The sequence below is a fragment of the Enterococcus sp. LX10 genome (genome assembly GCF_023539285.1).
Taxonomy (GTDB): domain Bacteria; phylum Bacillota; class Bacilli; order Lactobacillales; family Enterococcaceae; genus Enterococcus; species Enterococcus faecalis.
Genome location: NZ_CP092784.1, coordinates 2,687,501 through 2,737,931, shown reverse-complemented (window position 1 = coordinate 2,737,931; position 50,431 = coordinate 2,687,501). Strand labels below are relative to the sequence as shown.

42 protein-coding genes, 2 rRNA genes and 1 other annotated feature (1 of these 45 only partly in view) are annotated in these 50,431 nt (G+C 39.9%); of the genes, 39 read left to right on the top strand and 5 right to left on the bottom strand.

Going from position 1 to position 50,431, the window contains the following annotated elements:
- Positions 1 to 522: 522 nt before the first annotated feature.
- The 5 genes from rpmH to MKZ30_RS12815 all read left to right on the top strand — a co-directional run bounded on the left by rpmH (position 523) and on the right by MKZ30_RS12815 (position 3,967).
- Complete coding sequence (gene rpmH / locus MKZ30_RS12835; protein ID WP_002356012.1) at positions 523 to 657, top strand: 50S ribosomal protein L34; 135 nt, start codon at positions 523 to 525, stop codon at positions 655 to 657.
- A gap of 203 nt (positions 658 to 860) precedes the next feature.
- On the top strand, positions 861 to 1,217 hold the full coding sequence (gene rnpA, locus MKZ30_RS12830; protein WP_002356011.1) for a ribonuclease P protein component: 357 nt from the start codon (positions 861 to 863) through the stop codon (positions 1,215 to 1,217).
- Positions 1,217 to 2,044: a YidC/Oxa1 family membrane protein insertase gene (locus MKZ30_RS12825; RefSeq protein WP_002356010.1), complete on the top strand. Its 828-nt coding sequence runs from the start codon at positions 1,217 to 1,219 to the stop codon at positions 2,042 to 2,044. The genes rnpA and MKZ30_RS12825 overlap by 1 nt, the downstream gene beginning before the upstream one ends.
- Before the next feature lie 14 nt (positions 2,045 to 2,058).
- A complete protein-coding gene (jag, locus tag MKZ30_RS12820) occupies positions 2,059 to 2,835 on the top strand; it encodes an RNA-binding cell elongation regulator Jag/EloR (protein ID WP_016614462.1) in 777 nt (258 codons plus the stop codon).
- 409 nt (positions 2,836 to 3,244) lie between these two features.
- Positions 3,245 to 3,967, top strand: coding sequence for a response regulator transcription factor (locus MKZ30_RS12815; RefSeq protein ID WP_002363545.1), 723 nt, complete (start codon positions 3,245 to 3,247; stop codon positions 3,965 to 3,967).
- Between the two features lie 42 nt (positions 3,968 to 4,009).
- Here the strand turns inward: MKZ30_RS12815 and MKZ30_RS12810 are convergent, their stop codons facing one another.
- Together MKZ30_RS12810 and MKZ30_RS12805 are read right to left on the bottom strand one after the other, a co-directional pair.
- Positions 4,010 to 4,705: a GntR family transcriptional regulator gene (locus MKZ30_RS12810; protein WP_002356006.1), complete on the bottom strand. Its 696-nt coding sequence runs from the start codon at positions 4,703 to 4,705 to the stop codon at positions 4,010 to 4,012.
- Positions 4,706 to 4,838: 133 nt separating this feature from the next.
- Positions 4,839 to 6,236 carry a CitMHS family transporter gene (locus MKZ30_RS12805; protein WP_002356005.1) on the bottom strand — a complete coding sequence of 466 codons (1,398 nt, stop codon included), beginning with the start codon at positions 6,234 to 6,236 and terminating at the stop codon, positions 4,839 to 4,841.
- Between the two features lie 403 nt (positions 6,237 to 6,639).
- Here MKZ30_RS12805 and MKZ30_RS12800 point away from each other — a divergent pair, with 403 nt between their 5' ends.
- The 32 genes from MKZ30_RS12800 (at position 6,640) to guaB (ending at position 43,518) form a co-directional block, all read left to right on the top strand.
- Positions 6,640 to 7,002 (top strand): hypothetical protein, encoded by a 363-nt coding sequence (locus tag MKZ30_RS12800; RefSeq protein WP_002356004.1) that lies wholly within the window; start codon positions 6,640 to 6,642, stop codon positions 7,000 to 7,002.
- A complete protein-coding gene (locus MKZ30_RS12795; protein ID WP_002363547.1) occupies positions 6,986 to 7,387 on the top strand; it encodes an acetyl-CoA carboxylase biotin carboxyl carrier protein subunit in 402 nt (133 codons plus the stop codon). Before MKZ30_RS12800 ends, MKZ30_RS12795 begins: the two co-directional genes overlap by 17 nt.
- A gap of 29 nt (positions 7,388 to 7,416) precedes the next feature.
- On the top strand, positions 7,417 to 8,532 hold the full coding sequence (locus MKZ30_RS12790; RefSeq protein WP_002383526.1) for a sodium ion-translocating decarboxylase subunit beta: 1,116 nt from the start codon (positions 7,417 to 7,419) through the stop codon (positions 8,530 to 8,532).
- Positions 8,533 to 8,553: 21 nt separating this feature from the next.
- Positions 8,554 to 8,688 carry an OadG-related small transporter subunit gene (locus tag MKZ30_RS13330; RefSeq protein WP_002356001.1) on the top strand — a complete coding sequence of 45 codons (135 nt, stop codon included), beginning with the start codon at positions 8,554 to 8,556 and terminating at the stop codon, positions 8,686 to 8,688.
- Between the two features lie 32 nt (positions 8,689 to 8,720).
- Positions 8,721 to 9,713 carry a [citrate (pro-3S)-lyase] ligase gene (citC, locus tag MKZ30_RS12785; RefSeq protein WP_002419345.1) on the top strand — a complete coding sequence of 331 codons (993 nt, stop codon included), beginning with the start codon at positions 8,721 to 8,723 and terminating at the stop codon, positions 9,711 to 9,713.
- A gap of 5 nt (positions 9,714 to 9,718) precedes the next feature.
- Positions 9,719 to 10,027 carry a citrate lyase acyl carrier protein gene (gene citD, locus MKZ30_RS12780; protein ID WP_002355999.1) on the top strand — a complete coding sequence of 103 codons (309 nt, stop codon included), beginning with the start codon at positions 9,719 to 9,721 and terminating at the stop codon, positions 10,025 to 10,027.
- Complete coding sequence (citE, locus tag MKZ30_RS12775) at positions 10,015 to 10,902, top strand: citrate (pro-3S)-lyase subunit beta (RefSeq protein ID WP_002355998.1); 888 nt, start codon at positions 10,015 to 10,017, stop codon at positions 10,900 to 10,902. The genes citD and citE overlap by 13 nt, the downstream gene beginning before the upstream one ends.
- 2 nt (positions 10,903 to 10,904) lie before the next feature.
- Positions 10,905 to 12,437, top strand: a complete 1,533-nt coding sequence (citF, locus tag MKZ30_RS12770) for a citrate lyase subunit alpha (RefSeq protein ID WP_002355996.1) — start codon at positions 10,905 to 10,907, stop codon at positions 12,435 to 12,437.
- The gene (citX, locus tag MKZ30_RS12765; protein WP_002383528.1) at positions 12,430 to 12,966 is read left to right on the top strand and encodes a citrate lyase holo-[acyl-carrier protein] synthase; all 537 of its coding nucleotides are present in this window, start codon (positions 12,430 to 12,432) and stop codon (positions 12,964 to 12,966) included. The genes citF and citX overlap by 8 nt, the downstream gene beginning before the upstream one ends.
- Positions 12,959 to 14,356: an oxaloacetate decarboxylase subunit alpha gene (locus MKZ30_RS12760; protein WP_002355994.1), complete on the top strand. Its 1,398-nt coding sequence runs from the start codon at positions 12,959 to 12,961 to the stop codon at positions 14,354 to 14,356. Before citX ends, MKZ30_RS12760 begins: the two co-directional genes overlap by 8 nt.
- Before the next feature lie 117 nt (positions 14,357 to 14,473).
- Positions 14,474 to 15,646 (top strand): NAD(P)-dependent malic enzyme, encoded by a 1,173-nt coding sequence (locus MKZ30_RS12755; protein WP_010714967.1) that lies wholly within the window; start codon positions 14,474 to 14,476, stop codon positions 15,644 to 15,646.
- A gap of 6 nt (positions 15,647 to 15,652) precedes the next feature.
- A complete protein-coding gene (gene citG / locus MKZ30_RS12750) occupies positions 15,653 to 16,522 on the top strand; it encodes a triphosphoribosyl-dephospho-CoA synthase CitG (RefSeq protein WP_002355991.1) in 870 nt (289 codons plus the stop codon).
- A gap of 741 nt (positions 16,523 to 17,263) precedes the next feature.
- Positions 17,264 to 22,228 carry an Ig-like domain-containing protein gene (locus MKZ30_RS12745; RefSeq protein ID WP_202566661.1) on the top strand — a complete coding sequence of 1,655 codons (4,965 nt, stop codon included), beginning with the start codon at positions 17,264 to 17,266 and terminating at the stop codon, positions 22,226 to 22,228.
- A 232-nt stretch (positions 22,229 to 22,460) separates the two neighbouring features.
- Entirely contained in the window at positions 22,461 to 23,858 is a 1,398-nt protein-coding gene (mnmE, locus tag MKZ30_RS12740; RefSeq protein ID WP_002355989.1) for a tRNA uridine-5-carboxymethylaminomethyl(34) synthesis GTPase MnmE, read from the top strand.
- Positions 23,859 to 23,877: 19 nt separating this feature from the next.
- On the top strand, positions 23,878 to 25,776 hold the full coding sequence (gene mnmG, locus MKZ30_RS12735; protein ID WP_002355988.1) for a tRNA uridine-5-carboxymethylaminomethyl(34) synthesis enzyme MnmG: 1,899 nt from the start codon (positions 23,878 to 23,880) through the stop codon (positions 25,774 to 25,776).
- Positions 25,777 to 25,947: 171 nt separating this feature from the next.
- Positions 25,948 to 26,748 carry an SDR family oxidoreductase gene (locus MKZ30_RS12730; RefSeq protein WP_033601319.1) on the top strand — a complete coding sequence of 267 codons (801 nt, stop codon included), beginning with the start codon at positions 25,948 to 25,950 and terminating at the stop codon, positions 26,746 to 26,748.
- 15 nt (positions 26,749 to 26,763) lie between these two features.
- On the top strand, positions 26,764 to 28,626 hold the full coding sequence (locus MKZ30_RS12725; RefSeq protein WP_033601318.1) for a BglG family transcription antiterminator: 1,863 nt from the start codon (positions 26,764 to 26,766) through the stop codon (positions 28,624 to 28,626).
- Complete coding sequence (locus tag MKZ30_RS12720; protein WP_249958772.1) at positions 28,623 to 29,108, top strand: transcriptional regulator GutM; 486 nt, start codon at positions 28,623 to 28,625, stop codon at positions 29,106 to 29,108. The genes MKZ30_RS12725 and MKZ30_RS12720 overlap by 4 nt, the downstream gene beginning before the upstream one ends.
- Entirely contained in the window at positions 29,108 to 29,662 is a 555-nt protein-coding gene (gene srlA / locus MKZ30_RS12715) for a PTS glucitol/sorbitol transporter subunit IIC (RefSeq protein WP_002355983.1), read from the top strand. Before MKZ30_RS12720 ends, srlA begins: the two co-directional genes overlap by 1 nt.
- Before the next feature lie 16 nt (positions 29,663 to 29,678).
- Positions 29,679 to 30,674, top strand: a complete 996-nt coding sequence (srlE, locus tag MKZ30_RS12710; protein ID WP_002355982.1) for a PTS glucitol/sorbitol transporter subunit IIB — start codon at positions 29,679 to 29,681, stop codon at positions 30,672 to 30,674.
- A 23-nt stretch (positions 30,675 to 30,697) separates the two neighbouring features.
- Positions 30,698 to 31,054 (top strand): PTS glucitol/sorbitol transporter subunit IIA, encoded by a 357-nt coding sequence (locus MKZ30_RS12705; RefSeq protein WP_002355981.1) that lies wholly within the window; start codon positions 30,698 to 30,700, stop codon positions 31,052 to 31,054.
- 27 nt (positions 31,055 to 31,081) lie between these two features.
- Complete coding sequence (locus MKZ30_RS12700; RefSeq protein WP_002408131.1) at positions 31,082 to 31,759, top strand: fructose-6-phosphate aldolase; 678 nt, start codon at positions 31,082 to 31,084, stop codon at positions 31,757 to 31,759.
- A 200-nt stretch (positions 31,760 to 31,959) separates the two neighbouring features.
- The gene (locus MKZ30_RS12695) at positions 31,960 to 33,732 is read left to right on the top strand and encodes an oleate hydratase (protein WP_002361446.1); all 1,773 of its coding nucleotides are present in this window, start codon (positions 31,960 to 31,962) and stop codon (positions 33,730 to 33,732) included.
- A gap of 410 nt (positions 33,733 to 34,142) precedes the next feature.
- Complete coding sequence (locus MKZ30_RS12690) at positions 34,143 to 35,129, top strand: DUF3114 domain-containing protein (protein ID WP_202566659.1); 987 nt, start codon at positions 34,143 to 34,145, stop codon at positions 35,127 to 35,129.
- A gap of 247 nt (positions 35,130 to 35,376) precedes the next feature.
- A complete protein-coding gene (rsmG, locus tag MKZ30_RS12685; RefSeq protein ID WP_010777313.1) occupies positions 35,377 to 36,093 on the top strand; it encodes a 16S rRNA (guanine(527)-N(7))-methyltransferase RsmG in 717 nt (238 codons plus the stop codon).
- A 15-nt stretch (positions 36,094 to 36,108) separates the two neighbouring features.
- Positions 36,109 to 36,870, top strand: a complete 762-nt coding sequence (locus MKZ30_RS12680; RefSeq protein WP_002355976.1) for a ParA family protein — start codon at positions 36,109 to 36,111, stop codon at positions 36,868 to 36,870.
- Complete coding sequence (locus MKZ30_RS12675) at positions 36,863 to 37,753, top strand: ParB/RepB/Spo0J family partition protein (RefSeq protein ID WP_002355975.1); 891 nt, start codon at positions 36,863 to 36,865, stop codon at positions 37,751 to 37,753. The genes MKZ30_RS12680 and MKZ30_RS12675 overlap by 8 nt, the downstream gene beginning before the upstream one ends.
- A gap of 117 nt (positions 37,754 to 37,870) precedes the next feature.
- Positions 37,871 to 38,056 carry a DUF951 domain-containing protein gene (locus tag MKZ30_RS12670; protein WP_002355974.1) on the top strand — a complete coding sequence of 62 codons (186 nt, stop codon included), beginning with the start codon at positions 37,871 to 37,873 and terminating at the stop codon, positions 38,054 to 38,056.
- A 56-nt stretch (positions 38,057 to 38,112) separates the two neighbouring features.
- The gene (ychF, locus tag MKZ30_RS12665; RefSeq protein ID WP_002355971.1) at positions 38,113 to 39,228 is read left to right on the top strand and encodes a redox-regulated ATPase YchF; all 1,116 of its coding nucleotides are present in this window, start codon (positions 38,113 to 38,115) and stop codon (positions 39,226 to 39,228) included.
- Between the two features lie 112 nt (positions 39,229 to 39,340).
- Positions 39,341 to 40,030, top strand: coding sequence for a DUF1129 domain-containing protein (locus MKZ30_RS12660; RefSeq protein WP_002363563.1), 690 nt, complete (start codon positions 39,341 to 39,343; stop codon positions 40,028 to 40,030).
- Between the two features lie 166 nt (positions 40,031 to 40,196).
- Complete coding sequence (locus MKZ30_RS12655; protein WP_033601316.1) at positions 40,197 to 41,879, top strand: 6-pyruvoyl-tetrahydropterin synthase-related protein; 1,683 nt, start codon at positions 40,197 to 40,199, stop codon at positions 41,877 to 41,879.
- 157 nt (positions 41,880 to 42,036) lie between these two features.
- Positions 42,037 to 43,518, top strand: a complete 1,482-nt coding sequence (gene guaB, locus MKZ30_RS12650) for an IMP dehydrogenase (RefSeq protein ID WP_002355966.1) — start codon at positions 42,037 to 42,039, stop codon at positions 43,516 to 43,518.
- 211 nt (positions 43,519 to 43,729) lie between these two features.
- On the opposite strand, the gene serS is transcribed toward guaB, so the two are convergent.
- The 3 genes from serS to croR form a co-directional block, all read right to left on the bottom strand.
- Positions 43,730 to 45,001 (bottom strand): serine--tRNA ligase, encoded by a 1,272-nt coding sequence (serS, locus tag MKZ30_RS12645; protein ID WP_002373670.1) that lies wholly within the window; start codon positions 44,999 to 45,001, stop codon positions 43,730 to 43,732.
- An 87-nt stretch (positions 45,002 to 45,088) separates the two neighbouring features.
- Positions 45,089 to 45,295 (bottom strand) — a binding site (T-box leader).
- 40 nt (positions 45,296 to 45,335) lie between these two features.
- Positions 45,336 to 46,517, bottom strand: coding sequence for a sensor histidine kinase CroS (gene croS, locus MKZ30_RS12640; RefSeq protein ID WP_002363566.1), 1,182 nt, complete (start codon positions 46,515 to 46,517; stop codon positions 45,336 to 45,338).
- On the bottom strand, positions 46,507 to 47,196 hold the full coding sequence (gene croR, locus MKZ30_RS12635) for a response regulator transcription factor CroR (RefSeq protein ID WP_002355963.1): 690 nt from the start codon (positions 47,194 to 47,196) through the stop codon (positions 46,507 to 46,509). Before croR ends, croS begins: the two co-directional genes overlap by 11 nt.
- 667 nt (positions 47,197 to 47,863) lie before the next feature.
- Here croR and MKZ30_RS12630 point away from each other — a divergent pair.
- Together MKZ30_RS12630 and MKZ30_RS12625 are read left to right on the top strand one after the other, a co-directional pair.
- Positions 47,864 to 49,424: ribosomal RNA gene (locus MKZ30_RS12630) — 16S ribosomal RNA — on the top strand.
- A 226-nt stretch (positions 49,425 to 49,650) separates the two neighbouring features.
- A 23S ribosomal RNA gene (locus tag MKZ30_RS12625) occupies positions 49,651 to 50,431 on the top strand; it runs 2,132 nt beyond the window's last position.
- Together the 16S and 23S rRNA genes form the textbook arrangement of a ribosomal RNA operon.

Below are 50,431 nucleotides of genomic sequence, written 5' to 3'. Positions count from 1 at the left end.
ACAGTGACCTCCTATATGTTTAAATTTTGGTTATCTAAAAAATGTGGATAACTTAAAAGAATGAGCATAGTCGATTTTAGCATTTTTTTAAAACTTTTTCCACAAGCAATTGTTCAATGTGGAAAAAAAGTACACAAGGGTGAAAAAAGTTTTCCACAGGGTGTCGACACTTGCGGAAGGAAGTGGTTGTTGAATGAGTTATCCACAAAAAGTTGAGAATAATTAAGCTTGGCACAATCATGTTTCAAGAACTTATCAACAGATAAAAAAACACCTGTGCAAAACTTTTTAACAGGCTGTTTTTTTGTGTAAAACTAGTGGAAAAATGGCTGTGAACAGAAAAAAATGTGGAAAACTATCCACAAGCTACTCACAGGAAAATTTAATTTGTGGATAATTGAAACGAATCTTTCTCAGGAAATATTTCTTAAATTTTATTGACAAAAGACCCTATTACTCGTTATACTATCAAAGTATGTCTATATATTGATGGATAGTTACAATTTCAGGAGGTGTAATTGCATGAAAAGAACGTATCAACCAAACAAACGTAAACGCCAAAAAGTTCACGGATTCCGTAAACGTATGAGCACTAAAAATGGCCGTCGCGTATTAGCAAGCCGTCGTCGTAAAGGTAGAAAAGTTATTTCTGCTTAATGATGGTCTGGTCTTTTAAACAGTCAATTTCTAAGAACCCTTAGTTATCTCCATAATTTTTTGGAAGATGTGAAGATAACTAAGGGTTCTTTTTCTGTTTTCAATAAAAGAAAGCAGGATTCTATAGAAAAGGCTACTAAAAAAGAGCGGAAATATGCTATTATTATTAAGAAGTAAAAAAATATAGAAACAAAGGGATGCCGATGAAAAAGTCCTACCGTGTCAAGAAAGAAAAAGAATTTCAACAGGTGTTTAATAAAAAACAATCTTGTGCAAATCGTCGTTTCGTGGTGTACGTTTTAGAGAAACCACAACAAGCCCATTTTCGAGTGGGGATTTCTGTTGGGAAGAAAATTGGAAACGCGGTCACAAGAAATGCTGTGAAGCGGAAAATCCGCGCGAGTTTATTTCAATTAAAAGACCGTATCTCTCCAGAAATTGATTTTATCGTGATTGCACGTCCAGGATTGGAAAAGTTATCGTCTGAAGAAGTGAAAGCTAATTTAACACATGTGTTAAATTTAGCTAAAATATTAGATGTAAGAGAGGGAATTGAGTAGTGAAGAAGTATAAGCGCTTATTATTAATGGCTGGGTTAGTGACCTTAGTCTTTGTTTTATCCGCCTGCGGAACCGCGCCCGTAAGTGAAAGTAGTACAGGAATTTGGGATCGATACATTGTTTATTATTTTGCCCAAGCGATTAAGTTCCTATCATTAGGCGGCAGTGTCGGAATTGGGATTATCCTATTTACGTTAGTCATCCGGATTATTTTATTGCCGTTGATGCATTTCCAAACGAAGAGTATGCGTAAAACACAAGAGTTGCAACCGCAATTAAAGGCCTTGCAACAAAAATATTCTTCAAAAGATCCTGAAACACAACGCTTATTCCGAGAAGAACAGCAACGTTTGTATGCAGAGAATAATGTGAATCCTTACATTGGCTGTTTACCATTGTTGGTTCAACTACCAATCATGATGGCTTTGTATCAAGCCATTTCACGCGTGCCTGAGTTAAAAGAAGGAACGTTCTTGTGGTTAAGCCTCGATAAGCCGGATCCGTATTTAATTTTACCGATTTTAGCGGCTGTCTTTACGTTTGCTAGTACGTATCTTTCAAGTATGAGCCAACTAGAAACAAATGCCTCACTGAAAATTATGAATTACGTTATGCCAGCGATGATCTTCTTTATGGGGATTTCATTAGCCAGCAGTTTATCTCTTTACTGGGTGGTCTCAAATGCCTTCCAAACAGGGCAAACATTGTTATTAAACAATCCATTCAAAATCCGTAAAGAGCGGGAGGAAGCAGCACGTCAAGCCAAAGCACGGGAGCGAGCGCTTGAACGAGCAAAAAGTCCTAAGAAAAAAGGGAAGAAAAAATAAAGGAGGTCGTTCAGATGCCGATTTATGAAGGAAATACAATCGAAGAAGCAACGCAGAAAGGCTTACAAGCACTTGGTTTAACCAAAGAGGATGTTACAATTGATGTGTTAGACGAAGGAAAAAAAGGATTTTTAGGTCTAGGAAAAAAACTTGCCCAAATTTCAATGGAACCAACGATTAGTGAGCAAGTCACAGAAGCGGTCGAAGAAACAGTGGAAGATATTGTTGTTGCCGATGAAGCAACAGCAGTGGAAGAAGCAGTTGAGGAATTAACCGAAGCAATTCCTAGTCTCTCAGAGGAATCAACACATTCTTTAGAAAATCTGGAAGACGAAGCTGCTATTACTGAATTAGCGATGTATTTAACGAATATTTCAAATGAACTGAACGCCCCTGCCATGGTTCGCATAGCGCGCGATAATGGCAATATTATCTTCCATTTAGAAACAGAAAAACAAGGTATCTTAATTGGAAAACACGGAAAAGTGTTAAATGCGTTACAGTATTTAGCGCAAGTCTTTATTCACCGCATTGCAAGCAATAAGCTATCGATTGTTGTGAATGTCGGAAATTATCGCGAAAAACGTCATGAAATTTTGGAACGTTTAGCGAAACGCACCGCGGAAAAAGCCAAACGCACTGGGCGGCCAGTCTTCTTGGAACCAATGCCGGCTTTTGAAAGAAAACAAATCCATCACACGCTAAGTAAAGATGAGCAAATCAAAACCCATTCTGAAGGGGATGAACCTTATCGGTATTTAGTGGTTGAACCAGTTAAGAAGTATTTTTAAACAGAGGTCGGGACGGAACCGTTTAGCTCCGAGAAATAAGAAGGAATTTCCGAAAATTGCTTTTTAATTTTTGGAGACCAAGTAGGTATTGTTCATCATCGAATCACTACGTTCTTCGTGATTCTCAACAATTTCGGCTTATTTCCGAAGGACCTTCAACTCTTAGAGCTTTAGCTCTTAGAAGTTGTTGAGATCGGAGCAACGCGTAGTATTGGTTCTGTTCCCGCCGTTTATCAGGTTTTGAGCCTGGGACAAAAATCACTTTGGATTTTTGTCCCAGGCTCTTTCCCAGTTAAATGATTTTTTAGCCGTCTCCGTTTCTTTTTTTATGTTATGATAATCAGTAATTACTCCAGTAGTAAATTCAAATGAAAAAGTTTTGTAAAGAGACGTAGGGGGAACAACAGGTATGCGTACGGAGAAAATACTGGTTGTAGATGATGATGCAGCAGTTCGTCGCTTGATTTGGAAAGCATTACAATCAACAGGTATTCTTATTTACCAAAGTGAATCAATTGAAAAAACAAAAGATATCGTGTCCAGAGTTACCTTTGATTTGTTCATTTTAGATGATAACTTGGAACATGACAGCGATGGTTACTACTTAGTCCAAATGATTAGAGAGAAATATCCACTGGTGCCAATTATCTTTTTTAGTAGCAAAAAAGAAGAAGAGGATATTATTGCAGCCTTGGAAATGGGCGTGGATAGTTATATAACGAAACCTTTTTCCTTGAATGTTTTTAAGGCTCAGGTGATTGCTTCGTTGAATCGAGCTCGAATGATTCGAAAACAATTGAATGTTTATAAAAAAGAAGAGCTACAGGTAGGCGATTTCCGTTTTGATTATGGTCGTTATCAACTATTTAAAAAGGATTTACCTATTTCATTGTCTTCGAAAGAAGTTCAATTAATTCAATTTTTTCTGGAGAATCCCGAGCAAGTATTCTCTAAAGAACAAATTTACAGCAGTGTTTGGGGTACTGGGGATGTCGATGCGAATACGATTATGGTTTTTATTAATCGTTTACGAAGTAAATTAGAAGAAAACCCGAAAGAACCTTGTTACCTGCGGACCGTTTGGGGCATTGGTTATACCTTTACGCCAGATGGTTGCGTACAAAAAAAATGAAAAAAGGCCCGCAGTTGCACGAGCGACTGCGGGCCTTTTTGCTTATTCAATTTGCCGACGTTCCATTTCTTTCAAAATAAATTGAAGCGAACGATTTAGATGTTCATGGGTTAAAAGTGTGATCTGGTCAATATTCTTTGTTTTCATTCCGCGGAAAATTAACCAATGTTCTTCTAGGGCAATACTACGACGTTCTGAGGCACGAATTGCAATATCTCTGAAATAGATTAAGTAAGCATGGAGATCAGTCACAATTTTTTTTAAACGTAGCATCTGACTCTTAGTATAAATAAAGGAATTAAAATCTGAAAAGTTCTGTAGTAAGTCATCTACTTGGTTATTTTTATTGTATTGTTCTCCTTCGAGAAGTAAGGCTTCCAATTCATCAAAATCTTCTGGTGTCATGAGTTCCATGGCTTTAATGGTTGCTAAAGTGTCCAAAGATTTACGAATATCATAAATTTCATAAGCATCTTTCATACTAATCCCTTTAACCACGATACCCACCATAGGTATATGTTCCACCAATTGTTCTTTGACCAATTCTTGTAAAGCAAAGCGAATGGGCGTCCGACTAATGTTTAATTGCTCGGAAAATTCTTTTTCATTAATCCGTTCACCTGCAGGAATATCCCCTAAAATAATGGTTTTCTTAAAGGCTTCATAGGTACAAATTTTTAGAGGTTTACTGCTAGTTAAATCTAAGTTCCGTTTTACTGCTTCAACCGTTGGATTCATATGAGGCACCTCCCTATAGGTTATTTTTATAGATAATAAATATAATATTAAAAATGAAAATATAACGCAAGAAAAGACAAAATGAAAAGAAAACCGAGGAGAAAAGGTACTCCTACGGTTTCAGCGACGACGTTTAATTTTGTGGAATAAATAAAGGCATGTGACCTAAAGCAACAATTGTAACAACGAAAATAACGAAAATTCCTAAGGCATATTTTGCCGATTCTTTTTGCCATTGGCCCATATCTAAACCAGTTAAACGTAATAGCAAGTAAATAAACGCCACTAATGGACTTAATAAGTGGAACGCTTGCCCCATTAAGGAAGCTAAAGCCATAGACATATTGTCAAATCCATAAGAACGTCCAGCTTCTGCTAGGACTGGTAAGACACCGAAATAGAAACCATCGTTTGAAATAAAGAATGTTCCTGGTGCTGAAATGAACGCAATCACTAAGCCCCAAGCGCCGGCTAATTGTTTTGGAATAATATTAACAAAGCTATTTGCTAAGGCATTGGCCATACCAGAACCTTGGAATAAGCCCATGAAGACGCCAGCAGCAAAAACTAAGATAACTACTTGCACAGCATCACCAGCATTTGCACTGATACGGCTGCTTTGATCTTTTAATTTTGGATAGTTGATCATTAAAGCGATACAAGTACCAACTAGGAATAATAATAACGGTGGCATTTCAATCCACGAAGGCAAACCTAATTGACCAACGAATGAACTTAGGACTAACCAACCGATTAAGACAATCGTTAAAATACCATTGAATGCAAAATTCTTTGGACGACGAATTTCTAATAACTCAGGATCGTTAACAATAGTCATTTCTTCCAATTCTTTATCAGTAAGCGTTGTCACGCCTAAGCGAGCACGTTCTTTTTTCCCCATGCGATAAGCAACAAAGAAGATAACATACAATACAGATAAAATCATACCAGGTGCTAAATAAGAAAGAATGTCGGCATCAACTTCTAGTACGGCCATGGCACGAGCTGTTGGACCGCCCCAAGGTAATAAGTTCATAATGGTGTTTTGTAAGATAACAAGCACACCTAAATTCATCAATTTCATATTAAGTTTTTTGTAGATGGGAATAAACGCAGAACAGCAAATCAAGGTCGTAGTTGTTCCATCTCCGTTTAAGGAAACAGCAGCAGCAACTACCGCAGTAGCCATCAAGACTTTCATTGGATCGCCTTTAGCAAAGTAAATCATTTTTTTAGTGATTGGGTCAAACAAACCAGCATCCAACATAATAGAGAAGTAAAGAATTGCAAATAATAACATAATACCAGTTTTTGAAGTAGTTGAAATCCCATCTAAGACGAAATTCCCAATGTTGACTTCAGGGACAACACCGTCAGCACCAGGTGGCGGACTCGCTACTCCAGTTGCAATTGCAATCAAAGTAAAAATAAGAGGAATAATTACTAAAGATGTAAACGGTGACAATTTCTTTTTCATGATTACATACATAAAGATGATAATCATACCATAAGCTAAAATAGTGAGTAACATGTTTTTCTTCCTTTCTTTTTTAGAACTTTTTTGTAAGCGTTAACAACCGGTGCTAATAAAAAAGAATAGCCATGAGAAATGTTTCACAGTATTCTGGTTTACAACAAAAAATATTTTTTGTGTTTGTCTATAGTGTGAGAATATACAAACTTTCGCAGAGAATAAATAGCCTAAAACAAAAAGAACATCAAAAAAACAATTCAACAATCAAATTCTTATTAATAACTTAATATAATATTAATAGAATCTTAACGGTTGATAAATGCTTATATACCAATGTTTACAGAGTTTTTTTCACAAAATAAACAATAAAAGAACAATCTGAGCTAGTGTTTTCACTAGGTTTTTTAATGGTTTTTTCTATAATGAACGTATACCAAGAATTAGTGAAAGGAGAGACAATATGGGCCTATTTAAGTCCTTATTCAAGAAAGAGCAACACACGCAGGATACCGAGATTAATGAAAGCGTTATCCAACGTGAAGCGGATAACTTGGAAAAGCGATGGATAGATATACCAGCATATATTCCTGCTGAGCCAAAAGAATATCAATTGGTAAGTATTGTGGCCACTGCCATCGCAGCAGGAGAGTTTCCAGAAAGTCGTTTTGTTATCAAAAAAATCGCAAAACGAAATCCAGAAGCAAAAGAAGTTGCCATTATTGCAGCCAGTATAGCTGCAGAGCTTTCAGAAGAGTCTCAGCTAGTTGTCAAAAGAATTTCAAAACAAAACCTTGAGGAGGATCATTATGTTACGCAAATTTAAAATTTCAATTGATGGGAAAGAATATTTAGTCGAGATGGAAGAAATCGGTGGCGTCCCACAACCAGCACCTGTTGCGCCACAACCAACAGCGCCAGTTGCTACGACAGAAACACCAGCCCCTGCTGTTGAAGAAGCCCCAGCGCCAGCAGCACAGCCAGCCGCCCCAGCAGGAGCAGATGCAATGCCTGCGCCAATGCCAGGAACTGTGTTAAAAGTATTAGTCAATGTTGGTGATACGGTGTCCGAGAACCAACCATTGTTAATTTTAGAAGCAATGAAGATGGAAAATGAAATCGTTGCAGGAAAAGCAGGTACGGTAACAGGAATTCATGTTACCCAAGGCCAAATTGTGAACCCAGGGGAACCATTAATAACAATTAACTAGAATTAATTTAAGAAGAGGAAGTGATTTGTGTGGAGACACTGATTCAAGGTGTTATAGGAATGGGCCAAGAACCAGGACGCATTGTGATGATGCTGATTGGTGGACTATTAATGTATTTAGGAATAAAAAAAGAGTATGAACCAACACTTTTAGTGCCGATGGGTTTAGGAACGATTTTAGTGAACTTTCCTAATTCCGGCGTATTGAGCGCTGGCGGCGAGCCAGGTCCGTTTAATGTTCTTTTTGATTTTGGAATAAAAACAGAGTTATTCCCGTTATTATTATTTATTGGGATTGGGGCAATGATTGATTTCGGTCCATTGTTACAAAATCCGTTTATGTTGATGTTTGGTGCCGCTGCACAGTTTGGGATTTTCTTTACAGTTATTATGGCTGTTTTATTAGGTTTTGATTTAAACGATGCTGCTTCGATCGGGATTATTGGTGCCGCTGATGGCCCAACGTCTATTTTCGTAGCAAATACCTTACATTCAAAATACATGGGGGCCATAATGGTTGCCGCTTACTCCTACATGGCGTTAGTTCCGATTATTCAACCAGTAGCGATTAAAGCAGTGACGACGAAAGCCGAACGTCGGATCCGTATGACTTATCGGGCCGGTGAAGTTTCTCAAACAGCGAAAATTCTTTTCCCGGTTGTTATTACGATTGTCGCAGGGTTAATTGCGCCGGTGTCATTACCATTAGTTGGTTTCTTAATGTTTGGGAACTTATTAAGAGAATGTGGCGTTTTGGATCGTTTATCCATTACAGCTCAAAATGAATTGGTGAATATTATTAGTATCTTGCTAGGACTATCTATTTCCGTTAGCATGAACTATGCAGAGTTCTTAAAAGTCGATACGTTGATGGTTATTGGCTTAGGGTTAGTCGCCTTTATTATGGACTCAGTCGGCGGCGTGCTTTTTGCTAAATTCTTGAATTTATTTAGAAAAGAAAAAATCAATCCAATGATTGGTGCTGCGGGTATTTCCGCTTTCCCAATGTCTAGTCGGGTCATTCAAAAAATGGCTACAGATGAAGACCCACAAAACTTTATTTTAATGCATGCTGCTGGTGCCAACGTTTCAGGACAAATCGCTTCTGTAATTGCTGGTGGCTTACTATTAGCCTTTTTAACATAGGACGGAAAGGAGAACGAATACATGTCTGTTAACATGGAAGATTTAAAAATTGCTTTTGAACTGTTAGGTTTTGGTTGGGGCGGCGTTTTCGTTGTTTTATTTATCATTTATCTAGCGTCTAAATTACTAACAAAATTATTTCCAATTAAAAAATAAAGGAGGTTATTGCTGTGAGCAGCGTATATACAATGAAAAGAATCTGGTTGCAAAAAGATAAAAAAGCTTATCAAGCTTGGCGCGAATTAATGGAAAAAGCCGAATTGCAAACGACAGAAGCACTTGATTACACCGTTGGCATATATGATGACACAGCATTAATCGCCTCTGGCTCGCTTTCAGGCAAAACGATTAAGTGCGTGGCCGTTTGTAAAAAATATCAATCTGAAAATTTGTTAACCCAATTGGTGGTTCATCTACTTGAAAAACTGAGAGAAGAAAACCAATTACACAGTTTTTTGTATACAAAACCAAAAAATGAACAAATTTTTCAGTCGCTAGGCTTTCAAAAAGTGGTTGCGAATCAAGAGGTGCTATTTATGGAGCAAGGCAAACCAGATTTTGCCGATTATCTTGGTTACCTGACACAGCATAAAAAAGCAGGGCCAGCCAGTAGCATTGTCATGAATGCAAATCCTTTTACGAAAGGCCATCAGTACTTAGTCGAAAAAGCAGCCAAAGAAAGTCCGCACGTTTATGTGTTTGTTTTATCTGAAGATAAATCGCTGTTTTCAAAAGAAGCACGTTTCGCAATGGTGCAAAAAGGGGTAGCCCATTTACCCAATGTGACAGTCCTATCTACAGAAGATTACTTAGTTTCGTCTGCGACTTTTCCTACCTATTTTTTGAAAGAAAAAGCGCCATTAGAGGTAGCTGCAATTCAAGCAACGCTTGATGCAACGTTATTTAAAGAAAGAATTGCGCCAATACTTGAAATTCAACAACGTTATGTGGGAGAAGAGCCTTATTCAGAAGTGACCGATGTCTACAATCAAGCAATGCAACAAGTTTTCGGACAAACGATAACGCTAACCATTGTCCCGCGATTAGCGAGTGATGGAGAGCTGATTAGTGCGACGAAAGTTCGCAAAGCGATGGCTGAAGGCGACAAAGAGACACTCAAGAAGTTTTTACCAGCAACAAGTTATCAATACTTAGTAGAACACAAGAAACTAATGAGGTGAAGAAAGTGAAGATTATCAAAAATGCTACTGCAGGAACAGTAGAATCAAGTGATATTATGATTACCGTCCAACCCATTGAATCAACAGAAAATACCATTGAATTAGAAAGTAGTGTCGAAAAACAATTTGGCAATCAAATTCGTCAGGTGATTACGACAACTTTGGAACATTTAGATGTCCAAGGCGTTGCGGTCAAGGCGATTGATAAAGGGGCATTAGATTGTACAATCAAAGCTCGGATGATTACAGTTTTACATCGAGGCGCTGAAAAAGAAACGTATGATTGGAAGGAGTTGGACTCATGGAACGTTTAAGAAGAACAATGATGTTTGTCCCTGGAGCGAACGCAGCAATGCTAAGAGATGCACCATTGTATGGGGCAGATTCAATCATGTTTGATTTAGAAGATGCAGTTTCATTAAAAGAAAAAGACTCTGCCCGTGTTTTAGTCCATTCTGCTTTGAAAACTTTCGATTATGGCAATATTGAAATTGTTGTTCGGATCAATGCTTTAGATGCCGGTGGCGCAGAAGATATTGAAGCAATGGTCTTAGCTGGTGTCGATGTGATTCGTTTACCAAAAACAGAAACAGCCCAAGATATCATTGATGTCGAGGCAGTCATTACAGAAGTAGAACAGCAAAATGACATTCCCGTAGGAACAACGAAAATGATGGCTGCTATCGAATCGGCCGAAGGTGTTCTAAATGCGCCCGCGATTGCCAAAAGTTCAACTCGATTGATTGGCATCGCGTTAGGCGCCGAAGACTATGTTACCAATATGAAAACACGCCGCCATCCAGATGGCCAAGAACTATTCTTTGCTCGTAGCATGATTTTACATGCCGCTCGAGCAGCTGGGATTGCAGCTATTGATACGGTCTATTCAGATGTAGACAATACGGAAGGCTTTGAAGCCGAAGTTCGTTTGATTAAACAGCTAGGTTTCGATGGGAAATCGGTGATTAACCCTCGTCAAATCCCATTGGTTAATACTATTTATGCGCCGACAGAAAAAGAAATCCAGAATGCTAAGGAAGTAATCTGGGGCATTCGGGAAGCCGAAGCTAAAGGCTCCGGTGTTATCTCCGTAAATGGAAAAATGGTTGATAAACCAATTGTTGAACGAGCTGAACGGGTCATTGCGTTAGCATTGGCGGCTAAATTAATTACCGAGGAGGAAATATAGACATGGTAGTAAATAAAGTAGGCAAAGACATTCCTCAATCTTATGCAGAGCAATACGGCATTTATGAAGGAGAATTAGCACACATTGATGCTTATCAAGAAGCGAGCCGAGCAATTAAACCAGTGAAACCTCGGGAGACAAAACTTTTAGGAAGTATTCGTGAAGCAATTGAAAAAACAGGGTTGAAAGATGGCATGACCATCTCTTTCCATCACCATTTCCGTGAAGGAGACTATGTGATGAATTTAGTTTTAGCCGAGATTGCCGCCATGGGGCTGAAAAACATTTCGATTGCACCTAGTTCAATTGCAAATGTTCATGAACCTCTGATCGAACACATTAAAAATGGAGTAGTCACCAACATTACTTCTTCTGGTTTGAGAGATAAAGTAGGCGCCGCTATTTCAGCAGGTATCATGGAAAATCCTGTGGTGATTCGTTCACATGGTGGCCGGGCACGGGCAGTAGCAGCAGGCGATATCCATATTGATGTAGCTTTCTTAGGTGCACCAAGTTCAGACGCTTATGGAAATGCGAATGGAACCAAAGGAAAAGCTACCTGTGGTTCTCTTGGATATGCGATGGTCGATGCAAAATATGCGGATCAAGTGGTCATCATTACTGACACATTAGTACCATATCCTAATACCCCTATTAGTATTCCACAAACAGATGTTGATTATGTAGTAGAAATTGATGCAATTGGTGATCCAGATGGAATTGCCAAAGGCGCGACACGTTTTACAAAGAATCCCAAAGAATTATTGATTGCTGAATATGCCGCAAAAATAATTACACATTCTCCTTACTACAAAGAAGGCTTCTCATTCCAAACAGGAACAGGTGGCTCTTCACTAGCAGTTACGCGGTTCATGAGAGAACAAATGCTTAAAGATGGTATTAAAGCAAGTTTCGCTTTAGGCGGAATTACGAATGCAATGGTGGAACTTTTGGAAGAAGGCTTAGTAGAAAAAATTATTGACGTCCAAGACTTTGATCATCCATCAGCTATTTCTTTAGGGGAAAATGCCAATCATTATGAAATTGATGCCAATATGTATGCTTCACCGCTTAGCAAAGGGGCGGTTATTAATCAATTAGACACAGCTATTTTATCTGCTTTAGAAGTGGACACAGATTTTAATGTAAATGTCATTACTGGTTCAGATGGTGTTATCCGTGGTGCTTCTGGCGGACATTCCGATACAAGTATGGCTTGTAAAATGAGTCTAGTGATTGCACCACTTGTTCGTGGACGGATTCCAACAATTGTTGAGCAAGTAAATACAGTCGTTACACCAGGTACGAGTGTCGATGTCGTAGTAACAGAAGTCGGCATTGCAATCAATCCAAAAAGAACAGACTTAATTGATTGTTTTAAAACTTTAGATGTTCCTCAGTTTACGTTAGAAGAGTTGAAAGACAAAGCCTACAACATTGTTGGCACCCCGGAACCAATTAAATATGGAGACAAAGTCGTTGCGTTAATTGAATACCGAGATGGTAGTCTAATTGATGTGGTACGCAATGTTTAATGGGGAAAAAGTAACACTTTTAGAGATGTTGGATGCTCGCGAACAAAGAGCTGCTACACAGAAGGAGTTGTTAGAAACAGCACCAGAAGCTAGTCTCTTATCTGCCACAATGAATATTCCTGGAGAAGTAAAAAATTCGCCCACCTTAACGGCTGTTTTTTTAGAAGTAATTGACGAAGTCGAGCAACAATTGCTGGATCAAGTACCGATTGTTAATTTTTACCGGAATGAAAAAACAGGGCCTGAATATTATTTGGCGGTTTCGTTAGCCCCGCAAGAGTTAAAACAAAGAATGGTCAAAATTGAAGAAACACATCCATATGGTCGTTTAGTGGACCTAGATGTTTTATGGGGAAATGAGGAACTAAAAAGCCTTCATCGAGGAGATTTAGGCTTGCCACCACGGCGCTGTTTTGTTTGCCAAGAAGAGGCGAAAGTCTGTGGACGAAATCGACGTCACAGTCTTGAAGCAATGCAAGAAAAAATAACAGAAATAATTTTGACACGAAAGGAGCAGCCAAGTGAGTAAAAAAATTCGTTTTACAGAAACGGTGCTACGGGATGGACAACAAAGTTTAATTGCAACACGGATGCCAACCTCAGATATGCTGCCGATTATTAAAACAATGGACGAGGCAGGATTTCATGCATTAGAAATGTGGGGCGGGGCAACGTTTGATTCCTGTGTCCGCTATTTAAACGAGGATCCTTGGGAACGTCTTCGCCAAATTCGCAAAGAAGTTAAAAATACCAAACTTCAAATGTTATTACGAGGACAAAATTTACTAGGATATCGTCATTACGCTGATGATGTGGTGCGGGCCTTTGTCGAAAAATCAGTTGAAAATGGGATTGATATTATTCGTATTTTCGATGCCTTGAATGATGTCCGTAATTTACAAACAGCAATTCAAACAACAAAAGAAGCTGGCGGACACTGTCAAGCAGCGATCTCTTATACCACGAGTGAAATTCATACCATCGATTACTTTGTAAAATTAGCCAAAGAATTAAGTCAAACAGGAGCGGATTCCATTTGTATTAAGGACATGGCAGGCGTTTTGACGCCACAAACTGGTTTTGAATTAGTGAGCAAAATGAAAGATGCCATTGATTTACCTTTAGAGGTGCATACGCATGCGACTAGTGGTATTTCTGAGATGACCTATTTAAAAGTTGCTGAAGCAGGTGCGGATATCATCGATACAGCTATTTCTTCTTTCGCTGGCGGTACGAGTCAACCAGCCACAGAATCTGTAGCCATTGCGTTAGAAGATTTAGGCTTTGAAACAGGTTTAAATATGGAAAAAGTAACAGAGATTGCTGACTATTTCAATCCGATTCGTGATCGCTTTAGAAGTGAAGGCATTTTAAACCCTAAAGTTAAAGATACGGAACCGAAAACCTTGATTTATCAAGTACCTGGTGGTATGTTATCAAACTTATTAAGTCAATTAACGGAGCAAGGCTTACAAGACAAATATGAAGAAGTTTTAGCTGAAGTACCTAAAGTAAGAGCAGATTTAGGGTATCCACCACTAGTTACGCCGCTTTCACAAATGGTTGGAACACAAGCCTTAATGAATGTGATTTCTGGGGAAAGATATTCCTTAATACCGAATGAAATCAAAGATTATGTGCGCGGAGAATACGGCAAATCACCAGCACCTATCGCAGAAGAGATTAAACAAAAAATCATCGGGGATGAAGAGGTAATCACTTGTCGACCGGCGGATTTATTGAAACCAGAGTTGCATAGTTTAGAAAAGGAAATCCAACAATACGCAAAATCTGAAGAGGATGTCCTATTATATGCGATGTTCCCACAACAAGGAAAAGACTTTTTAGGCCGTCGTGAAGATCCTTTTTACGATGTACCGTTACAGAAAGTGACAGTCAAACTTGACTTGCCAGAATAGAACGAGCAAGTGCTCCGCAAATGTATAAAGAAGCAAGGGTTTGAGCGACGATAACGGTTGTTCAAACCCTTGCTTCATCAAATAGAAAAAAGGCAGCCCGTGAAAGGAAGTGACAATGTGTTAGAAGAAGTTCTAGCAATTCATCAAAAAAATATTGGTGTGCTAAGTCTTGAAGCAACAGAAGCGGTATTAAACCATCATGATTTAGCCAAAATGTATACACCTGGTGTCGCAGAATTGAGTTTAATGATTGCCCAAAATCATGAATTAGCGCGCGAGTGGACCATTAGTGGTAAGTTAATTGCAGTTATTACAGATGGGTCAGCTGTTCTGGGTCTCGGCAATATGGGCACGCAAGCGGGCTTGCCAATTGTTGAAGGCAAAGCTTTACTTTATAAAAATTTGGCGGGGGTCGATGCTATTCCTTTAGCACTGGAACAAAAATCAGTGGACGAGATGGTTCAAACAATTGAAAATTTACAAAATAGTTTTGCAGGAATCCATCTAGAAGATATTTCTGCACCAAAATGTTTTGAAATTGAAGAAAAACTTCAACAACGTTTGAACATTCCTGTGTATCATGATGACCAAGAAGGCACAGCCATTGTCGTTTTAGCTGGACTAATCAACGCAGCTAAAATTAAAGGAAAACCTTTAAATGAATTACGTGTGGTGATTAACGGAGTTGGTGCTTCTGGTGTAGCGACCGCTAAGTTATGTATTCAAGCGGGGATTACGCATCTCACCTTAGTAGATCGCCAAGGTGTTTTAAGAGAAGAAGACCCGACATTGAATCCTTACCAACGTGCTTTGCTTCGACAGGTAATAAAACCATCAGTAGAAAACAAAGATTTAGCCACCGCTGTCGTCAATCAGGATGTTTTTTTAGGCTTATCAGAAGCGGATGTGCTAACGCCAGCTCTGATTAAATCAATGAACCAAGACCCAATTATCTTTGCTTTAGCAAATCCTAAACCAGAAATTGAACCAGCCCTCGCCCAAGCTAATGGCGTCCGTTTATTAGCAACTGGTTCTTCCAAATATCCGAATCAGGTGAACAACATTTTAGCTTTTCCAGGTCTTTTTAAAGGGTTATTGGCAGCGAAAGGCAGAAAAGTTGATGTCGGTTTGCAAATGACAGTAGCACGAAGCTTGGCCGCTATGATTTCAGAACCCACAGCAGAAAAATTCATACCTAATGTATTTGATGGCGGCGTAGTTGACACGGTTTTTAATGCTGTACTAGACTATATAAAACAAGAAAAGACCATGGCAGAAGAAGGGACGTAAAAGGCAATGACCAAGCAAGCAAGGAGTAAATTAGCGCAGCAAGCACAATTGGCACTACTCTATGAAGTGACCTGTTTAAATAAACCAGGCTTGGTGGATCCAGTCGATGCAGGCGCCCATCAAGATATGGATGTTTTCACTTTTTTAGAAAGTAGTGTGGTTTTGACTCCTTATTTTGAAACCTTCGTTCAAGCTGGGACAGAGCTACGTCATTTGCCGATTGAGGCAACATTTCGCGCGATTCGACAAGTTGGTTTAGAAGCAGAACGAGCGATGTTTGAGGCAACAGAAGGGATCAACACACATAAAGGAGCGATTTTTTCTCTAGGTATTTTTTTAGCTATCTGTGGTCGTCTAATGATTTGGGAGACCCCTTGCACCTTACAATTGTTTCAACAAACGCTTCAAACAATGACGCAAGACTTATTGGCCGACTTTGAAAACCTCGCTACGAATGAGCTAGAAAAACTAACTTGGGGTGAACGACTATTTGTTCAGCATGGCTTGACTGGAATCCGTGGTGAGGCGCAACAAGGGTATCCTGCTGTCTTTGAACAGGGAGTGCCTTATTATCAAAAACATCAAGGCACACAACAACAAAAACTCATTGATACGCTCCTTTATTTATCGCTCTATGTTGAGGATACGAATTTGATTAAACGAAGTCAAAATGTCCAAATTTTTGAAATATATCAACCGTTAATTCAGGAATATTTTGCTTTAGGGGGGACACAAACGTTACGGGGAACCCTTTGTTTAGAAAGATTGAATCACTTATTCAAAGAAAAAAATTGGAGTATTGGTGGCAGTGCAGATGCTTTAATTTTGGTGGTGTTTTTAGATAAACTAATGAAATTAAATTGGCTGACGCCTTAATTAAAAAGATAGTTACAACGCTGATTTGGTCAGTTATTTTGACCTTATATGCTTATGGAAAGGTCTCAAGAGAATTCAAGAAAGCGATTGACAAATACCACGAAACACAGTATATTTTATTACGAAATCATTCTTATCAGAGTATACAAATACGATGATAAACAGTTGAAGCGAATCTTGATTTGCTTTTCCTAAACCTGATTCTTTTAGAATCAGGTTTTTGTTTATCTAAAAGGCGGCATTCGTTCAAAAACGGCTGTCGCCTTTTTTTATGAAATTTTTTTAATATAAAAAAATTCATAAAAAAAATCTTAAAAACAGAAAAAATTGTTATAGATTAGAGTCATTTTTTTGATGTAAAGTTTTTATGACTTACAGCCATAAAATTGATAAAAACAGTCAAAGAAGCAGAAAAAATAATAGTGGAATTTCTCAAAAAAATAAAAAAATTTTCCGTTATTTAATTATCGATTTATCAAACGATAAGTTATAATAAAATAATTTATTTATCTTTAATGATTGGGGAGAAACGTATAAACTTCCTCATTTTCCTCTCATTGTATAATAACTCACTAATGAATTAGTGAGTTTTTTAACATATCTAGGACGCTTGTTATCAAATGAATTTTTATATAAAAATTCACAGCATTATATTTTGAAAAGCTGAGGAAATGTACTAAACTGCAGGTGTTAAATCCATTTAAATCGCTAAAGGGGGAGATGAACAACTAGGGGAAGCTAATGATTTTGGTATTTATCGTTTATTTTAAAGAAAAGAGGGACGATCAGATGAAAAAGAAAATTGTTGAGGATTTTAATCGGAAAAGTCAGCATAAAAAATGGACAAAACGCAAGATGCTTAATTTAGCAATATCAAGTGGTTTATTATTTACGTCATTAGCAATCCCTGTAAGTATAGCTGTTACCTCTGGCACAATCAGTGCATCAGCAGCGGTCTTGGATATCGAACTATTATCAAATGTTACGTCAAATAATGACAGTGGCACTTCAACGAGTAATCGTTGGACAGCCGCAAACCAAAATCAACCAGTTAATTTCACGGTTTCTGGTGGCGCTTTAGCAGATGCTTCCGCTGTGTTTAGTGGACAAAAACAAGCGGTGTTAGTGGTTCCTCCTGAGTTAAGAGGAAATGTAGCTGTAGCAGGCAGCGCAGCAATCAATACCAATGTCACGATTGATCTTTCAAAAGTTACTTTTTTGACTGCCGTTTTGAATGCAGCCAATGATTTAACCAATGTCATTACTCAAATTACCAGTGGGGCGTTAGGGAATTTAACTGGTGTTGATATTGATTTGACGGAAGTGAATCGTCAATTGGAATTAGTTAATAACATTGAAAACTTAGGTGCTGCTTCATTTACAGCTCCGGAAACGTTAGCAGCTGACGGCTCATACATTAGTGCACCGATTAGTGATGGTTTAGGGTTAGTTTTAGCCCAAAATGTTTCAAACATCTTACAAGATTTGAATGCGGCAGTTCAAGCTTTGGAGGCAAAAGGAACCAGTATCCCAAGTAATCTTGTCGCCGCAGCTATAAATGCAGCCTTGCTTCCTGTCAAAGGCACGGTAAACGTGGCTGTTTCAGGTGCTTTGCCTTTATTAGCGGTTGGTGGTTCAGGCGTAAATGAGTTAGTGGATGCTTCTTTACTAGGCACAACCACGATTACTTTACCAACTACCGTTTCAACACCTCAAAATTTATCCAATAATTTAGATGCTCGTTTTGTAGGAACAGTCGTTCAAACAGATCTTTTAGACGTTAATTTATTAGCAACAGCAGACGGTGTATCCAACATTTATTTTGCTGCAGGCACTACTAGTGAAGTAACCGCACCAACAATCACAGGAGTAACAGGTAATTCAACAGCAGGTTACGAAGTTAAAGGAACTGCCGATGCCAATGCCACGGTTGAAATCCGAAATGCAGGAGGCACCGTAATAGGCACAGGTACCGCTGATGGGACAGGAGCGTTTACAGTTACCATTCCCGCAGGTGAAGCAGGCGCCAATGAAACATTAACCGCCGTAGCGAAAAACGCCAGCGGTACAGAAAGTACGCCAACAACGTTCCAAACGCCAGCGGATGAGACAACCGTAACCGCACCAACAATCACAGGAGTGACAGGTAATTCAACGGCAGGTTACGAAGTTAAAGGAACTGCCGATGCCAATGCCACGGTTGAAATCCGAAATGCAGGAGGTGCCGTGATAGGCACAGGGAGCGCCGATGGGACAGGAGCGTTTACAGTTACCATTCCCGCAGGTGAAGCAGGCGCCAATGAAACATTAACTGCCGTAGCGAAAAACGCCAGCGGCACAGAAAGTACGCCAACAACGTTCCAAACACCAGCGGATGAGACAACCGTAACCGCACCAACAATCACAGGAGTAACAGGCAATTCAACGGCAGGTTACGAAGTTAAAGGAACTGCCGATGCCAATGCCACGGTTGAAATCCGAAATGCAGGAGGCACCGTGATAGGCACAGGGACCACCGATGGGACAGGGGCATTTACAGTTACCATTCCCGCAGGTGAAGCAGGTGCCAATGAAACGTTAACCGCCGTAGCGAAAAACGCTAGCGGTACAGAAAGTACGCCAACAACGTTCCAAACGCCAGCGGATCCTAATACACCCGTGGCGCCGCCAATTGTTGAGACTGTAACAGGTAGTACAACAAAAGGCTATGAGGTCACAGGGACTGCTGAAGTTGGCACCACCATTGAGGTTCGCGATGCAGCTGGCACGGTCCTTGGTACTGCAACAACTGGAACTGATGGAAAATATACAGTGACTTTAACTCCAGGAAAAGCAACAGCAAATCAAACGCTGAGCGTTGTAGCGAAAAACGCTAGTGGCACGGAAAGTCAACCAGAAACGGCGACAACACCAGCTGATGTCACTGCACCAACAGTTGATAACATCACAGGCAACTCTGGTTCGGGTTATAAAATTACAGGAACAGCAGACCCTAACACAACAATCGAAGTTCGTGATCCAGCTGGGGCAGTCATTGGTACAGGTACCTCTGATGCGAATGGTGATTTTACTGTAACGCTACCAACGGGAACGACAAATCCTGGGGATACGTTAACAGTGATTGGAAAGGATAACGCAGGAAATGAAAGTCAACCGACTGAAGTCCTTGTTCCTGCTGATGCCACGGTGACAGCACCAACTGTAACAGGAGTAACAGGTAATTCAGTTGCTGGTTATCAGGTGACAGGCACCGCTGATCCGAATGCTACCATCGAAATTCGTGATGCAGATGGGAACGTGATTGCAACAGGGACTGCCGATGGGACTGGTTCCTTTGCTGTGAACCTTCCAGCTGGGACGGCAAATGCGAATGAAACATTGACAGCGTTAGCCAAAGATCCTGCTGGCAATACAAGTACACCGACAACCTTCCAAACACCAGCAGATGAAGTAGTGGCACCGCCAAGTGTCGACAAAGTTACTGGGAATACAACACAAGGATATCAAGTGACAGGTACCGCTGAACTTGGCACCACCATTGAAGTTCGTGCAACAGACGGAACAGTTTTAGGCACCGCAACAACTGGACCGACTGGCCAATATACTGTGACGTTAGCTTCAGGAAAAGCAACAGCTAAACAAACAGTGAATGTAGTTGCTAAAAATGATACTGGACTTGAGAGTCAACCAACTACAGCTATGACACCCGCTGATGTTACCACACCAACAATTGGTGACATTACTGGAGATTCAACAACTGGTTATGAAATCACTGGGACGGCGGACCCTAATACCACCATTGAAGTACGGAACCCAGATGGAACAATTATTGGTACAACGACAACGGATGATCAAGGAAACTTTACTGTGGACCTTCCAGCGGGAGCCGCTAATCCTGGTGATACATTAACAGTTGTTGGAAAAGACGGTGACGGCAATGAAAGTCAACCAACGGAAGTGACGGTCCCTGAAGATGCAACCGTAGCAGCACCAACTGTGACGACTGTTACAGGAACAACTGCCACTGGGTATCAAGTAACCGGCACGGCAGAGCCAAATGTCACCATTGAGATTCACAATGAAGCAGGTTTAGTTATTGCTACGGGAACGACTGATGGTGCTGGCGCCTTTACAATCACTCTTCCGACGGGCACAGCAACAGCTAACGAAGCCTTAACTGCCATTGCGAAAGATGCTGCTGGGAAAGAAAGTAATCCGACTGCTTTCAAAACACCTGCTGATCCAGATGCACCAGTCGCGACACCTACTGTTGACAAAATCACTGGTAGCACGACAAACGGCTATCAAGTAGTAGGAGCAGCAGAAGTTGGTACAACAGTTGAGGTGCGTGACGCCGATGGCACAGTCCTTGGCATGGCAACTACTGGAACTGATGGCAAATACACAGTGACTTTAGAGCCAGGGAAGGCCTCAGCTAACGAAACAATAACTGTCGTAGCGAAAAATGCAACAGGAAAAGAAAGCCAGCCAGCTACAGCAACTACACCAGCCGACTTAGCCACACCAACCATTGATTCTATTACCGGAAATTCTAGTAAAGGTTACGAAATCACTGGAACGGCGGAGCCAAAAACCACTATTGATGTCCGTGACGCAGACGGAACCATCATTGCTGCTACAACTGCTAACGAAACCGGCCAATATACGGTGACTCTACCAGCTGGCGTAGTGACACCAGGAGAAACGATTACGATTATTAGCAAAGATGGCGCTGGTAATGAAAGTCAACCAGCTACAGCCGTTATTCCAGCGGATGTTGTTTTAGCGGCGCCAACTATTACGAAGGTTGAAGGAAACAAAGCCAATGGCTATACAGTCACTGGAACTGCTGATCCAAATGTCACGGTTCAATTTTACAATAGCAGTGAAAAATTATTGGCAAGTGGCAATACAACTACTGGAGGCACCTTCTCCGTTCATATTGCAGCAGGGTTAGCAACAGAAAAAGAAACGTTAACCGCACTAACCACAGATACACAAGGAAATGTGAGTCCTAAAACCACATTTATGACGCCAGCCGATATTACGGGAGAACCAGAGATTAAAATTGCGGCACCAACTGTTTCTTCAGTTTTAGGAACGTCTAAAGCCGGCTACCTTATCAAAGGAACAGCTGAACCAAACCGAATCATTCAAATTAGTAACCGACTATTAAGAAGTGTGATTGCTGTAGGTGCCACCGATGCTGAAGGCAACTTCGCTATCCAATTAACAGCGGGACAAGCGACTGCTCAACAAAGTTTACTTGCGACAGCTACCGATGGCGCAGGACATTACAGTACGGCTACAACCTTCATGACACCAGCCGACCCAACGAATCCTGGAGGAGGCAATGGTAACACTGGTGGAAATAACGGCAATACAGGCGGCAACACAGGAAACAATGGCGCAACTGGTGGGAATAATGGGAATGGTTCAAACACAGGTTCAAATCCAAATGGAGGTTCTGGTTTAGGGACAACAGGTTCTGGCTTAGGTTCACTAGGCAATGGCCTCGGTACAAATGGTAGTGCCTACAATCCGAAACTAAGTACCATCAGTTATGGCACTGGAAATCACGGGAAAACAGGCTACTTACCTAGTACAGGTGAAAAAGAGTCCTCAGCCGTGACAACAAGTTTGTTTGGCGCCTTTGTCGCATTCCTTGCGAGCATGGGAATCGTCAAACGCAAACGTAAAAACTAGCTCTCTCCTTTAATTCCTATAGATGAGAAAACGTATTGTTGAGAATTCCCCACTCAATGATACGTTTTCTCGTTCCATTTAATGAAGAAAAATTGCCAAATAGAATAAAATGTGCTATTCTATTTTCAGAAAATCGAAGGAACAAGCAGTGAAAGTGCTAAATCCAACCTGAATTTTTTAATGCAGGAGGAGTGGGCGCTTTTTTTGTTGTTATGAAGAAAGGAAGCTAATTATGCAATCAGCTACAATGGAATTTGATACAATTGCGGCGATTTCTACGCCGCCAGGTGAAGGTGCGATTAGTATTGTTCGCTTAAGTGGCGAGCAAGCAGTTGCTATTGCAAACAAAGTTTATCGGTCAGGCACTAAAGATTTAGCTAAAGTCCCCACGCACACGATTCATTATGGTCATATTGTTGATCCGCAAAACGATCAATTGATTGATGAAGTCATGCTTTCTGTGATGCGGGCACCGAAAACATTTACACGAGAAGACGTGGTAGAAATTAACTGTCATGGCGGCATTGTCGTGGTGAACCAATTACTGCAATTACTGTTACGTGAAGGCGCACGAATGGCCGAACCTGGGGAATTTACAAAACGTGCTTTTCTAAATGGCCGAATGGATCTTTCACAAGCAGAAGCAGTGATGGACTTAATCCGTGCTAAAACAGATAAAGCGATGAATGTTGCATTGAACCAATTGGATGGTAACTTGTCGGCGTTAATTCGTTCATTAAGACAAGAAATTTTAAATACTTTAGCGCAAGTAGAAGTTAATATTGATTATCCAGAGTATGATGATGTCGAAGAATTAACCACGAAATTACTTTTAGAAAAAGCCGAATTTGTGAAAGCACAGATTCAACAATTATTAACGACCGCTAAACAAGGAAAAATTTTGCGAGAAGGTCTAAGTACAGCAATTATTGGCCGACCAAATGTCGGGAAATCCAGTTTGTTAAACCATCTGTTACGAGAAGAAAAAGCCATCGTTACAGATATTGCTGGGACAACACGTGATGTCATTGAAGAATATGTTAACGTTCGCGGCGTTCCTTTAAAATTAATTGATACAGCGGGGATTCGCGAAACAGAAGACATTGTTGAACGAATTGGTGTCGAACGTAGCCGCAAAGCGTTAGCAGATTCAGATTTAATTTTGTTAGTCTTAAATCAAAGCGAAGAATTGACAGAGGAAGATCGTCAACTGTTGGAAGCAACGAAAGGATTAAAACGCGTTATTCTTTTAAATAAAATGGACTTACCGACAAAACTAGATCCTAACGAATTACAAGAATTAGTCCCTGCAGAAGAAATTTTATCCGTTTCGGTGTTGTCAAACACAGGCTTAGACCAGTTAGAAGCGAAAATTGCTGATCTTTTCTTTGGCGGCCAAACAGGCGAAAAAGATGCTACCTATATTTCTAATACACGTCATATTGCTTTGCTAGATCAAGCAGCGCTTTCGTTACAAGAAGTGATTAACGGCATCGAAGCAGGTATGCCAGTCGATTTAGTTCAAATTGATATGACCCGTTGTTGGGATTATTTAGGTGAAATCGTCGGCGATAGTGTCCAAGATGAATTAATTACACAGTTATTTAGTCAATTTTGTTTAGGAAAATAAGACAAGAGAGGAATTTTTTATGAATCAATATCAAGCAGAATCATATGATGTTATTGTCGTCGGTGCTGGACATGCTGGCTCTGAAGCAGCCTTAGCAGCCGCACGAATGGGCGTTAAAACGTTACTTTTAACGATTAATTTAGATATGGTTGCTTTTATGCCATGTAACCCTTCTGTTGGTGGACCTGCCAAAGGAGTTGTTGTCCGAGAAATCGATGCATTAGGCGGCGAAATGGGTAAAAACATTGATAAAACCTACATCCAAATGCGGATGCTAAATACTGGTAAAGGTCCAGCAGTGCGTGCGTTGCGCGCGCAAGCTGACAAACATGCTTATGCGACAGAAATGAAACATACCATTGAAAAAGAAGAAAATTTAACCCTTCGTCAAGGGATTGTTGAAGAATTAATCGTGGAAGATGGCGTTTGTCGTGGTGTTGTAACTTCAACAGGTGCCGCATACCGTAGTCAAGCAGTGGTGATTACTGCCGGTACTGCCTTGCGTGGCGAAATTATTATTGGTGAATTAAAATATTCATCAGGACCAAACAATTCACAACCTTCCGTTGGTTTAGCCAATCATTTAAAAGAATTAGGTTTAGAAATCGATCGCTTTAAAACAGGAACGCCGCCGCGAGTAAAATCAAGTACGATTGATTATTCTGTGACAGAGGAACAACCAGGCGATAAAGAACCCAACCATTTTAGTTACAGCACGCCAGATAGTGCCTACAATCAAAACCAAGAACCTTGTTGGTTAACTTATACGAATGAAACAACCCATGAAATTATTCAAAAAAATCTACACCGCGCCCCAATGTTTACTGGGATTGTTGAAGGTGTGGGCGCTCGGTATTGCCCATCCATCGAGGACAAAATTGTTCGTTTTGCAGACAAACCAAGACACCAATTGTTCTTGGAACCAGAAGGGTTGAATACCGAAGAAGTTTACGTCCAAGGCTTATCTACTTCTTTACCAGAAGATGTCCAAACAGAAATGCTTCATTCTATTGAAGGATTAGAAAAAGTAGAAATGATGCGTACAGGTTACGCCATTGAATACGATGTGGTAGTCCCTCACCAATTACGCCCAACATTAGAAACAAAGGTCATTGAGAATCTTTATACAGCAGGTCAAACGAACGGAACTAGTGGCTACGAAGAAGCTGCTGGTCAAGGCTTGATGGCAGGAATTAATGCTGCATTGAAAATTCAAGGCAAAGAGCCTCTTGTTTTAAAACGTAGTGACGGCTATATTGGCGTCATGATTGACGATTTAGTTACAAAAGGTACCAACGAACCTTATCGCTTATTAACGTCACGTGCGGAGTATCGTTTGATTTTACGACATGACAATGCGGACTTACGTTTAACAGAAATGGGTCATGAAATTGGCTTAGTCAAAGAAGAACAATATGCCGCCTATCTAGTCAAAAAAGCGGCTGTTGAAGCGGAAATTGCCCGCTTAGGCAAACATCGGATTAAACCAACCAAAGAAGTGCAAGCATTTTTGGAAACCAAAGGCGCTGCTGGCTTAAAAGACGGTATTTTAGCTAGAGATTTTCTGAAACGCCCAGAAATCAGTTATCAAGAAGTCGCTCAATTTATTCCCGCACCTGAAGAGGCGCTTGATCCAAAAGTGATTGAACAAGTAGAAATTCAAATCAAGTACGAAGGCTACATTAAAAAAGCCATGGAAAAAGTTGAGAAACTAAAACGCATGGAAGCAAAACGCATTCCAGAAAACATTGATTACCAAGCGATTAACGGCTTGGCTACAGAAGCAAAACAAAAACTACAAAAAATCCAACCAGAAACGATTGCCCAAGCAAGCCGTATCAGCGGTGTGAATCCCGCTGACATTAGCATTTTGATGGTCTACATCGAACAAGGAAAAATCGCGAAAGTGCAAGGATAATAAAAATTTGAAGCAGTTGCTTCTTCACGGATGATTGATTGTGAAGAAGCAACTGCTTTTTTGTTTTGAATTAGTCTACTTTTTTTTCTAAACTGCAAAAAAAGACTGTCTTAAATAATTTCACAAACTGACCTATACTGAAAGCGCAAACAAATGATAGGAGTGGAACAAATGACAGATTGGTTAGGAATTAAAGGAAAAGTAGTGATTGTTACAGGAGGCTCATCTGGTATTGGTCGCAGCATTGTTGAAAGCTTGTTAGCACAAGAGGTCTATGTCGCTAATTTTGATATTTCAGCATCAGAAACGCAACATGAGCATTTACTCTTTGTGAAAGTCGATGTAACTTCTCGAGCAGAAGTAGAAGCGGGTGTCGCTCAAGTGGTGGAAAAATTTGGAACCGTAGATGGCCTAGTAAATAATGCCGGAATCAATATTCCTCGTCTATTGGTGGATAAAAATCATCCTCATGGGCCTTATGAATTATCGGATGAGGTATTCGACAAAATTGTAGCCATCAATCAAAAAGGGCTCTACCTAATGAGCCAAGCAGTGGGCCGGATTCTTGTACAAAAACAAGCAGGTGTCATTATTAATATGTCTTCAGAAGCTGGATTAGAAGGATCCGAAGGGCAAAGCGCCTACGCTGCAACGAAAGCAGCGGTCAGCAGTTATACACGTTCATGGGCTAAAGAGTTAGGAAAATCAAACGTCCGTATCGTGGGGATTGCGCCAGGCATTATGGAAGAAACGGGCTTGCGCACTTTAGCATACGAAGAAGCATTGGCTTATACACGAAACATTTCTGTGGAGCAATTGCGAGCAGGTTATTCAAAAACAAGTACGATTCCATTAGGTCGTAGCGGAAAACTCCATGAAGTCGCTGACTTAGTATGCTATTATTTATCAGACCGTTCAAGCTATATTACAGGCATCACCACAAACGTAGCTGGAGGTAAAACAAGAGGATAGAGGTGGGAAAACTAAATGACGCTAGTAAATAGATGGTACCAAGTAATAAAATTACTAGTTGATCACAAAGGAATGAGCTTACAGGAATTGCAAGAGAAATTAGCCGCAAGTCCTCAAACAGTTCGTAAAAACATTGATACATTGAATGATGAATTAATCGGTATCGCCCAAATTATTCAGAAGGAAAATCTCTTTCAGTTAGAAATCAATAACTTTGAAGGTTTTGAAGAGGTTTTGTCTGGACGGCTAAAAAGGGAATCTGATTTTAATTCTTCAAGCAAGCGTGTTTCCTACATTATCAAACGATTAATAGAAGAAGATCAATTTATTTCAACTTATGATTTATCCGAAGAACTCGCCGTTAGTCGCGGCACAGTTAATAAAGACATTAAGCGCATGAAAGAGCTGATTGCTCCTTGGCAGGTTGCGGTTGTAGGCACGCCAAACCGTGGCATTCATTTAGAAGGAAAAGAGTTTGATTTACGCTTACTTCATGTGAATTACGTCCAAGAATATTTTGAAGAACAGTTTCTTCATGAAACTACCAAACAAATGATACAAAAAATAATCAAAGAAACAAGACTAGCGAAACAAGATAGTTTTCTTTTACGAAGAGTGGTTTCAATTGTTTTGCAGCGTGTTTTAGCTGGAAAACTCATTACGGAACTACCACCAGAATATGTTGATTATGTTCGTCATAACGAGCAGATTGAAGAACTGATGTATCACTTGGAAATAACCTATAATGTAACGTTAAGCCAATGGGAACGTTCCTTTATCAGCTTTCCTTTTAACATCAACACAAACCATATTCGTAATTCTTTATTGGCTGATGAAGGACTCTTAGCTGACTATTTTCAAAAAATGATGAAAAAAATTCATCATTCAGTTGTTGTTGAATTTGATGAGGACTTCTTGTTTTCAGAAATGAAAGATCATTTAAGAAACGTGATGAATCGACTCGTTTTTCATGTGGAATGTCACGATTTATTTTATGGAGAAATTGAACGTCAATATCCTTTGGCCTATGAATTAGCCAAGATTGGCTTGCAAGAATTGGGCCGTTTGTTAAATCGTTGTGTGCCGACGGTTGAATTTGGGTATCTCGCTTTGTATTTTGAACTAGCATTGAGAGGGAACTATGAAGCGGGAGCCAAAAAAGAAATCGCTGTAATCTGCAGTACAGGTCATGGAACGGCCTTGATCATTCAGCGGCAATTGGAAAAAGTTTTGGGTCCAGACGTCCAGATTGCCCATTTTTCTGAAGAAGAGGCAGAGAGAAGAGAATTGAATCAATATTTTGCTATTTTTACAACCATTCCCTTAAAAAATATTCGACCACAAACACCGATGATCCATTTAACTAATTTATTTAACGATACTTGGCTCAGAAATGAGTGGCAGAGAGCAAAAGAAATTCGTTCCGTGGAATCTCAAAATATTCATATGACCTATCAATTATTAGAGAATACTCAAGGTTACCGAGCGAATATCCAGAAAATGATTGCTGATTTAGAAGCAGAAAAATTAGTAGATCCCCAATTTATCAAACGAATTTTTACTAGAGAAGATCAACAAACAACTATTTTTGAATCGGGGATTGCCTTTCCCCATACAATTAATCAAGCCTTACCAACGATTATTTTATCGATTGGGGTTTTTGAAGAATCACTGGTTACATCAGAAGGTAAAGTTGATGTTATTTTGCTGTTGGGTATTCCAGAAGAGCTGACGGCCACTGTTGAAGCAGAGTTACTACAACTATATGACCGCTTGTTTACAATCGCAGGAGACGAACGTTTACGTAATGAGTTACGGAAGCAACGAGATGTTTTAGCAGTTAAAGAGTGGATGCAAAGGAAGGGGATTATCATATGAGTTTTATCTACGTATTCGGGGCGCTTTTTTTAACAGCTTACTTCGTTCAGATAGCTATGGGAATGAAACAGATTAAACACTTTAATCAAAACTACCAAGAATTACGACAATTAGGGAAAGTCGCGATTGGTCGACGTGCAGGGAAGTTAAAAGCAGGCACGATTATCTTGTTTGCTGTGGATTCACAAGGGAAAATCTTAGCCGCTAGAAAGATGCAAGGTGTCACCGTTCTAGCTAAATTTCATCCCTTACCTCAGTACGTGAACGAGGATATTCATTATATGGATCATTACCATCCACTCGTACAAAAGGAAAATAAATTAACCCAACAAGCGATGGAAAATGCACGAGAAATTTACTTACGTGTTGAGCTTGACAATTATCAAGAAACACAACCATTAACGCCGCTTAATGGAGCCAAAATTCAATGGCAATTATGGAAAAATAAAGTACAAACAAAATTGAAAGGAAGTGTCGAGTAATGTCTTATATTACAAAATTTGCGGAAGGATTTATGCACCTTTTCCAAACAGGAGCAGAAACATTTATTTCTTGGATGACAGGCATCGTACCTGTTGTTTTGATGTTAATGGTAGCTATGAATACTTTAATTGCTTTTCTAGGAGAAGAAAGAGTAACCAAAGTAGCCAAACTTTCTGCCAAAAATCCTGTTACGCGATATTTAGTGTTGCCTTTTTTATCCGCTTTTATGTTAGGCAATCCAATGTCCTTTACGATGGCACGATTTTTACCAGAATACTATAAACCTAGCTATTATGCTGCACAAGCGCAATTTTGTCATACCAGTAATGGAGTTTTCCCTCATATTAATCCTGGTGAATTGTTCGTTTGGTTAGGGATTGCGCAAGGGATTGATACGTTAGGACTAAATTCGATGGACCTAGCGATTCGCTATATGTTTGTAGGGATATTAATGAATTTTATTGGCGGTTGGGTTACCGATTTCACTACCGCCTATGTTTGCAAACAACAAGGAATTACCCTTAGTAAAACAGTAGAGATTGCTGTAGATTAGAAAGGAGCAAGGTGAGATGACGTACAATAGTATTAAGGTAGTTAAAGGAAATGGCGGTTATGGTGGGCCCTTAGTGATTACACCGACAGAAGAAAAACATAAATTTATTTATATTACAGGTGGCGGCGAGAAACCCGCAATCGTTGATAAAATCGTAGAATTGACAGGAATGGAAGCGGTCAATGGTTTTAAGACATCGATTCCAGATGATGAAATCGCATTAGCCATTATTGATTGTGGAGGCACTCTTCGTTGCGGAATTTATCCTAAAAAAGGAATTCCTACTATTAACGTTGTTCCAACTGGCAAAAGTGGTCCCTTAGCACAATACATTAATGAGACAATTTATGTTTCCGCTGTAGGCCCGAAACAGATTACATTGACATCAGAAGAAGCTGCTGCTGATACAGAAAAGCCCACCTCGAAAAAAACAGAATTTAAATATGATACAAGTAAAAAAATTACTGAACAAAAAGCGGAACAACAAAGTTTTGTTGCGAAAATTGGTATGGGTGCAGGAAAAGTTGTAGCGACATTCAACCAATCAGCCCGTGAAGGCGTACAAACGATGATCAACACAGTGATTCCGTTTATGGCATTTGTTTCTTTATTAATTGGTGTGATTCAAGGTTCAGGAATTGGTGAATTTTTTGCCAATATCATGGCGCCATTGGCAGGAAACATTGTGGGGTTAACAATTATTGGTTTTATTTGTTCTCTGCCGTTTCTTTCTCCTTTATTAGGTCCTGGAGCAGTAATCAGCCAAGTAATTGGTACGTTAATTGGTGTGGAAATTGGAAAAGGCAACATTCCGCCACAACTAGCTCTACCAGCATTGTTTGCTATTAATACACAAAACGCGTGCGACTTTATTCCCGTGGGCTTAGGCTTGGAAGAAGCTGAAGCCGAAACCGTTGAAGTCGGGGTCCCTTCTGTTTTATATTCTCGTTTCTTAAATGGTGCCCCTCGAGTACTAGTTGCTTGGTTAGCAAGTTTTGGATTGTATAGTTAAAAAATTTTTTTGGAGGATGGGAAATGTCAGTATTTACAACAAAGGTTCAGTCTATTGGACCAGAAGCCGAATTATTTAAAGAAGAAAAAATGGTCATCTTATTTGGAAAAGATGCACCAGATGCTTTAGCAGATTATTGTTATAACATTGAGGTTCAGCCAGTCACAGAAGCGATTACGGACAAGCAAACGTTAGTGATTGATGAACAAACTTACCAGATTACCGCTGTAGGCGAGGTAGTATTAACTAATTTAGACACATTGGGTCACATTACTATTAAATTTGATGGCGCAACAACACCTGAATTACCAGGTACATTATATGTTGAAGAAAAAGCTATTCCTGAAATAACTGTTGGTACAACAATCACTATTCTATAATTATCGTTTAAGGGAGGAACGTAAAAGATGGAATTTATGCTAGATACAATTAATCTTGAGGCTATTCGAAAGTATCAGAAAATTTTACCACTGGCAGGCGTAACGTCTAATCCTAGTATTGTTAAGCAAGCAGGAAAAATTGACTTCTTTGCGCAGATGAAAGAAATAAAAAAAACGATTGGACAAGCGAGTTTGCACGTCCAAGTGGTCGGTCAAACGACAGAAGAGATGCTAGAAGATGCCCAAACCATTGTACAACAATTAGGCCAAGAAACATTCATTAAAATCCCAGTCAATGAAGCAGGCTTGGCAGCCATCAAACAACTAAAGCAGGCAAATTATCGGATAACAGCAACCGCTATTTATACAGAATTTCAAGGTTATCTAGCGATTGCGGCAGGTGCAGATTATTTAGCGCCTTATTATAATAGGATGGAGAATTTAACAATTGATTCTCAAAAGGTTATTGAGCATTTAGCTGCAGAAATTAAACGGACGAACGCAAAGAGTAAGATCTTAGCTGCTAGTTTTAAAAACGTGGCACAAGTTAATCAAGCCTGTCAAATGGGGGCGCAAGCGGTCACTATCGCACCAGAACTCGTGACACAAGGCTTGGCAATGCCCGCCATTCAAAAAGCAGTAACTGATTTTCAGGAAGATTGGGTTGCTGTTTTTGGAGTAGAAACGGTAAACGAATTAGCATAAAAAGAACGAGAAGAAAAAGCGGTCATTTTTCTTCTCGTTCTTTTTTTGTTTCACATGAAACATCTACGATTATTCACTTGCTTAAAAATTAGACAATTTCCTTTATTTGTCAAAGAATTTCTTAAAAAAAAGGGTTATCTTTTGGGTATTTTTTTTGGTAGCAGTATGATGAGGGTATCAAATGATAGGAGGAAACGAGAATGAGATACACAAATGGAAATTATGAAGCATTTGCTCGACCAAGAAAACCAAAAGGTGTAGATGACAAGAGTGCCTACATCGTTGGTGGTGGCCTAGCAGGTTTAGCAACGGCTGTTTTCTTAATTCGTGACGGTCAAATGAAGGGCGAAAATATTCACATTTTTGAAGAACTCACGCTGTCTGGCGGTTCTTTAGATGGTAAATTTATTCCCCATGATGGCTTTGTCACTCGCGGCGGACGCGAAATGGAAAACCATTTCGAGTGTTTGTGGGATCTATTTCGTTCGGTACCATCATTAGAAGTAGAAGATGCCTCTGTCCTAGATGAGTTTTACCGTTTAGATTTAGATGATCCGAATTCTTCAAATTGCCGCATTATTCATAACCGTGGCGAACGTGTCCCAGATGATGGACAATTTACTTTATCCAAAAAAGCACAAAAAGAAATCGTTGATTTATTTATGACTTCTGAAGATCAATTAATTGGCAAAAAAATTGAAGATGTTTTCGGCGAAGAATTTTTTGAATCCAACTTTTGGATCTATTGGTGTTCAATGTTTGCTTTTGAAAAATGGCACTCTGCCATTGAAATGCGCCGCTACATCATGCGCTTTATCCACCACATCAAAGGTTTGCCTGACTTTACAGCCTTGAAGTTTACCAAATACAATCAATACGAATCGTTAGTGAAACCATTATTAAGCTTTTTAACCAATCAAGGGGTAGACTTTCAATATGAAACAACGATCAATGATATCCAAGTCGACATCAAAGGAGCTACTAAAGTTGCTCGGCGATTATTGCTGACACAAGCGGGCAAAACCAAAGAAATTCCTTTAACTGAAAATGATTTAGTCTTCGTAACGAATGGCTCAATTACTGAAAGTTCGACGCAAGGAGATCATCATACACCAGCACCAATTACTCATGAACTAGGGGGAAGTTGGAATCTCTGGAAAAACTTAGCAAAACAATCCCCAGAATTTGGGCACCCAGAAGTTTTCTGTGAAAATTTACCAGATGAAAGTTGGTTTGTCTCAGCAACGATTACGTGGGAAAATTTCGATATTGAACCGTATCTTTCTCGGTTAACACATCGTAAATTACGCACAGGAAAAATTGTCACAGGTGGTATTATTACTATCAAAGACTCTAATTGGATGATGAGTTTTGCTATGCATAGACAACCGCATTTCAAAGAACAAAATGATCAACAATCTATAACTTGGGTATATGGATTACTTTCTAATAAACCAGGAAATTATATTAAAAAACCAATCGAACAATGTACAGGCCAAGAAATTACGCAAGAGTTACTTTATCATTTAGGGGTCCCAGAAGGGGAAATTGAACGTATTTCAGAAGAATCGGCTACCACTATTCCGGTGTATATGCCGTTTATCACTTCTTACTTTATGTTAAGAGAACCAGGCGATCGACCATTAGTTGTACCAAACGGCTCTAAAAATCTTGCTTTCATTGGGAACTTCGCAGATACTGAACGAGATACGGTGTTTACAACAGAGTATTCTGTACGGACAGCGATGGAAGCTGTTTATCAATTGCTAGAGGTTGAACGCGGAGTACCAGAAGTGTTTGCTTCTGCATACGACTTGCGCGTCTTAGCAAACTCTGTTTATTATTTATCTGACAAGAAAAAATTAACAGAAATGGATATGCCGTTCGTGGAACGCAAAATGGTTGAACACTTTGTGAAGAAATTTGAGGATACGTATATTGGTGATATTTTAAGAGAAAATCATTTAATTTAGTTGAAAAAGCGAGTGTAAATCACTCGCTTTTTTTGTTAGATTATCAATTGTTGAATAAATATTCATTATTATGTATATTTATTTTGTGATTTTATGGATATTAAATATATAATATATCGAATGGAGGTAGAAAGTATACAACTTCGCAAAAAAATCTTAATTTCTGAAGAGACTTTTTCAAAATTTTGTTGAAAAGAAGGCGCATTTTTACCATAGTTTCTTCACATTTAACGGCTATTATTTAAACATACCCGATAAACAAAACCCTAACAAAACACTTTTTCATTTTTTAACTCCTCCGCCCGCCCTTCCCCAAAGGGCGGGTTGTTTTTTTGCGTTAAAGCAGTTGGCATTTTGCGGGGAAAGGATTATCATTATAGAAGAAGTATATAGAAAAAGGCGGCGAGAAGATGGGACGTTGGCAAGAATTACAACAAGCAATGAGTGCTGGTGTAGAGGCGGCGATTGATGCTGGCTGGGACCGCCAAGCTGTTTATGGTTTAGTGGAAAGCGCCATAAAAGACACGCGTTTCTTGCCACTTGAGCAAGCGAAAACAGCAGTCGCGGAACTGTTTTCTGAAGTGGAAGAAGTGGGCTCTTCAGCGTATGAGCGATTATTTCGCTTTTCGGCTTATCGTCCGCAAGAAAAGCTCTCGTTACTGTTATGGCAATTAGGTGCAGTGTTGGATCAGCATGGCATGTTGCAATTAGTAGGACCTTATCGTTTCTCGAAGACGATTGCACCGCATGCGACGTTTTGGGATTTGTTGGCAAAAACAGTTCAAAAAGCCTATCCGTTAGGTCTTCTTGGGAGCTTTAATCAAGAGAAAGCGAAAAAGATACATCAATTAAGAATGTATATTGATCGTCAAAATATCACGTATATCCGCGATTTTTTTAAACAAGAAGGGGACACCGATGAACAGGCATTAAAACGCTATGTTTTTGCGGCCAAGCCGCAAGGGATGGGCGGGCGGAAGCTGAAAAAAAGCTCTGCTCGTTTGCACAACAAATACCCTGAGGGGGCATCTTATTCTTTAATTAATAAGAAACGATTGACGCCTAATTTTCACAGTGAGTTTATTTTGAATGAAGAAGGGACCTTTGTAACCCAGTGGGATGTGTTAGTTGAGGACTGGCGAGGCAGATTAATTAGTAATCCAGCCTATTATCAAGCGGCCAAAAACAGTGAATACCAGGAAAAAGTCTTGAATGGTGAATCGTTTAATTATGCAAATCGGAATAATCGTACCCATGAATTACTAGATAGTTCACCACCAGGGAGATTTGATCATCAATTACGAAAAACAGCCAAAAAAGGTTGGTTAAGTCCCCGTATCCAAGAATACGACTACCGCAGAGAACGACAAATAAAGTGCGATGATTATAGTAAGTAAAACAAGCCAATGTTTCACATGAAACATTGGCTTGTTTTAATCTTAGAGAAAGGCGGTTTTCGTTGCCGCCAATTGAACATTTTGGCCCATGGCTAGAGACTTTTTACCACATAAAAAGGCGGTTTTTTCTTTTATCATTCAGGCAAAAATCTTCCGAAAAGCATTGCAAGAAATTGCTATTTGCGTTAAAGTAGGAAAAGATGATTGTGAAACATTTTTCTGTTTCACAAAAAAGGAAGGAGTCTTTATGCTACCCGAAGAATTTAGACAACTATTAGCCGCAAAAGGCATTGAATTGACAGACCAACAGATGACACAATTTGACCAATATTTCCATTTATTAGTAGAATGGAATGAAAAAATGAATTTAACAGCCATTACAGAAGAAAAAGAAGTTTATTTGAAACATTTCTATGATTCTGTTTCGTTGGCATTCTTTGAAGATTTTGCCAGTGACAAAGCCATTTGTGATGTTGGCGCAGGCGCAGGATTTCCAAGTATTCCTTTGAAAATTGTTTTTCCTTCATTAAATGTCACAATTGTTGACTCTTTAAATAAACGAATTACTTTCCTAACAGAGTTGGTGAATCAACTAGGTTTGGCTAATGTTTCTTTGTATCATGATCGTGCAGAAACATTTGGTCAAAAAGCAGAATTTCGTGGCGCGTTTGATTACGTTACAGCGCGAGCAGTTGCACGGTTGAATGTTTTAAGTGAACTGTGTTTACCATTAGTTAAAAAAGAAGGCTATTTTTTAGCCTTAAAAGCATCGAAAAGTGAAGAAGAAATTAATGAAGCAAAACCTGCAATCGCTACATTAGGCGGTCAATTTCAAAAAGAAGTTGATTTTACTTTGCCGATTACGGCAGACGAACGCCACATTGTCGTGATTCAAAAGAAAAAAGAAACCCCTAAAAAATATCCCAGAAAACCTGGATTACCAAATAAACAACCGATTAAATAAGATGGAGGCACACACATGACACGAATTATTTCTGTAGCGAACCAAAAAGGCGGCGTTGGTAAAACAACGACCACTGTAAATTTAGGCGCATGTTTAGCAAACTTAGGCAAAAAAGTCTTACTGATCGACATTGATGCACAAGGAAATGCTACCAGTGGCATGGGTGTCCCTAAACCAGATGTCGCACACGATGTGTATGATGTCCTTGTAAATGAAGAACCAATCACTAGCGTGGTTCAACATACCAGCCGTGAAAATTTAGATATTGTCCCTGCAACTATTCAATTAGCAGGCGCTGAAATTGAATTAACTTCAATGATGGCTCGAGAATCGCGCTTGAAATTAGCAATTGATGAAGTAAGAGACATGTATGATTTCGTTTTAATTGATTGCCCGCCTTCTCTAGGGCATTTAACAATCAATGCTTTTACAGCAAGTGATTCGATTCTAATTCCTGTTCAATGTGAATATTACGCATTAGAAGGCTTGAGTCAATTGCTAAATACGATTCGCTTGGTTCAAAAACATTTTAACCCTGAATTGAAAATTGAAGGGGTCTTGTTAACCATGTACGATGCTCGGACCAATTTAGGTGCCGAAGTCGTTGAAGAAGTCCGTAAATATTTCCGTGAAAAAGTCTATGACACGATTATTCCAAGAAATGTCCGTTTATCCGAAGCACCAAGTCATGGTTTACCAATCATTGACTATGATATTCGCTCAAAAGGTGCCGAAGTGTATCAAGCACTAGCAAAGGAAGTGTTGGAGAATGAATAAAGGCAAAGGTTTAGGCAGAGGCATCGATGCCTTGTTTCAAGATATCGCAAAGCTAGAAGATGTCGACGTTAAGAACGAACAAGTGACAGAAATTCTATTAAACGAACTTCGTCCCAATCCTTACCAACCGCGGAAAACATTTGATGAAACCTCTTTACAAGAACTTGCAAACTCGATTCTACATTCCGGTGTGTTTCAACCGATTATTGTCCGTAAATCGGCAGTTAAAGGCTATGAAATTATTGCAGGTGAGCGTCGGTTCCGGGCTTCTAAATTAGCCGGCAAAGAAAAAATTCCTGCAATTATTCGCGAATTTGATGAAGAATCCATGATGCAAGTTGCTGTTTTGGAAAACTTACAAAGGGAAGATTTAAATCCGCTAGAAGAAGCAGAAGCCTATGAAATGCTAATGAAAAATTTGAAATTAACACAAGCGGAAGTCGCAGAACGTTTGGGAAAAAGTCGCCCGTATATTGCCAATTATTTACGGTTGCTAACCTTACCAGATGCGGTCAAAGCAATGGTTCAAAAACAAAGCATGTCAATGGGTCAAGCACGGACGTTATTAGGCTTGAAGAACAAAGAACAGCTATTACCATTAGCTAATCGTTGTATTAAAGACAATTTAACGGTTCGACAATTAGAACAACTTGTCGCTGAATTAAACGAAACACAAGGCAAAAAGGGCAAAAAAGCGAAAAAAGCCATCAAAGAAAAACCCATTTATATTCGTGAAAGTGAAGACCGTTTAATGGATAAATTTGGGACAACCGTAGCAATTCAAGAAAAAGAAGGCAAAGGAAAAATTGAAATTGAGTACTTGTCCTCTTCGGATTTGGCTAGAATTTTAGATATTTTAGATATTCATTTTGACGAGGAATAAGAAGCAAGGTGAGAAAGTAAGACAGAAAGTCACAAATCCTTTTGCTAGTTTCGTTAAAAAATGGTATTGTAATCATGGTATTTTTATATAAGTAAGAGAAGAAAGAAGGCTTGGAACATGTATGATTTAGGCGATATTGTCGAAATGAAAAAGCCGCATGCTTGCCAAGCAAATCGTTGGCAAATCATTCGCATGGGCGCTGATATCAAAATCAAGTGCACGAATTGCGGGCATATTGTCATGATGCCGCGTCGTGATTTTACTAAAAAATTAAAAAAAGTAATCGAGAAAAAAGCAGACTAATGCTTTGATGCCTCTAATAGAAAAGAGAATAGACTGAGAGAAAGAGTGGAAAACAAATGGCACTAACAGCTGGAATTGTCGGCTTACCAAACGTTGGTAAATCGACCCTATTTAACGCAATTACAAAAGCAGGAGCAGAAGCTGCAAATTATCCCTTTGCAACGATTGATCCGAACGTCGGCATGGTTGAAGTACCAGATGCCCGTTTACAACGCTTGACAGAACTAGTAAAACCGAAAAAAACAGTTCCCACAACGTTTGAATTTACAGACATCGCCGGAATTGTTAAAGGTGCCAGCAAAGGAGAAGGGCTGGGAAATCAGTTTTTAAGTCACATTCGTCAAGTAGATGCAATCTGTCACGTGGTTCGTTGTTTTGATGACGAAAATATCATGCGTGAACAAAATCGAGATGCGGATTTCGTTGATCCTTTAGCAGACATTGATACAATTAATTTAGAGCTAATTTTAGCAGATTTAGATTCAATCAATAAGCGCTATACTCGCGTGGCTAAAATGGCGAAAGCAAAAGATAAAGAAGCGGTGGAAGAATTAGCTGTTTTAGACAAAATTAAACCAGTTTTAGAAGAAGGTTTATCTGCTCGTACGATTGAATTTACGCCAGAAGAAGAGAAAATTGTTAAATCTCTTTTCTTATTAACCACAAAGCCGGTCCTTTATGTAGCAAATGTTTCAGAAGATGAAGTGGCGGATCCAGACAACAATGAGTATGTACAACAAGTTCGTAATTTTGCAACCAGTGAAAATGCGGAAGTAATCGTGGTTAGTGCGCGAGCAGAAGAAGAAATTGCTGAATTGGATTCTGAAGAAGACAAGGCTGAATTTTTAGAAGCAATGGGTATTGAACAATCTGGCTTAGATCAATTGATTCGTGCGGCTTACGATTTGTTAGGCTTAGCTACCTACTTTACAGCTGGTGAACAAGAAGTTCGTGCGTGGACGTTCCGTAAGGGAATCAAGGCACCTCAAGCAGCTGGGATTATCCACAGTGACTTTGAACGAGGCTTCATTCGTGCGGAAACAGTTTCTTATGAAGACCTAGATAAATATGGCAATATGCAAGCTGCCAAAGAAGCGGGCCGTGTTCGTTTAGAAGGAAAAGACTACGTCGTTCAAGATGGCGATGTTATGTTGTTCCGTTTTAACGTTTAAGAAAAGACCCATGCCCAACAAGCAATTTGTTTTGGGCTAAGCCCACATATTTAAGGCCATTCAGCCGTTTAGAAAGAGGTTCCCTCTACATGAGGGTGAGGAGGATACAACTATGGAAGCAGAAGCATTACGAGCAATCGTGGCTGAGAATCGTCAATTAGAACAGAATTTGACTAAAAGAAATGAACAATACATTTTTGACTTAAAAAAATCATTAAAAGCGGCTAATTTATCTGAAGAAGAGCTAGCATTGGCTCTACACGGTATTTTGCCAGAATTAGTAGCCGGTCAAAAAACAGGCAAAACAGCCCGTCAGTTATTTGGCACTGTTTCAGAACGGACGGAAGCAATTTTAAATAAACCAGCAGAAGTCAAAGAACCAGCGGGCTGGATGATTTGGCTCGACAATACCTTACTATTGCTTGGTTTATTAACAATCATGTTAGCGGCGATGTCTCTATTTTCAAAAGGAACCGCACAGCCTCTCGGATTAACCACATATATCTTAGGTGCGATGGCTGGGGGTTATGTTTTCTATCTAATGCACAAATATGTTTACCGTTTTGATCGTCAAGGTGGCGACAAAAGCAAACGTCCTGGTTGGTTAAAAACGACTGCCATTCTATTTGGCGGAATGTTCTTGTGGATTGCAGTTTTCGCTGGTTCAGCAATGCTGCCACCAGTGATCAATCCCATTTTAGATCCGATGATTGCTTTAGTAATCGGTGCGTTAGCCTTTGTAGCACGCTATTTCTTCAAGAAAAAATACAATATTCAAGGTAGTTTCATGACACGTCAATAAACGGCGCGCGCTCAATTGTGAATGCGCTCGGCTGACGCAGAAACTGCAACAAGCAAAGTCGCTCTCTCAATAGAGCGTTTTAACAGTTAAAGCCTGGGGGATTAGTCGAAAAAACTAGTGTCCCAGGCTTCTGTTTTCAGAAGTTTGCTAAAGAAAGGAGCCTCTTATGGGACAACAAGTGAAGTCTTGGTGCCGTCAACACGAGCGGCTACTCATTTTTATTAGTTTTCTCTTATTAAGTGGACTTTCTCTCTATTTTGTCTATTTTCAAGAGAATTTTTTACGAGCAAGTGATTTCCGCTTTCATCAAAATCGGGTGGAAGGTCTCGCATTAGCAATTAAAAACAACGACTGGTTTCCTAAAATCAATTATTTTTTCTTGGGAGGCTATGGCTATGCCTCTAGTTTGTTTTATCCAGATGCGTATCTTTATTTGCCTGCGCTTTTGCGTGTTCTGGGGCTTTCCTTTGTCGCTAGTATGGCGATTTTTGTGTTTGCGGTAAACTTGGCAACATTTAGTCTTACTTATTATGCAGGCCGATTAATGGCGCTCTCTAAAAAAAGAAGCTATCTCTTTGCCATTTTGTATGGCTTATCTATTTACCGCATGCAAGACTTGTTTAATCGCCAAGCGTTAGGAGAATTTTTGGCGCTAAGTTTTTTTCCGTTGGTCTTAGCGAGCCTGTTTTTATTACGAAAGGGAACCACGAAATGTTGGCCGTTGTTAACGCTGGCGATGACTGGGATTGGGTTGGCTCACTTTATTTCTATTGAAATGGTTTCTATTTGGATTGGGTTATACATTCTGTTTTATTGGCAGCAGTTTTTTAAAAAGGAGGTCCTGTTGGCATTAGCGAAGGCTGCAGGTTTGACGCTGCTTTGGCTGGCCTTTTATCTTTTACCAGTTGCTGAACAAATGAAAAATCAAGTGTTTAAAGTTACATCCAATCCACTCACTTATATTTCCGAAAGAAGTTATCCCATTGATTCTCTTTTCATTAATAGTTTAAAGAGCAGTGTTTTTCACGCGAAAACAGCGAATCTAGGAACCCTTTTGTTTGTGGGGCTTGTTGTAGCAGTGGTTTCGCTTGCCAGCAAAAAAATTCAGAACAAACGGTTTATTGGTTTGACGCTGGTACTCTTATTGATGGTTACCACGCTTTTTCCTTGGCACTGGCTGAACCACACGCCTTTAAATACGATTCAGTTTCCTTGGCGGTTTTTAGGGATTCTTTCCGTAATGCTCGCTTTTTTCATTGCACAAGACGAATGGGGCGTTTTCCGTAAATCTTGGACTGTGGCTTTGTTGGTTTTCCTTGCCATCAGCAATTTAGGCATTTATCAATATCAAAGTATTCAGTCACAACAAGGCCGCCTGTTAACAAAAGCTGAGTATGAGCAACCAACGCCTTTTTATATCGGTGCGGGCCATGAATATTTGCCAGATGAAATCAATTATCAGGAATTATTGAAACAGAAAAAACGACAACTTGATTATTCGGCAGAACAAGTAACCATTACAAACGTTAGAATGCCTTATGGGAAAATTTCATTTGACTACCAAGTGGTGAAGCAATCAGCGAAGGTGACCGTTCCTTTTATTTATTACTTAGGCTATCAAGCCACGATTCAAATGAAAAACCAAACGGGCGCTAAAAAAATGAGCCTAACCAATCAAGGAGGCTTAACCGCTCTTTCTTTATCTGGTACAGGACATGTCGACATCCGTTACCAAAGAACAAAAGTGCAAAAAATAGGGACAATGATTACCTTACTTTCTGTTGGTGGTTTTGGATTTAGCCGATTTTTACAACAAAAAAAGAAACACAAGATAAAAGAACAACGATGAAAGTAGGACCTTAATTAGGAAGAGTTGAATAAAGGACAAACCGATTTTGGCGTTTTGTCCTTTATTCCTCATTGATTATTTAAACAAATCTAGTTGACTTCCTTAGTATTATCTGTTATTTTCATATATAAAATTAAGTCGAGGAGTGGACAAAAAAATGTCAAATTGGGAAACAAAATTTGCGAAAAAAGGTCTTACATTTGATGATGTGCTATTAATCCCTGCAGAAAGCCATGTCTTACCAAATGATGTAGACATGAGTGTACAATTAGCTAAAAATATCAAGTTAAATATTCCATTGATGAGTGCCAGTATGGATACTGTTACAGATAGTAATATGGCAATTGCGATGGCTCGTCAAGGTGGACTAGGTGTCGTACATAAAAATATGACTGTCGCCCAACAAGCAGACGAAGTACGTAAAGTCAAACGTTCTGAAAGCGGCGTTATCATTGATCCATTCTTTCTAACACCAACAAACTTAGTAGCGGATGCAGAAGAATTAATGAGTCGTTACCGTATTAGCGGTGTGCCAATTGTAGAAACAATGGAAAACCGTAAATTAGTCGGAATTATTACAAACCGTGATATGCGTTTTGTAACGGACTACCAAATCAAAATCGAAGAAGTCATGACAAAAGATCATTTAGTCACTGCGCCAGTTGGCACATCTTTAAAAGATGCAGAAAAAATCTTACAAAAACATAAAATCGAAAAATTACCAATCGTTGATGAAGCAGGTCGCTTAAGTGGCTTAATTACAATTAAAGACATTGAAAAAGTGATTGAATTCCCAAATGCTGCCAAAGATGAACACGGTCGTTTACTTGTGGCGGCAGCAGTCGGTGTCACTAGTGATACGTTCGAACGTGCGGAAGCATTATTAGAAGCAGGTGCGGATGCGATTGTCATCGATACTGCACATGGCCATAGTGCCGGCGTTATTCGCAAAATTAAAGAAATTCGTGAAACGTTCCCTGAAGCAACATTAATTGCTGGTAATGTTGCCACTGCTGAAGCAACCAAAGCATTGTATGATGTCGGCGTTGACGTTGTCAAAGTTGGTATTGGACCTGGTTCAATTTGTACAACACGTGTCGTTGCTGGTGTTGGTGTTCCTCAATTAACAGCGATTTATGATGCTGCTTCTGTAGCTAGAGAATATGGTAAAGCAATTATCGCTGATGGCGGTATTAAATATTCTGGTGATATCGTGAAAGCCTTAGCTGCTGGTGGACATGCTGTAATGCTAGGAAGTATGTTAGCAGGTACAGATGAATCTCCAGGCGAATTTGAAATTTATCAAGGCCGTCGTTTCAAAACTTACCGTGGCATGGGCTCATTAGGTGCAATGGAAAAAGGATCAAGTGATCGTTACTTCCAAGGAAGTGTCAATGAAGCAAACAAATTAGTGCCAGAAGGAATCGAAGGACGTGTTGCTTACAAAGGAAGCGTTTCTGATATTGTCTTCCAATTAATCGGTGGCTTGAAATCAGGGATGGGTTACGTCGGTGCAGCAGACCTGAAAGCGTTGCGTGAAGAAGCACAATTTGTTCAAATGAGTGGTAACGGATTGAAAGAATCACATCCACATGACGTTCAAATCACAAAAGAAGCACCAAACTATTCTGTTCAATAAAATAAAAGCTGATTTTTTTAAAATTTAAAAGAGGCAGACGTCATTTCGACGTCTGCCTCTTTTTCTGTAGAATGAAGGAGTTGCTTCTGTTTCCGCCGTTTATCAATTTTTAAGCCTGTAACAAAAATCACTTTGGATTTTTGTTACAGGCTCCTTTTCCTATAGAATAAAAGCCGTTATCTGATATCAGACAACGACCTTCATCTTCCCTTTATTTAATAACTGTTAGGTTACCCATGTAAGGAACTAGGACTTCTGGTACAGTCACAGAGCCATCTTCGTTTTGGTAGTTTTCTAAAATAGCAGCGACTGTCCGTCCTACGGCTAAACCAGAACCGTTGAGTGTATGCGCATATTGGACTTTATCATTTTCATCACGGTAACGAATCATCGCACGGCGCGCTTGGAAATCTTCACAGTTTGAGCATGAACTGATTTCACGGTACGTTTCTTGAGCAGGAATCCAAACTTCCAAGTCATAAGTTTTCGCAGCTGAGAAGCCCATGTCACCTGTTGAAAGAGCCATGACACGGTAAGGTAATCCCAGTTTTTGCAGAATTTCTTCGGCATTATTCGTCATTTTTTCTAATTCCTCATAAGAATGCTCTGCATCACTAAATTTAACCATTTCGACTTTATTAAATTGGTGTAAACGAATTAACCCACGTGTGTCACGACCAGCGCTACCAGCTTCAGAACGGAAAGAAGGGCTCAAGGCCGTAAAGTAAATCGGTAAATCCTTGCCATCTAAAATTTCATTGTTGTAGTAATTGGTTAAAGGGACTTCCGCAGTTGGAATTAACGTTAAATCCGTATCTTGTAATTGGAAGACATCTTCTTTAAACTTAGGAAATTGGCCAGTTCCGAACATGGCGGTGTCATTAACGATATAAGGCGTAATCATTTCTGTATAGCCATGTTCATAAACATGTAAATCTAACATGAAGTTGTATAACGCACGTTCTAAGCGAGCACCTAAGCCTTTGTAATAAACAAAACGGCTACCAGCTACTTTGGCACCACGTTCAAAATCTAGAATGCCTAAGTTTTCAGCGACTTCCCAGTGTGGTTTTGGTTCAAAAGCAAAAGTTCTTGGTTCACTCCAACGACGTACTTCTACATTTTCTTCTTCACCAGCACCAACAGGCACAGAAGCATCTGGCAAGTTCGGTAAAGTAGTTGTGATCCCACGTAGCTCTTCGTCAATAGCGTTAATTTCTGCATCTAATGCTTTAATATTGCCGCCGACTTCTTTCATTTCCGCGATTTTGGCCGTTGCATCTTCTTTGTTCCGTTTTAATTGAGCAATTTCAGCAGACACATCATTCCGGTATTTTTTCATTTCTTCGACTTTGACTAATAAATCACGGCGACTTTCATCTAAACGCAGAAATTCCACTAAGATTTCTTCTTTCACGCCACGGGTTTGTAGCTTTGCTTTTACTTCGTCAAAATTTTGACGCATCATTTTTACATCTAACATATTTTTTCCTCCTTAAAATTAGTACATAATCAATAATAACTGTTGTAGAAAACAACAAAAAAGCCATCTCACCCCAAAAATAAATATTCTTGGGACGAAATGACTGGAAATCTCGCGGTACCACCCAAGTTCAGTAATGTTACTGCCCTTGATTTGCAGATAACGGCTGCAGACCGTTCCAACTTATTTCGCTGGACACCTGGAAGAGACGGACTTCTTTATAGATGAATGTTTGCTCGCACCCCCGCAAACTCTCTGGAATTCAGTGCCATAAATACTTTTTCTCTTAGTTTTCTCTTTTCTATAGAATACCGAAAAAGTTCAGGGATGTCAATTAACTCTCTGATTTCTTGTTGGTACGCTGTAAGGGTAGATGAATAATAAAGGAGGTCCACTTTTGATCAGACTTCGCATAAATATATCCACCATGTAAAGCGACAATACTTTGTGCAATAGCCAGACCTAAACCAGTTCCACCCGTTTCTTGTGATCGGGATTCTTCGACACGATAGAAGCGATCAAATAACTGATCTAAAGAATGTTTAGGAATAGCTGGTCCATCATTGCGAACAGCGATAATTGCTTCGGTGCCGACTTTGTCTACTTCCATCACAATATGATGGCCACCTTTGCCATATTTCAAAGCGTTTGAAAGAAGGTTGTTAAAGACTCGGACTAGTTTTTCCGTATCGCCTTCCATCATTAAAGAAGCTGGATTGGCTTTTACTTGGATTTGCATATTAATCTTTTTCGCTTCCAATTCAAAATCGGCAGCAAGCTGTTCAATTAATTGTGCCATATCAAAAGTCGTCGTATGAATCGGTACACTTGGTTGACGGACTTTTGTATATTCAAAAAGATCATCAACTAATAATTTCATTTGTTTCGCTTTGACGTAAGCGGTATGCGTATATTTCAGTAAATCTTCTTGGCTATGAAATTGACGATCTTCAATCAATCCCAGATAACCAATAATAGAAGTTAACGGTGTTCGAATATCATGACTGACATTCGTAATTAATTCATCTTTTGATTTTTCAATTCGCCGTTCATCTTCAATGGCTGCGACAGTACTATCCACTAGACCGTTAATACTCGTCACGACTTTTGCTAAATCACCACTTAATTCAAACGGAATGCGGTGATTGTAATTACCATCAGCGATGTAATGTAACTCACTGATAATATGACGCAATTGCATTTGATGGTAGCGACGAATTAAGCGCCAATAGAGAACGGCTGCATCTACTAAAAAGAAAATGGGTAAGACAAATTTATTCCAGCTCCAAAACAAATCAGTATTTAATTCTTTAGCGACCGCATCCTTAGTGGCCCAGATGACACCAGCTAAGGGCGAGTTTTCACTAAGTAGTTGTCCTAAAAGGAACATAATTGAGACATTTAATAGTAGTAATAAAACAATTGTCACAATTGCTTCTGCTAATAACTCGCTGATTTCTTTAGAAGTTAAGGTAATTCGTTTTTGTTTTTCAATCTTTTTAGGTTTAACGAGCATCGATCTTATATCCAACTCCCCACACTGTTTGAATGACTTTTTCTCCACCAGTTGCTTCTTCAATCTTATCTCTTAAATGACTGACGTGAACCATCACGGTTTTAGCAGAAACAATACTTTCTTGTTGCCACACACGCTCAAAAATTTCATCCGCACTAAACACACGATTTGGATGACTAGCTAATAGATAGAGGATACCAAACTCAAGAGCGGTTAATTGAATTTCTTTTCCTTCTATTGTTTTGACTTCGTGAGAGTCCTTATTAATCATTAATGGGCCGACTTCTAATTCATCGGGTTCTTCTTTGGTTAATTGCATTTGGCTTCTACGTAAAATAGACTTCACCCGAGCCATTACTTCTAAAGGATTAAAAGGCTTGGTGACATAATCGTCTGCACCAGCAACTAAGCCTTTGATTTTATCCATATCGGTTGTTTTTGCTGTTAACATAATAATTGGAATTTGCGATTCTTTTCGAAGTTCTTTCACTACTTCCATTCCATCCATGATTGGCATCATAATGTCCAAGATTAATAAATCGATATCTGGTGTTGTGTGCAATTTGGATAATGCTTCTTTTCCATCATAAGCTTTCACGACTTCGTATCCTTCATTATGAATATAAATACTCAATAGTTCTACAATTTCTTTATCATCATCTGCAACTAAAATTTTCATAAGCGTTCATTTCCTCCATATATAAAAAAATCTCTTTTCCATATTTTAACAAATAATTGCTAAAAAGGACAAAATCCTTGATATATTACGATAAATTTAGAAGATTTTGCTAAAAGTTAATAAACTATAACCAAAAAAGGATGAAAGGGGGTAAAAAACGAACGAAAATACCTAGACCAATCATAATAATCGGTATTGAAAAAAAGTTTAAAAAAAGTGAAAATAATGATTGACCAATGCTTGAAATCTTGGTATATTATTACATGTCGCAAGGCGAGTCACACAGCTGAGCGATTCAGAAATCAATAATTAAATAACAATTCTTGATTTCAAATCTCTCGAAAAAAGTTTGAAAAAACAACAAAAAAGTTGTTGACAAATAACAAACGAGATGATAAGATATAGAAGTTGTCACAACAGACGACAACAACCGAGTAAAACAACTTAAAAAAACTTTTTCAAAAAAGTTCTTGACATTCAAACGAAAGTTTGTTATGATATAAAAGTTGCTGCGAGGTAACGTAGACCTTTGAAAACTGAACAAAGAATAGACGAACCAAATGTGTAGGGCGTCTTGATTCAATTCAAGACAACAAACATTTTTAACAAGCAAGCAATATGCTAGCAAACAAATTGAGCTTAACAATCGCAAGGTTGTTCTAACTTTTATTATGAGAGTTTGATCCTGGCTCAGGACGAACGCTGGCGGCGTGCCTAATACATGCAAGTCGAACGCTTCTTTCCTCCCGAGTGCTTGCACTCAATTGGAAAGAGGAGTGGCGGACGGGTGAGTAACACGTGGGTAACCTACCCATCAGAGGGGGATAACACTTGGAAACAGGTGCTAATACCGCATAACAGTTTATGCCGCATGGCATAAGAGTGAAAGGCGCTTTCGGGTGTCGCTGATGGATGGACCCGCGGTGCATTAGCTAGTTGGTGAGGTAACGGCTCACCAAGGCCACGATGCATAGCCGACCTGAGAGGGTGATCGGCCACACTGGGACTGAGACACGGCCCAGACTCCTACGGGAGGCAGCAGTAGGGAATCTTCGGCAATGGACGAAAGTCTGACCGAGCAACGCCGCGTGAGTGAAGAAGGTTTTCGGATCGTAAAACTCTGTTGTTAGAGAAGAACAAGGACGTTAGTAACTGAACGTCCCCTGACGGTATCTAACCAGAAAGCCACGGCTAACTACGTGCCAGCAGCCGCGGTAATACGTAGGTGGCAAGCGTTGTCCGGATTTATTGGGCGTAAAGCGAGCGCAGGCGGTTTCTTAAGTCTGATGTGAAAGCCCCCGGCTCAACCGGGGAGGGTCATTGGAAACTGGGAGACTTGAGTGCAGAAGAGGAGAGTGGAATTCCATGTGTAGCGGTGAAATGCGTAGATATATGGAGGAACACCAGTGGCGAAGGCGGCTCTCTGGTCTGTAACTGACGCTGAGGCTCGAAAGCGTGGGGAGCAAACAGGATTAGATACCCTGGTAGTCCACGCCGTAAACGATGAGTGCTAAGTGTTGGAGGGTTTCCGCCCTTCAGTGCTGCAGCAAACGCATTAAGCACTCCGCCTGGGGAGTACGACCGCAAGGTTGAAACTCAAAGGAATTGACGGGGGCCCGCACAAGCGGTGGAGCATGTGGTTTAATTCGAAGCAACGCGAAGAACCTTACCAGGTCTTGACATCCTTTGACCACTCTAGAGATAGAGCTTTCCCTTCGGGGACAAAGTGACAGGTGGTGCATGGTTGTCGTCAGCTCGTGTCGTGAGATGTTGGGTTAAGTCCCGCAACGAGCGCAACCCTTATTGTTAGTTGCCATCATTTAGTTGGGCACTCTAGCGAGACTGCCGGTGACAAACCGGAGGAAGGTGGGGATGACGTCAAATCATCATGCCCCTTATGACCTGGGCTACACACGTGCTACAATGGGAAGTACAACGAGTCGCTAGACCGCGAGGTCATGCAAATCTCTTAAAGCTTCTCTCAGTTCGGATTGCAGGCTGCAACTCGCCTGCATGAAGCCGGAATCGCTAGTAATCGCGGATCAGCACGCCGCGGTGAATACGTTCCCGGGCCTTGTACACACCGCCCGTCACACCACGAGAGTTTGTAACACCCGAAGTCGGTGAGGTAACCTTTTTGGAGCCAGCCGCCTAAGGTGGGATAGATGATTGGGGTGAAGTCGTAACAAGGTAGCCGTATCGGAAGGTGCGGCTGGATCACCTCCTTTCTAAGGAATATTACGGAAATACACATTTCGTCTTTACTTTGTTCAGTTTTGAGAGGTCTACTCTCAAAACATTCGTTCATTGAAAACTGGATATTGAAGTAAAAAGAATCAAAACAAACCGAGAACACCGCGTTGAATGAGTTTTTTAATAAGTTCAATTGCTTATTTATTGATTAACCTTCTATCGCTAGAAGAAGTGATCAAGACCCAACCGTAAGGTTGATAAGGTTAAGTGAATAAGGGCGCACGGTGGATGCCTTGGCACTAGGAGCCGATGAAGGACGGGACTAACACCGATATGCTTTGGGGAGCTGTAAGTAAGCTATGATCCAGAGATTTCCGAATGGGGGAACCCAATATCTTTTATAGGATATTACTTTTCAGTGAATACATAGCTGATTAGAGGTAGACGCAGAGAACTGAAACATCTTAGTACCTGCAGGAAGAGAAAGAAAATTCGATTCCCTGAGTAGCGGCGAGCGAAACGGGAAGAGCCCAAACCAACAAGCTTGCTTGTTGGGGTTGTAGGACTCCAATATGGTAGTCTGTTAGTATAGTTGAAGGATTTGGAAAATTCCGCTAAAGAGGGTGAAAGCCCCGTAGACGAAATGCTGACAACACCTAGGAGGATCCTGAGTACGGCGGAACACGAGAAATTCCGTCGGAATCCGCGGGGACCATCCCGCAAGGCTAAATACTCCCTAGTGACCGATAGTGAACCAGTACCGTGAGGGAAAGGTGAAAAGCACCCCGGAAGGGGAGTGAAATAGATCCTGAAACCGTGTGCCTACAACAAGTCAAAGCTCGTTAATGAGTGATGGCGTGCCTTTTGTAGAATGAACCGGCGAGTTACGATTGCATGCGAGGTTAAGTCGAAGAGACGGAGCCGCAGCGAAAGCGAGTCTGAATAGGGCGAATGAGTATGTAGTCGTAGACCCGAAACCATGTGATCTACCCATGTCCAGGTTGAAGGTGCGGTAAAACGCACTGGAGGACCGAACCCACGT

What these genes read in the sequence shown, in the direction of transcription:
- rpmH (WP_002356012.1), top strand. Translation starts at nt 523, where the DNA reads ATGAAAAGAACGTATCAACCAAACAAACGTAAACGCCAAAAAGTTCAC.
- rnpA (WP_002356011.1), top strand. Translation starts at nt 861, where the DNA reads ATGAAAAAGTCCTACCGTGTCAAGAAAGAAAAAGAATTTCAACAGGTG.
- jag (WP_016614462.1), top strand. Translation starts at nt 2,059, where the DNA reads ATGCCGATTTATGAAGGAAATACAATCGAAGAAGCAACGCAGAAAGGC.
- MKZ30_RS12815 (WP_002363545.1), top strand. Translation starts at nt 3,245, where the DNA reads ATGCGTACGGAGAAAATACTGGTTGTAGATGATGATGCAGCAGTTCGT.
- MKZ30_RS12810 (WP_002356006.1), bottom strand. Translation starts at nt 4,705, where the DNA reads ATGAATCCAACGGTTGAAGCAGTAAAACGGAACTTAGATTTAACTAGC.
- MKZ30_RS12805 (WP_002356005.1), bottom strand. Translation starts at nt 6,236, where the DNA reads ATGTTACTCACTATTTTAGCTTATGGTATGATTATCATCTTTATGTAT.
- MKZ30_RS12800 (WP_002356004.1), top strand. Translation starts at nt 6,640, where the DNA reads ATGGGCCTATTTAAGTCCTTATTCAAGAAAGAGCAACACACGCAGGAT.
- MKZ30_RS12795 (WP_002363547.1), top strand. Translation starts at nt 6,986, where the DNA reads ATGTTACGCAAATTTAAAATTTCAATTGATGGGAAAGAATATTTAGTC.
- MKZ30_RS13330 (WP_002356001.1), top strand. Translation starts at nt 8,554, where the DNA reads ATGTCTGTTAACATGGAAGATTTAAAAATTGCTTTTGAACTGTTAGGT.
- citC (WP_002419345.1), top strand. Translation starts at nt 8,721, where the DNA reads ATGAAAAGAATCTGGTTGCAAAAAGATAAAAAAGCTTATCAAGCTTGG.
- citE (WP_002355998.1), top strand. Translation starts at nt 10,015, where the DNA reads ATGGAACGTTTAAGAAGAACAATGATGTTTGTCCCTGGAGCGAACGCA.
- citF (WP_002355996.1), top strand. Translation starts at nt 10,905, where the DNA reads ATGGTAGTAAATAAAGTAGGCAAAGACATTCCTCAATCTTATGCAGAG.
- citX (WP_002383528.1), top strand. Translation starts at nt 12,430, where the DNA reads ATGTTTAATGGGGAAAAAGTAACACTTTTAGAGATGTTGGATGCTCGC.
- citG (WP_002355991.1), top strand. Translation starts at nt 15,653, where the DNA reads ATGACCAAGCAAGCAAGGAGTAAATTAGCGCAGCAAGCACAATTGGCA.
- MKZ30_RS12745 (WP_202566661.1), top strand. Translation starts at nt 17,264, where the DNA reads ATGATTTTGGTATTTATCGTTTATTTTAAAGAAAAGAGGGACGATCAG.
- mnmE (WP_002355989.1), top strand. Translation starts at nt 22,461, where the DNA reads ATGCAATCAGCTACAATGGAATTTGATACAATTGCGGCGATTTCTACG.
- mnmG (WP_002355988.1), top strand. Translation starts at nt 23,878, where the DNA reads ATGAATCAATATCAAGCAGAATCATATGATGTTATTGTCGTCGGTGCT.
- MKZ30_RS12730 (WP_033601319.1), top strand. Translation starts at nt 25,948, where the DNA reads ATGACAGATTGGTTAGGAATTAAAGGAAAAGTAGTGATTGTTACAGGA.
- MKZ30_RS12725 (WP_033601318.1), top strand. Translation starts at nt 26,764, where the DNA reads ATGACGCTAGTAAATAGATGGTACCAAGTAATAAAATTACTAGTTGAT.
- MKZ30_RS12720 (WP_249958772.1), top strand. Translation starts at nt 28,623, where the DNA reads ATGAGTTTTATCTACGTATTCGGGGCGCTTTTTTTAACAGCTTACTTC.
- srlA (WP_002355983.1), top strand. Translation starts at nt 29,108, where the DNA reads ATGTCTTATATTACAAAATTTGCGGAAGGATTTATGCACCTTTTCCAA.
- srlE (WP_002355982.1), top strand. Translation starts at nt 29,679, where the DNA reads ATGACGTACAATAGTATTAAGGTAGTTAAAGGAAATGGCGGTTATGGT.
- MKZ30_RS12705 (WP_002355981.1), top strand. Translation starts at nt 30,698, where the DNA reads ATGTCAGTATTTACAACAAAGGTTCAGTCTATTGGACCAGAAGCCGAA.
- MKZ30_RS12700 (WP_002408131.1), top strand. Translation starts at nt 31,082, where the DNA reads ATGGAATTTATGCTAGATACAATTAATCTTGAGGCTATTCGAAAGTAT.
- MKZ30_RS12695 (WP_002361446.1), top strand. Translation starts at nt 31,960, where the DNA reads ATGAGATACACAAATGGAAATTATGAAGCATTTGCTCGACCAAGAAAA.
- MKZ30_RS12690 (WP_202566659.1), top strand. Translation starts at nt 34,143, where the DNA reads ATGGGACGTTGGCAAGAATTACAACAAGCAATGAGTGCTGGTGTAGAG.
- rsmG (WP_010777313.1), top strand. Translation starts at nt 35,377, where the DNA reads ATGCTACCCGAAGAATTTAGACAACTATTAGCCGCAAAAGGCATTGAA.
- MKZ30_RS12680 (WP_002355976.1), top strand. Translation starts at nt 36,109, where the DNA reads ATGACACGAATTATTTCTGTAGCGAACCAAAAAGGCGGCGTTGGTAAA.
- MKZ30_RS12675 (WP_002355975.1), top strand. Translation starts at nt 36,863, where the DNA reads ATGAATAAAGGCAAAGGTTTAGGCAGAGGCATCGATGCCTTGTTTCAA.
- MKZ30_RS12670 (WP_002355974.1), top strand. Translation starts at nt 37,871, where the DNA reads ATGTATGATTTAGGCGATATTGTCGAAATGAAAAAGCCGCATGCTTGC.
- ychF (WP_002355971.1), top strand. Translation starts at nt 38,113, where the DNA reads ATGGCACTAACAGCTGGAATTGTCGGCTTACCAAACGTTGGTAAATCG.
- MKZ30_RS12660 (WP_002363563.1), top strand. Translation starts at nt 39,341, where the DNA reads ATGGAAGCAGAAGCATTACGAGCAATCGTGGCTGAGAATCGTCAATTA.
- MKZ30_RS12655 (WP_033601316.1), top strand. Translation starts at nt 40,197, where the DNA reads ATGGGACAACAAGTGAAGTCTTGGTGCCGTCAACACGAGCGGCTACTC.
- guaB (WP_002355966.1), top strand. Translation starts at nt 42,037, where the DNA reads ATGTCAAATTGGGAAACAAAATTTGCGAAAAAAGGTCTTACATTTGAT.
- serS (WP_002373670.1), bottom strand. Translation starts at nt 45,001, where the DNA reads ATGTTAGATGTAAAAATGATGCGTCAAAATTTTGACGAAGTAAAAGCA.
- croS (WP_002363566.1), bottom strand. Translation starts at nt 46,517, where the DNA reads ATGCTCGTTAAACCTAAAAAGATTGAAAAACAAAAACGAATTACCTTA.
- croR (WP_002355963.1), bottom strand. Translation starts at nt 47,196, where the DNA reads ATGAAAATTTTAGTTGCAGATGATGATAAAGAAATTGTAGAACTATTG.